The sequence below is a fragment of the Pseudomonas sp. Tun-23181 genome, from assembly GCF_057415455.1.
Genome location: NZ_CM171630.1, coordinates 5,687,364 through 5,743,978, shown reverse-complemented (window position 1 = coordinate 5,743,978; position 56,615 = coordinate 5,687,364). Strand labels below are relative to the sequence as shown.

Here is a 56,615-nt window from a genome sequence, read left to right as displayed (position 1 = left end):
GGTCTGGGCCGGGATCGTCGGGCGCATCGCCGGAGAGCGTCTGCCGGGCGTGGCGCTGCTGGGCGGCCTGCTGATCGTCGTCGCCGTGGTGGTCAGCGAACTGAAGATCCGCCGCGCCAGCGAAGCGTCGCCGGTGCAGGAAGAGGCCGAGCCTCGTGAGCGTGAAGCGGGCCTGTGAAGCGTCGAACAGCGACTATGCTCTGAAAAAAACTGTTATAAAAAAACAGCTTGTCACGCCACATTTGTAGGATTCTGCGACAGCTTGCGTGTTGGTGATCAACAGCTCGGCACGTATGATCCTTGGCAAATTTCTCCAGATTAGAACGCTATGTCATTGATAGTGCTATTGCTTCTGCCCTTCGTGGGCAGTTGCCTGGCAGCCGCCCTGCCGCACAACGCACGTAATGCCGAGTCCATTCTCGCCGGGCTCGTCGCCCTGGTCGGTACCGTCCAGGTCGCCCTGTTGTACCCGCAGGTCGCCCATGGGGGCGTCATCCGTGAGGAATTCCTCTGGTTGCCCAGCCTGGGGTTGAACCTGGTGCTGCGCATGGACGGCTTCGCCTGGCTGTTCTCCCTGCTGGTGCTGGGCATCGGCACCCTGGTCTCGCTCTATGCGCGCTACTACATGTCGCCGCAGGACCCGGTGCCGCGCTTCTTCGCCTTCTTTCTGGCGTTCATGGGCGCCATGCTCGGCCTGGTGATCTCCGGCAACCTGATCCAGCTGGTGTTCTTCTGGGAGCTGACCAGCCTGTTCTCCTTCCTCTTGATCGGCTACTGGCACCACCGCGCCGACGCCCGCCGCGGCGCCTACATGGCGCTGATGGTCACCGGTGCCGGCGGCCTGTGCCTGCTGGTGGGCGCGCTGCTGCTCGGCCACGTGGTCGGCAGCTACGACCTGGACAAGGTCCTGGCAGCCGGCGAGACGATCCGCCAGCATGCGCTGTACCCGGTGCTGCTGCCGCTGATCCTGATCGGCGCCCTGAGCAAGAGCGCCCAGTTCCCCTTCCAGTTCTGGCTGCCCCATGCCATGGCGGCGCCTACCCCCGTCTCCGCCTACCTGCACTCGGCGACCATGGTCAAGGCCGGGGTATTCCTGCTGGCGCGCCTGTGGCCGGTGCTGTCGGGCAGCGAGGAGTGGTTCTGGATCGTCGGCGGTGCCGGCGCCCTGACCCTGCTGCTGGGCGCCTTCGCCGCCATGTTCCAGAACGATCTCAAAGGCCTGCTGGCCTACTCGACCATCAGCCACCTGGGCCTGATCACCCTGCTGCTCGGCCTGAACAGCCCGCTGGCGGCGGTGGCCGCGGTGTTCCACATCCTCAACCACGCCACCTTCAAGGCCTCGCTGTTCATGGCCGCCGGCATCATCGACCACGAGAGCGGCACCCGCGACATCCGCCGCCTGAGCGGGCTGTTCCGGCTGGTGCCGTTCACCGCCACCCTGGCCATGGTGGCCAGTGCCTCGATGGCCGGGGTGCCACTGATGAACGGATTCCTGTCCAAGGAGATGTTCTTCGCCGAAACGGTGTTCATCTCCTCCACGGCCTGGGTCGAGGCCACCCTCCCGGTCATCGCCACCCTGGCCGGCACCTTCAGCGTGGCCTACGCGTTGCGCTTCACCGTCGACGTGTTCTTCGGCCCCACCGCCCAGGACCTGCCGCACATCCCCCACGAGCCACCGCGCTGGATGCGCGCGCCAGTAGAACTGCTGGTACTGACCTGCCTGGTGGTGGGCATCTTCCCGGCCCAGTCGGTCGGCCCGCTGCTGGCCGCCGCTGCCCTGCCGGTGGTCGGCGGCACCCTGCCGGAATACAGCCTGGCCATCTGGCACGGCTGGAACGCCCCGCTGATCATGAGCCTGATCGCCATGAGCGGCGGCATCGTGCTCTACCTGCTGCTGCGCAAGCAACTGCGCCGCGGCCGCTTCCCCCATCCGCCGCTGATCGAGCGCTTCAACGGCAAGCGCCTGTTCGAACAGGGCCTGGTGCGCCTGATGCTGCTGGCCCGGCGCATCGAGGGGCTGCTGACCAGCCGACGCCTGCAGAGCCAGCTGTTCATGCTGGTGGTCGCCGCGTTCCTGGCCGGCCTGCTGCCCATGCTGTACAGCGGCATCACCTGGGGCGATCGCCCGAAGATCCCGGGCTCCGGGGTGTTCGTCGCGCTCTGGCTGATCGCCATCGCCTGCGCCATCGGGGCTGCCTGGCAAGCCAAGTACCACCGCCTGGCGGCGCTGATCATGGTCAGTGTCTGTGGCCTGATGACCTGCATCACCTTCGTCTGGTTCTCCGCTCCGGACCTGGCCCTCACCCAGTTGGTGGTGGAGGTGGTGACCACAGTGCTGATCCTGCTCGGCCTGCGCTGGCTGCCACGGCGTATCGAAGGCGTATCGCCCCTGCCCGGCAGCCAGGACCGCGCCCGTCTGCGGCGCCTGCGCGACCTGTTGCTGGCGGTGTTGGTCGGCGGCGGCATGGCGCTGCTCTCCTATGCCATGCTGACCCGGCCGACGCCCAACGACATCTCGTCCTTCTACTTGAGCCGGGCCCTGCCCCAGGGCGGCGGGACCAACGTGGTGAACGTCATGCTGGTGGACTTCCGCGGCTTCGACACCCTGGGCGAGATCACCGTGCTGGTGGCCGTGTCCCTGACCGTGTTCGCCCTGCTGCGACGCTTCCGCCCTCCGAAGGAAAGCATGCAGTTGCCTGCCCAGCAGCGCCAGTTGGCGCCAGACCTGGTCACCGACCTGATCAACCCGCGCCACGCCACCGACACCGCGCTGGGCTTCATGATGGTGCCGGCCGCGCTGGTGCGCCTGCTGCTGCCGATCGCCTTCGTGGTGTCGATGTACCTGTTCATGCGTGGCCACAACCAGCCGGGTGGCGGCTTCGTCGCCGGCCTGGTGATGTCGGTGGCGTTCATCCTCCAGTTCATGGTCGCCGGCACCCAGTGGGTCGAGGCGCAGATGAGCCTGCGCCCGCTGCGCTGGATGGGCACGGGCCTGCTCTGCGCGACCCTGACCGGCGGCGGCGCGATGGCCCTGGGCTATCCGTTCCTGACTACCCACACCGCCCACCTGCACCTGCCGCTGCTGGGTGACGTGCACGTGGCCAGCGCACTGTTCTTCGACGTCGGCGTCTACACCGTGGTGGTCGGTGCCACCCTGCTGATCCTCACCGCCCTGGCGCACCAGTCGGTGCGCGCCCACCGCCCGGGCACCGCGCCCAAGTCCAGCCAAGCAGGAGCCGCCTGATGGAAGAAGTCATCGCAATCGCCATCGGTGTCCTGGCCGCCTCCGGGGTCTGGCTGGTCCTGCGCCCGCGCACCTACCAGGTGATCATGGGCCTGTGCCTGCTCTCCTACGGCGTCAACCTGTTCATCTTCAGCATGGGCAGCCTGTTCATCGGCAAAGAGCCGATCATCAAGGACGGCGTGCCCCAGGACCTGCTGCACTACACCGACCCGCTGCCCCAGGCCCTGGTGTTGACCGCCATCGTCATCAGCTTCGCCATGACCGCGCTGTTCCTGGTGGTATTGCTCGCCTCGCGCGGCCTCACCGGTACCGACCATGTCGACGGCCGGGAGCGTGAGGAATGAGCGGGATGAACCAACTGATCATCGCCCCCATCCTGCTGCCGCTGGTGACCGCGGCCCTGATGCTGCTGCTCGGCGAAAAGCACCGCCCGCTCAAGGCGCGCCTGAACCTGCTGTCCACCCTGGCCGGTCTGTGCATCGCCATCACCTTGCTGCTGTGGATACGCAGCCAGGGTCAGGCCGAGTCGATCGGCGTCTACCTGCCGGGCAACTGGCCGGCGCCCTTCGGCATCGTGCTGGTGCTGGACCACCTGTCCGCGCTGCTGCTGAGCCTGACCGGGATCATCGGCGTCAGCGCACTGTTGTTCGCCCGAGCCCGCTGGGATGGCGCCGGCGCCAGCTTCCATGCGCTGTTCCAGATCCAGCTGATGGGCCTGTACGGCGCCTTCCTGACCGCCGACCTGTTCAACCTGTTCGTGTTCTTCGAAGTCCTGCTGGCGGCCTCCTACGGCCTGCTGCTGCACGGCTCGGGGCGGGCACGGGTCAAGGCCGGCCTGCACTACATTGCCGTCAACCTGTTCGCCTCGTCGCTGTTTTTGGTGGGGGCCGCCATGCTCTACGGCGTGACCGGCACCCTGAACATGGCCGATCTGGCCCTGAAGATCCCCCTGGTACCGGAGGCCGATCGCGGCCTGCTGCACGCCGGCGCGGCGATCCTGGCCATGGCCTTTTTGGTCAAGGCCGGCATCTGGCCGCTGAACTTCTGGCTGGTGCCGGCCTATGCCTCGGCCAGCGCGCCGGTCGCGGCGCTGTTCGCCATCATGACCAAGGTCGGCCTGTACGCGGTGCTGCGCCTATGGACCTTGCTGTTCTCCGGGCAGGCCGGCGCCTCGGCGCACTTCGGTGGGCAGTGGCTGGTCTATGGCGGCCTGGCCACCCTGGCCGTCGCGGCGATCGCCATTCTCGCCGCCCAGCGCCTGGAGCGCCTGGCCGCCCTGAGCATCCTGGTTTCCGCCGGCACCCTGCTGGGGGCCATCGGTTTCGGCCAACCGATCCTGACCGGCGGTGCGTTGTTCTACCTGGTGAGCTCGAGCCTGGCCCTGTGCGCCCTGTTCCTGCTCGCCGAGCTGATCGAACGTTCGCGCTCGGCCAACGAGGCGCCGCTGGACGATGAGGAAGACGCGATCCCGCCACCGCTGGAATCGCTGCACCCGCCCAAGGGCATCAACCTGGACGACGAGCAAAAGGCAGTGATCGGCCAGATCATTCCCTGGACCATGGCGTTCCTCGGCCTAAGCTTCATCGCCTGCGCCCTGTTGATCATCGGCATGCCGCCGCTGTCGGGCTTCATCGGCAAACTGAGCCTGATCAGCGCCCTGTTCAACCCACAAGGCCTGGGCATGCCGGCCGGACAAGCGCTGTCGCTCTCCGGCTGGGGCCTGGTGGCGCTGTTGATCCTCTCGGGCATGGCCTCGATGATCGCCTTCGGGCGAGTGGGCATCCAGCGCTTCTGGAAACCCGAGGAGCGCCCCTCGCCCCTGCTGCGGCGCTACGAGTGCCTGCCGATCGTGATCCTCCTGGGCCTGTGCATGGTCCTGAGCGTGCGGGCCGAACCGCTGCTGCGCTACACCCAGGACACGGCAGCCAGCCTGCAGGCACCCGACGCCTATATCCGGGCGGTGATGGCCACCCGCCCGGTACCCGGCCCTACCACGCTCGACGAACAGGTGCAGCCATGAGACGACTGTTCCCCGCCCCGCTGCTGTCCCTGTCGCTGTTCGCGCTGTGGTTGCTGCTCAATCTCTCGGTCAGCCCCGGCAACCTGCTGCTCGGCGCTGCACTGGGCTTTCTCGCCCCGCTGCTGATGGCGCCGCTGCGGCCAAAGCATGCCCATGTGCGGCGGCCCTTGGTCGTCGCCCGCTTGATCTGCCTGGTCGGCCTCGACGTGATCCTTTCCAACCTGCAGGTCGCCCGTGGCGTGCTGTGCGCCAAGCGGCGCCCGCCGCGCTCTGCCTTCGTCCACATTCCCCTGGCCCTGCGCGATGCCCACGGCCTGGCGGCGCTGTCGATGATCACCACGGTGGTGCCCGGCACGGTCTGGTCGGAGCTGGCCCTGGACCGCAGCGTCCTGCTGATCCATGTGTTCGACCTGGAGGACGAAGCGGCCTTCATCGAGCATTTCAAGAACACCTATGAACGCCCGCTGATGGAGATCTTCGAATGACAGGCCTGCTTGCCAATGCCGTCCTCGCCAGCCTGTTCATCTTCGCCAGCGCCATGGCCCTGGCGCTGGTCCGGCTGTTCCGCGGTCCCTCCGCCCAGGACCGAGTCCTGGCGCTGGACTACCTGTACATCCTGGCCATGCTGATGATGCTGGTGCTGGGCATCCGCTATGCCAGCGACACCTATTTCGAAGGCGCCCTGCTGATCGCCCTGTTCGGCTTCGTCGGCTCCTTCGCCCTGGCCAAGTTCCTCCTGCGTGGCGAGGTGATCGAATGAGCGAAACCATCGAACTACCCTTCTGGCTGGAGCTGGCCACGGCCGCGCTGCTGCTCACCGGCAGCCTGTTCGCCCTGATCGGCGCCATTGGCCTGGTTCGCCTGAAAGACTACTTCCAGCGCATGCATCCACCGGCACTGGCCTCGACCATCGGCGCCTGGAGCGTCTGCCTGGCGTCGATCCTGTATTTCTCATGGCTCAAGCAAGGGCCGGTGCTGCATGCCTGGCTGATCCCCGTGCTGCTGTCGATCACGGTGCCGGTCACCACCTTGCTGCTGGCCCGGGCGGCGCTGTTTCGCAAGCGCACCGCGGGCGAAGATGTGCCTGCGGAGGTCAGCAGCGGGCGCAATGGTGGGAGCTGAACGATGTGGGTGCGGGCTTAGGACCGCCAATAGGCCAGCCCTGGCACCGCAACGATGCGCTGGCAACCCTATCCCTGGCTCAGGCGCTGCAATTCACGCCGCACCATGGCCGCATATTCGGGCGGGCTGAGCCGATACAGCTGGCCGGCTACCCAGGCCAGCCAGGTGCTGCCCAGCGCCTCACGCTGCGCCAACAGTCGCTCGGCCAAGGCGGTCGCCTGGGCCTGGTGCCGGCGATGGAAGGCCGCCCGCCCCACAGGCAACTCGTCGCTCATTCGCTGGCCTTGAAGGTGGTCAACTCGCCCTTGCGCCACTTGGCGACCTTGCCCGTCACCGCCTTGAGCAGTTTGCCCAGGCCTTCCTGCACCTGCTGCCGGGCCGCGAACACCAGCATCACGCCGTGGCCTTCACGGAACACGATGCCCTCACCCTCCGGCACCGAGACGAAGGCATAGTCGCCAACACCGTAGACATTCAGCTTTATTTCACGAAAACGCAGCTCCAGCTTGCCACCTTCACGGCTGGGCAACACCGCGGCGCGGAAGTGATCGCCCACCTTGAGCTCCAGGCGCTGCTTGTCATCGACCACCAAGGCACTGCCCGTATCGATCTCAGCCATGTACAGGCCATCGGGTCCCTGCTCGGTGACATACACGAAACGCCCTTGGAACAGCTTGACCAACTTGGCCCGCAAATCGCCCAGGGCAAACAATGCGTGGGTATCCAGAGTACTGACTGCCAATGAAGAGTTCCTCAAATCGGTTACACGCGTCCACCCGAACGCCGGGGAGACACACTCATTTCAAGTCGTTGTCTGAAAAGACTAATGAAGCGATGCGCGAAACGTCTGTGCAGGCAGGCGACGCGACAGGCAGGAATCGTTACTCCAGCGTGCCAGCCAAGGCCTCAAGACGGTTTTTCGGCTGTTTCCCAACCGGGACACGTAATAACTGACAACCGAACTGCCAGAAAAGATGCAATAGAAAGTTCCAGGCCCCTCGGCAGAATGGGTCCGGTATTCATCAGCGCATTACAGGGGAAGGAATATGCACGAAAACACCGAAATCCGTCGAGAGGCCCAACACATTTCTTGCCTCTGGCACGCAACCTAGGGCCTCGACTCAGGCCGCCTGCCCTTTTTCCAGCTGTGCCAACCAGGCCGCCTGGCACTCCAGTGCCTCCCCGCGCGTGGCGAACGCCGTACCACGGCGCTCGCCATCGACCAGCACGACCCAGCAGACGCGCTTGCCCAGGGCCTGCAGGGTGGCAGGCACGCCAGAGCCAATCATCACGGCGACATCGATTCGGCTACTCATCATCCCCTCCGGAATTTAATTAGCTGCCTAACTATGTCGTCATCATACGCCTGCCCAGATCGCGGAAAAATCCTACTTGGGTATAGCTGTATTGCATCCACGGCAATAAAGGCCGAAGCCTGATGCAGGCATCGGAAACGCAAAGGCCCCACGGATCGCTCCGTGGGGCCTGGCACCGGGGTGTCGGTCAGATCTGGCGCTGGTGGCGGTCGAGCTGCTCGTGACGCTCCTGGGCTTCGATGCAGTACTTGGTGATCGGGCTGATCAGCAGGCGCTGCAGGCCGATCGGCTCGCCGCTGTCGTCGCACCAGCCGAAGCTTTCATCGGCGATGCGGCCCAGGGCCATCTCCAGCTGCGGCAACAGGCGCTGGTCGCGCTCGATGGCATTGACCAGCCAGTGGCGTTCTTCTTCCACCGAAGCCACGTCGGCCGGATCCGAAGGGGTATCCAGGCTCTCGATGGTATTGCGGCTCAGCTCGATGCGCTCCTGGGTCTCGACTTTCATCGCCTGCAGCAGCTCAGCGAAGAACGCCAGTTGATCGGCGTTCATGTAGTCATCGGCCGACATGGCCAGCAACTGTTCCTTGGTCATCGATTTCTCTATGAAAATATGTGCATTTGGGCGATTCGGGTGCCGCCGGCGATGGCTCGCCGGCAGCGGAATTCTTCAAGCGCCAACCGGCACTTTTCTACAGGGGGCGGCAGTCTAAGACGCTGCGTCGCATGGGGCAACAGGCACGACGGGGGAATTTGACCGAAATGGCCTGGATTCCGCCCATCGGCAGTCTACGGGGCGGCGAATGGGCGTGGGGTAAGCGTGCCTTGGGCTTTCTCGCCCCGCAGGGGAGCGCAGCCCTTTCGCGACACAAGGCCGCCCCCACATCTACGGCGCTGTTCTACAATCGAGCGCCATAGATGTGGGGGCGGCCTTGTGTCGCGACAGGGCCGTGTAGCGGCCCCAGCGTTCATTTACCCGCGCCGTGACCTCAACGGTCCTTGAACTGCGCCTCACGCTTGGCGATGAAGGCGGCCATGCCTTCCTTCTGGTCCTCGGTGGCGAAAGCGGCGTGGAACACCCGGCGCTCGAAGCGCACACCCTCGCTCAGGGTGACCTCGAAGGCGCGGTTGACGCTTTCCTTGACCATCATGCTCACCGGGATCGACTTGCTGGCGATGGTCGCTGCGACCTTCAACGCCTCCTCCAGCAGTTCGGCCTGGGGCACCACGCGGGCCACCAGGCCGGCGCGCTCGGCTTCCTCGGCGCCCATCAGGCGACCGGTCAGGCACAGCTCCATGGCCTTGGCCTTGCCCACCGCGCGGGTCAAGCGCTGGGTACCACCCATGCCCGGCAGCACGCCGAGGTTGATCTCCGGCTGGCCGAACTTGGCGTTGTCGGCGGCGAGGATGAAGTCGCACATCATCGCCAGCTCGCAGCCACCGCCCAGGGCGAAGCCGGATACCGCGGCGATGATCGGCTTGCGCCGGTTGGCGATGCGGTCGGCGTCGCTGAACAGGTCATCGACATAGATCTGCGGATACTTGAGCTCGGCCATCTCCTTGATATCGGCACCTGCGGCGAACGCCTTGGCAGAACCGGTGATGACCACGCAGCCGATGTTCGGATCACGTTCGAGCTGGTCCAGGGCCTGGTTGATCTCGCCGACGATCTGCGCGTTCAGGGCATTGAGCGCCTGGGGCCGGTTGAGGGTGATCAGGCCGACCTTGCCGTGGATGTCCAACAGGATGGTTTCGAATGCCATGCAGACTGCTCCTTCAAAGATTGCGCGCAATGACCATGCGCTGAATGTCGCTGGTGCCCTCGTAGATCTGGCAGACCCGGACGTCGCGGTAGATCCGCTCCAGCGGGAAGTCGCTCAGATAGCCATATCCGCCGAGGGTCTGCAAGGCGTCCGAACAGACCTTTTCGGCCATTTCCGAGGCGAACAGCTTGGCCATGGAGGCTTCCACCAGCGCCGCACGCCCAGCGTCGCGCAGCGCCGCGGCATGCAGCACCATTTGCCGGGCCACGGCGATGCGCGTGGCCATGTCGGCCAGGCGGAAGGCCACGGCCTGGTGTTCGATCAGCGGCTTGCCGAAACTCTGCCGCTCGTTGGCATAGTCGCGCGCCACCTCGAAGGCAGCGCGGGCCATGCCCACCGACTGGGCAGCGATGCCGATGCGCCCACCTTCGAGGTTGGCCAGGGCGATCCTGTAGCCCTCGCCCTCCTCGCCCAGGCGGTTGGCCACCGGCACGCGCACCTCGTCGAAGACGATCTGGCAGGTGTCGGAGGCATGCTGGCCAAGTTTGTCCTCGACCCGCGCCACCTGGTAGCCGGGCGAGTCGGTCGGCACGATGAAGGCGCTGATGCCACGCTTGCCGGCATCCGGGTCGGTGACGGCGAAGACGATCACCACGCCAGCGTTCTGCCCGGAGGTGATGAACTGCTTGCTGCCGTTGAGCACGTAGTGGTCACCGTCCAGACGCGCCCGGGTCTTCAGGCTGCTGGCATCGGAGCCGGCCTGGGGCTCGGTCAGGGCGAAGGCACCGAGCATCGCGCCGCTGGCCAACGGGGCGAGGAAGGTCGCCTTCTGTTGGTCGCTGCCAAAGCGCAGGATCGGCACGCACCCCACCGAGTTGTGCACGCTCATGATGGTCGAGCAGGCGCCGTCGCCCGCGGCGATCTCTTCAAGGGCCATGGCATAGGCCACGTAGCCGGTGTCGCTGCCGCCCCACTGCTCCGGCACCAGCATGCCGAACAGGCCCATATCGGCCATTTCCCGGATGGCCTCGCGAGGGAAGCTGTGCGCCTTGTCCCATTGCTCGGCGAACGGTTTCAGGCGCGCCTGGGCGAAGGCGCGAACGGCGTCGGCGATCTGTTGTTGTTCGTCAGATACCAGCATGGTCTCACCTCAATACAGGCATTCGACGGCCATGGCCGTGGCCTCGCCACCGCCGATGCAGATGGCCGCCACGCCACGGCGCAGGTTGTTCTGGCGCAGGGCCGAAAGCAGGGTCACCAGGATCCGTGCACCCGAGGCACCGATCGGGTGGCCCAGGGCGCAGGCGCCGCCGTGGATGTTGACCTTCTCGTGGGGCAGGTCGAGGTGCTTCATCGCGGCCAGGGTGACCACGGCGAAGGCCTCGTTGATCTCGAACAGGTCCACCTGCGACAGGTTCCAGCCGACGCGCTTGACCAGCTTGTCGATGGCTCCGATGGGGGCGGTGGGGAACAGCGCCGGTGCGTCGGCGAAAGCCGCATGGCCGTGGATCACCGCCAGGGGCGTGAGGCCACGCTGCTCGGCGTGCGAGCGGCGCATCAGCACCAGCGCCGCGGCGCCGTCGGAAATGGAGCTGGAGTTGGCCGCCGTGACCGTGCCACCTTCGCGAAAGGCCGGGCGCAGTTGCGGGATCTTGTCCAGGCGCGCCTTCGGTGGCTGCTCGTCATCCTTGACGATGCGCTTGTCCTTGCCTTCGGTGACTTCCACCGGGACGATCTCGGCGGCGAAACGGCCGCTGCTGATCGCCTCCTGGGCGCGGGTCAGCGAGGCGATGGCGAACTGGTCCTGGGCCTGGCGGCTGAAGCCGTTGGCCTGGGCGCAATCCTCGGCGAAGGTGCCCATCAGGCGACCCTTGTCGTAGGCGTCCTCCAGGCCGTCCATGAACATGTGGTCGATGATCTTGCCATGGCCCATGCGGTATCCGCCACGGGCCTTGTCCAGCAGGTAAGGCGCGTTGGTCATGCTTTCCATGCCGCCGGCCACCACCACCTCGGCACTGCCGGCCAGCAGCAGGTCATGGGCCATGATCGCCGCCTGCATGCCCGAGCCGCACATCTTGTTCAGGGTGGTGCAGGTGGTGTGCTTGTCCAAGCCCGCGCCCAGGGCGGCCTGGCGCGCCGGTGCCTGGCCGAGGCCGGCCGGCAGCACGCAGCCGAACAGCACCTGCTCGACGCTGCCGGCGTCGATGCCGGCACGCTCGACCGCGGCACGGATGGCGGCGGCGCCCAGTTGCGGGGCGCTCAGGCTTTTCAGGTCGCCCTGCAGGCCACCCATGGGCGTGCGCACGGCGCTGACGATGACGATCGGGTCGTTGGCGAGAGTCATGTTCGCTTACTCCTTACTTGGCAGCCATGCGCAGGGCACCGTCGAGGCGGATCACCTCGCCGTTGAGCATGCTGTTCTCGATGATATGACGGGCCAGCGCGGCGTACTCCTGCGCACGGCCCAAACGCGGCGGGAACGGTACGCCGGCGGCCAGGGAGTCACGCACCTCCTGGGGCATGCCAGCCATCATCGGCGTCTCGAAGATGCCTGGGGCGATGGTCATCACGCGGATGCCGAAACGCGCCAGCTCCCGCGCCACCGGCAGGGTCAGGCTGGCGATGGCGCCCTTGGAGGCGGCATAGGCAGCCTGGCCGATCTGCCCGTCGTAGGCGGCGATGGACGCGGTGTTGATGATCACGCCGCGCTCGCCCTCCTCGTCGGCCGCGCCTTCGGCCATGGCCGCCGCCGCCAGGCTCAGCAGGTTGAAGCTGCCCAGCAGGTTGACATTGATGACCTTGGCGAAACTCGCCAAGCCATGGGGTCCTTGTTTGCCCAGAACCTTCTCGGCGCCGACGATGCCGGCGCAGTTGACCAGCCCGTGCAGGCTACCGAACGCGCTGACGGCGGCATCCACCGCCGCCTGGGCGGCCTGTTCGTCGCTGATGTCGGCCACGGCGAAACGCGCCTGTTCACCCAGCTCGCGGGCCTTGGCCTCGACTGCCGCAGCATTGAGGTCGACCAGCATCACCTTGGCGCCGGCCTCGACCAGCATCTGCGCGGTGGCAGCGCCAAGCCCGGAGGCCGCGCCGCTGACGATGAAATGTTTGTTGGCTATCTGCATGATGTTTTTCCTTCAGGCGCTGGCGCGCGGGGCCGGCGCGTCCTGTTGTTTGGCGATTTCCTGGTTGCGCAGGATGAAGCGTTGCAGCTTGCCGCTCGGGGTCTTGGGCAAGTCGCTGACGAATTCGATTTCCCTGGGATAGGCGTGGGCATAGAGGCGCTGGCGGACATGCTGGCGCAGGGTCTCTTCCAGCTCGGCGCTGCCGACATGGCCCGGGGCGAGCACCACGAAGGCCTTGATCAGCTCGGTGCGCTCCGGATCGGGCTTGCCGATCACCGCCGCCTCGATCACCGCCGGGTGCTCGATCAACGCACTTTCCACATCGAACGGCCCGACCCGGTAGCCAGAGGTGGTGATCACGTCGTCGCTGCGGCCGACGAAGCTGATGCTGCCGTCATCGTTGAGCTCGACGGTATCGCCGCTGAGGTAGTACTTGCCGACGAAGGCCTTGGTCGGCAGCCCGTGGTAACCCGCGAACCAGCACAGCGGCGATTGCTCGCGGTCCACCGCGAGGATGCCCGGCTGCCCGGCGGACAGTTCGTTGGCCTGCTCGTCCAGCACGACGATGCGGTGGCCGGGAATGGCGAAGCCGGCCGAACCCAGGTGCACCGGGTGCTTCAGGCCATGATGGTTGCACAAGACCATGCCCAGTTCGGTCTGGCCGTAATGGTCATGGATGGTCACCCCCAGCTCGTCGGCGAACCAGCGGATCACTTCCGGGTTGAGCGGCTCGCCGGCGCTGCTGACCACCCGCAGGCGGCCCTTGATCGGTGTCGAGAACTCGCTGCCGGCGGCGATCAGCAGACGGTAGGCGGTAGGCGATCCGGCCAGGTTGCTGATGTTCAGCTTGTCGATGATCCGCGCGCAGCTCTCGACGTTGAACGGCCCGTCGTAGAAGGTGGTGGCGTGGCCCAGGGACAACGGGCCGGTGACGGCGTAATAAAGCCCGTAGGCCCATCCCGGGTCGGCCAGGTTCCAGAAGTTGTCCTCGGGACGCAGGTCGATGGCATCGCGCATGTAGCCCTGGAAGGCGACGATGGCCTTGAGCGGTACCTCGAGTGGCTTGGCAGGCCCGGTGGTACCCGAGGTGAACATCAGCAGGAAGGGATCGTCGCCCTTGCGCGGCACGGGCTCGCATGTGCTGTCAGCACTCTCCAGCGCCTGGTGGAAGTCCAGCTCGCCAGCGCTGGCCCCGACGGTGATGAGGGTCGGGCACCCCGTGACCTGGTCGAGCTTGTGGCGGTTGCCGCGGTCGGTGACCACCACGCGCGCATGGGACTGTTCGAGCCGGTGCTCGATGGCCTTGGGGCCGAAGGCGGTGAACAGCGGCTGGTACACCGCACCCAGGCGCCAGGTGGCAAGGATGGTCACCAGCAGCTCTGGAGTGCGTGGCATGAGGCCAGCAACTCGGTCGCCGGGGCCTACGCCTTGCTGGCCAAGCACATTGGCCAAGCGTGCCGCCAGCCCTTGCAGTTGCTCGAAGGTGTAGCGTGCGCTGTTACCCTCGCGGTCTTCCCAGATCAGCGCGACCCGGCCACTGCCGGCATGGCGGTCGCAGCATTCGACACAGGCATTGAGCGCGTCCAGCGTGCCATGCAGTGCCGCCTCGACGGCACTGCGATGGTTGAACGAACGGACGGCCTCGGCGTAATCGCGCATCGTCAGACTCCTGGTTTCTTATTGTTGGAGTGGCACCCTCGGTCTGACGATGTTCGCGCCGGTCGGCGCTGGGGGCAATGGCCAAAGCTGTCAAACGGCTTGAGCGAATTGGCCTGCCTCGGGCACGCCCTCCTCCAGGGCCTCACGGGTCAGTTGCAGGACCAGGCGATGCTCGGCCGATTGCCGCTCCATCATCAGTACCTGCCATCGATCCGTGTAGTCCTGGCTCGTCAGGGCCGTGCTCAGGCTGTCGAGCTCGGAACCCCGCGCGGCGAAGTCCTCGCCGATCGCAGCGAAGGCTGCCGCGTGCCGTCGCTCCAGGTAGGTACGCCAGAAGTCCCGTTCGGCGATGCTTTCGGCCAGGGCATCGGTCGCCTCCGCGCCCCGGACCGAGGCGAGCGCTGCCTGCTCGAGTTCGGGAGTGATTTCGGCAAGGCGCTCGAACCTCATCGTACGCGGCTGGGAAGGCAGGTCGAGGGCATGGGCCAGACGCACCCGGTAGCCGAGGATGACCTCCAGGACATCGGTATCCGGGTCGCCCGCCAGGCGCTGTGCGGCATCCTGGTGAGCGAAGCGTTCCAAGGCCTCGAGGCGAAACAGACGCCGTCCCAGGTCCAGCAATCCTTGCCCCGATCGTCCGGCAGCGCCCTGCAGGTTGGCGTTGTGCACCAGGATTTGCAGTTGCACGCGGCTGAAGCGCTCCGCGGTGCTGTCATGGCAACCCAGTTGCTCGCGAGCGTGGGCGAACACCGCCTGGCGAAGGTCGGCATCCTGTTCCACGGCGTCAAGCACACCCCAGACCTGCTCGGTGAGGTAGGCCCTGGCATGGGTGAAGTCGCTGGTTTGGGTGAGATTGGCCAGCAACTGCAGCAGGTCCGTGCTGTCGGGGTCTTGCACCAAGCGGTTCCACAGCGCCGAACGTGCCACGAACTGGCCGGGATCGCCGACGGCAAGCCACAGGCTCCGGGCGCTGGCCACGTCCACTTCGCTGGCCCGGACAGCGTCATACGGGTCGTTCGTATATAACCGCGTGTACTCCTGGTGCGCCAAGGGATTGCGCAGCAGGTTGAAACGGCTCCTGAAAGACCAAGGCGCTTGCAGCAGCTCAGGTGGCAATGTATCGATCTCGTTGTCGCTGAGGTCGACGACCGTCAACAGCCTGCACCGCTCCAGCCCCCTGGGCACGCTGATCAACCGGCAGTGTTTCAAACGCAGTACCGACAGGTTGGGCAACGACTGGAAGCGCAGTGCCGCTGAACGCAAAGGGTTGCGACTCAGGTCGAGCACGCGCAGGTTCGGTAACGCAGACAAGACATCGGCGCCAGAGGGGCTCATGCGGATTCGATTGGACATCAGGCGCAACGTACGCAATTGGGTCAGTTGGCCAATGGCCGAGGGGATGGAGGTCAAACGGTTGTTGCCCAGGCTCAAAGTGCGCAAGGAGGTGAAGCACTGCAGGAAACCCGCGGGAACCTCTTCCAGCGCCGCCCCCGCCATCACCAATTCGGTGATATGGGAAAAGTCGCTGCCCGCCGGTAATTCCGGCAACTGGCCAATGTGCCAACCGCTCAGCTCCAGGGTCATGTCGCTGGCCAGCCCACCGGCCCCCTCGTAGCGCCACGCCGCCAGCAGGCGAGCCGCGAACTGCCGCCGCGAGGCATACCGCTCCGCTGTGCGCCCATCCGCCATCCACTGCGACAAGGCACTTTCGAGCTGCGCGTAGTTGCGCTCCTGGGCAAGCAAGCTCTCGAAAGGCGAGCCACTTTGCAACAGCAGCCTTTCCAGGTAGCGATCGACCTCCCGGTCATTGAGCCGTGGGTAAAGGGCACGGATGCGGCCCCTGAGCACACTGGTAGAGGTTTCCCGTCTCGATACATTGCCGCCGAGCGGATAACCCACGCGCCCATCGGGCAGGCGCTTGCCGGGGTTGAACCAAGGCGTGCCGTCGCGCCAGCCAAGCAGGTTCAGAATATCCTTGCGTTCGGCGGGCAAGCCTTCGATCAGCTTCAACCGCAAGCCTTCTGCCGGATCGTCGCCAGAAAGGCCCAACCGCTGCAGGTCGGTCGGGCGCAGCAGTGCCACCAATGCCTGGAAGATGCCCGCAGGCTCGCCTACCTGCGCTTCATGCTCCAGCCCATGGCTGTCGTAAAGGTGGAAGCGGCCTTGCCGGTGAACCAGGACCACGCGCCCCTCGGGTGCGCCTTGAGGGTTCAGTACGGCCAAAAGACGGCCACTCTCCGACCCTTCACGCAACTCGAGGTTGATCGCGCGCGGCCATCTGGACAGTCGCCGCAGCAAGGCGATGACCAGTTCCCCGGTGCCATTGGTGTAGGTGCTGCGCAGGAACAGGCCCTCCAAGGCGCGGTTCACCCTGGTCAGCCGCAGCAGGGTCCGTGCCTTCCTGGCGACCGCCAGTGGCACACGCGCCTCGACCTGGGCCACTTCGCGCAGGGCGGGATCCACGTCACGTACCGCCTCCCGGGCATAGCGCTCGGGGAGCCCGGGGAAATCGCGCCGAACCAGCGTCACCAAGGCGTCTTGTGCCGACAGAGGCGCCGCCAGGTGCTCCAGCAATTCACCTCGCAGGTGCGAGGCGTCCCCCCGTAGCCAGGCGCCCAGCGCCTGCTCGTCCAGCCCTTGCGCTTGCGGATGCGCCACGCACCACTGGCGAATGGCCGGATCCTGGATAGCTCCGCCGGATTGATCGAGGGCATCGAGCTCGCGGCTGATCCGGGCATCCGCAGCGAATCGCAGCAAGGTGTCACGCAGGTTGAACGGCGCAGGCCGCATCTCCACCAGCACATCCCGCAATTCCTCCTTGTCGACGCCCGCCACACGCAACACCTGCTCGGCCCGGGCTGGAGCCAAGGGCGGGTCCTGCGGCCACAGGCGATCGAGCATGTCGGCACGGTCATCCCACTGCCTGGGCTGCTCGAGGCGAAGACGCCAGGCACGCTCGCCATTGAACGCGAGCTGCGGCCCGAAGGCGTCGTCGCCTCGGGGATGGCGCAAACGCCAGGCCTGGTGCTCGTCGGGGCGATGGGCCTCGTAGTAGCATTGGCCCACACGCAGCCAGCGGCGCGTATCGCTGGCATAGAGCCCATCATCCCCAAGGGTGGCGTCTTCCGGGGTCGACGCGTAGACCTGCAAGTCACGATGCCACAGGCGCGATGACTCCTCCCCGGTGCCCACCGGCTCCAGTGCGTCGACGAAAGCACTGCGGGCGAACCCGCGCGCCACCAGGCTCACACCAGCAACCGTTGCCGCCGTGACGACGACGGCCTCCGCGACCCCGAGCATATGCTCCAGCGCCTCGTGCTGGTGCCCTTCATGCCAATCGACGGCCCCTTCGTAGACGTGGCCGAGGGTCTGCACGACCAACTCGCCGAACAGCACCATGCCCACCGCAGGAATGGCCAAACCCGCCAGCCCCAGCGCGACCAGGCCGATCTCCTTCCATTGGTTGAGCCGTGCTTCGGCGACGAGATGATCGGCATCCGCGCTCGAAACGAGCTGCAGGCGGGCATCGTCCTCGATGCGTTTGACCTGGCTTGCCGCCAGTGTGGCGAAGATATCGCCATGAACCACCGTACCTTCCAACTGCAGGTCGGGCTCATCGTCGAGCAGGCGCTTGTCGAGCGTCCCCAGGAACCCTGGGCGGTCCTTCAAGGCGATCAGTCGTGCGAAACGTTGGCGGCCATCCGCCTTGAGCAACTCGGCCGCCAGGAAATCGTTCATCCCTGACACCGAGTCGAAATGGCGAAGGGGCTGTTCAGTGTCACTCGGCAGGTAGAGCACGACCCCGAGACTATCCCCATCGGCACTGCGCAACTGGATCTTCAAGCTCTGCGCAACGGAGGCCCCCAACATGTGCAGCTCACCGGCATACGCCTGTGCGAGCCCTTCCTCCTGGCCAGCCCCATCGTCCAGCAACCGCCGCAAGGCGGCCAGGTGCACCGTCTCGAGCTGTGCCTTGAGCGAGGCGAACTCGCATGCCAGGGCGAAGGCCGTACGCTGGTGGCGGGCCAGGGCCCGCTGGGCCACCGGGGTGAACAGACGCTCGAGCAGGTCGTGGTACTGCTTGCCCACGTCCTCGGCATGGCAACGTTGCGTGAAATCCTCCAGCGAGCTGAAAAGCACGGTCTCTTCGCCCTTCTTGACAAGGCCGCTGCCCTCGTAGAAAGGGTTGCCCGAGGGAAAGCCCTGCATCAGTCGCAACAACGCCGGGAAGCGGACATAACGCGGCTCATCCTCGGGCAGGCCACCGCCCGGGCTCACCGTGAAGCGACGCCTTACATCCAGCCATTCAAGATCATCGAGGGAGAACCCCGGCGGGATATCGGCCGCCAACAGGGCCGTGAACCGCTGGGCAGCGAACTGCCGTGGCGATACCAGGCCGGCGGTTGCCGCCGCCACCTGCGCCTGGCTATGGCGGTGGGCCTCGAAGCAATCGCGCAATGCATTGATCTGTGCGGCGGATGCGCGTTTCAACCAGTCCGGCAGTTTCGCGGCGATGAAATCATCGGTGGCGGAAGCCAGCTTGCTGGCAAGCGCTGGCGGAAGTGAAGGTGGAGTGGGTTGCGTCATGTCTGCATCCTCGCAGGTCGAAGGAGGCTCGACACTGATGCAATCGCCCACTGCGCAGCAGAGGGAAAGGGAACATCCTCGGCCAGGCCTAGGGCGCAGTCCCCTGCAGGATCACATGACGGTAGTGGCCAGGATTGCAACCGAACCACTTGCGAAAGGCCTTGTAGAACGAGCTGCTGTCGGCGAAGCCGAGACGCTCGGCGATCTCGGTAAGCCCCAGGTCGACATCGGCCAGCCAGGCGATGGCCAACTCGCGCCGCACGCTGTCCTTGAGCCCTTGGTAGGTCTGGCCTTCCTCGCCCAGGCGACGGCGCAGGGTCGAGACCGAGATGCACAAGGCGCTGGCCTGGCCTTCGGCATCGGGCCAGGCGCCTGGGTCGGCGCGCCGCAGTTGCTCACGGATGCGCCAGGCCAGGCTGGCCGGGTCGCGGTACTTGACCAGGATGTTGCCAGGCGCCTCGGCGAGGAAACGCTGCAGCTCCTCCTGGGTGCGCCGCAGCGGCAGGCCCAGGCAGTCGGCACTGATGATCATGCGTGTGCGTGGGCGGTCGAACTGCAGGTTCTCGGAAAACATCACCCGGTAGTCGTCGCAGAACGGCGGCTCGGCGCAACGCAGGTCGATGGCGAGGATCGGGATACGGCGCCCGGCCAGCCAGCAGGTCACGCCATGGATGATCATCCACAGGGTGAAGTAAGTGAAAGCGCGGCGCGGCGTATCGCGAGGCTCGCCGATGACGATCTCGGCCAGGCTCTGTTGGCGCACCAGGCTTGGCTGCAGGTCCTCGAGCATCAGCGAGAGAAACGCCAGGGCCGTTTCCAGGCCCTCGCCGAGGGTCGCTTGGGCCATGCTCGCACGGCACAGGAAGGCCAGGCTGCCACTGCGCAGGCCACGCGGGTCCATGGCGAAGAATTCGTCATTGCAGCGCCGCGCCAGCAAGCGCCAGAGCCGGGCATAGGCCTCGGCGCTCACCCGCGCCTCGGGCAGGTCGAGCAGGGATGCATCGATGCCCGCCCTGGCCAGCAGCGGCGCATCGGCTTGCCCCGCCGGGCAGGTCTGCAACAGGGCTTCACGCACCAGTTGCATGGAAATGGTGTCTTTCTCGCTCATCGGCCATCCAGCGCCAGTAGTTTCAGCCGGCCATCTTAGGCCCGCCATGGAAAAACGCCAGCCGGTGAGTGTTTTGGAGCCGTGCCATTTGGGGCCGCTTCGCGCCCCAGTGTCACTCATTGAGACAAGTCCACTCACACACGCTCTTGCAGGCACCTCACAGGCTGGCAGCCAACCCCAGGAACGTCTGGATCAAGCGCAGTTCACGACGCCGCTCCAGGCAACCGATCATGTGCCGGTTGACCAGCCCATCGCCCGCCAGCGGCCGCGCCACCACCCGCGGATCATGGGCCACCTCCACCGACGAGACGATGCCGATGCCGAGCTGCGCCGCCACCGCCTCGGTGACCGCTTCGCGGCTGTCCAGCTCCAGCAGCACCCGCGGCTGCACCTTGGCCAGTGCGCAGGCCTGGTCGAAGGTCCGCCGGGTGATGGAGCTGGGCTCGCGCAACACCATGATCTGCCGGTCCAGCTCAGCCATGGGCAGGTCGCCCGTCTCGCTCGCCCAGGGATGCCCGACCGGCAGTTGGGCACACAGGCGCGACTCGCCCAGGCTCTGCAGGTACAGCCCCTTGCGCGGCTCGGCCTCGGTCAGCACGGCCACGTCGGCATGCTCCGAAAGCAATGCGGCCAGGGTCTCCTGGGCATTGCCCAGGCGCAGGTTGACGGTGATGCCCGGGTAACGCGCCCGCAGCAGGCCGAGCATCGACATGATCCAGTGCGGGCCATCAGCGGCGACTTCCAGGCGTCCGGTGAGCAATTGGCGATTGGCCTCGAGCATGGCCTGGGCCTCCTCGGCCAGGCTGAACATGGCGCGGGTGATGGCCGCCAGCCGCGTACCCTCTTCGGTAAGCTCGACCCGGCGCGCGGTGCGCCGCAGCAAGGTGATCTGGTAGTGCTCTTCCAGGGCCTTGACGTGCCCGGTCACCGCCGGCTGGCTGATGAACAAGCGCGCCGCAGCGCGGGTGAAGCTGCCCTCGCGGGCCACGGCATCGAAGGCACGCAACTGGAACAAGTTCATATCTATCGGCCTGACTTATGGCTGGCATAACGACAAACAATTTGAATGATGGGGCGGCAAATTGCAACTTACACACCGTAGATTCAGCCCACCCGCTTGCGAGGAAAAACGGAATGAGCAATGCCCCGATCCTGCTGACCCCCGGCCCACTGACCACCTCGTCCCGCACCCGCCAAGCCATGCTGGTGGACTGGGGTTCCTGGGACCGCGACTTCAACCAACTGACCGCCAGCGTCTGCGAGCAGTTGCTGGCCATCATCAACGGCAGTGCCAGCCACCACTGCGTCCCCCTGCAAGGCAGCGGCACCTTCGCCGTGGAAGCGGCGATCGGTACCCTGGTACCGCGTGACGGCAAGGTCCTGGTGCTGATCAACGGTGCCTACGGCCAGCGCCTGGCGAAGATCTGCAAAGTCCTGGGCCGCGCCTACAGCACCTTCGAGACCGCCGAGGATCAACCCACCACCGCTGCCGACGTCGACCACCTGCTGGCCACCGACCCTGCCGTGACCCACGTGGCGCTGATCCACTGCGAGACCAGCACCGGCATCCTCAACCCGCTGCCCGAGATCGCCCAGGTAGTCCAGCGCCACGGCAAGCGCCTTGTCATCGACGCCATGAGCTCCTTCGGCGCCCTGCCGATCGATGCCCGCGAGGTGCCGTTCGAGGCGCTGATCGCTGCCTCCGGCAAATGCCTGGAAGGCGTACCGGGCATGGGCTTCGTCTTCGCCGAGAAGAACGCGCTGGCCGCCGCCGAAGGCAACGCCCACTCCCTGGCGATGGACCTGCAGGACCAGCAGGCGTACATGGCCAAGACCGGCCAGTGGCGCTTCACCCCGCCGACCCACGTGGTTGCCGCCCTGCATGAGGCCCTGCTGCAGTACAGCGAGGAAGGCGGCCTGCCGGCCCGCCACCAGCGCTACGCCGACAACTGCAAGACCCTGCTCGACGGCATGGCCCAGCTTGGTCTGCGCAGCTTCCTGCCGGCCGAGATCCAGGCTCCGATCATCGTCACCTTCCATGCCCCACGCGATGCCCGCTACCAGTTCAAGGACTTCTACGAGCGGGTCAAGGCCAAGGGCTTCATTCTCTATCCGGGCAAGCTGACCCAGGTGGAAACCTTCCGCGTCGGTTGCATCGGCGTGGTCGGGCCCGATGGCATGCAGGCCGCCGTCGATGCCGTGGCCGAAGTGCTGCGGGAAATGGAAGTACTGGACATCTGAGTTTCGCCCTCGACCCGAACCCCAAGGAAATCGCGCACATGAACTACAGCAACCCCACCCAGCTGCAAGCCGCCATCCTCGACTGGGCCGGCACCGTGGTCGACTTCGGCTCCTTCGCCCCGACCCAGATCTTCGTCGAGGCCTTCGCCGAGTTCGATGTCGAAGTCTCCATCGACGAAGCTCGCGGCCCGATGGGCATGGGCAAGTGGGACCACATCCGTACCCTGTGCAACCAGCCGGAAATCGCCGAACGCTACCGCAAGGTGTTCGGCCGCACCCCGACCGACGATGACGTCACCGCCATCTACGAACGCTTCATGCCCTTGCAGATCGAGAAGATCGCTGTGCACTCGGCGCTGATCCCTGGCGCCCTGGAGACCCTCACCGGCCTGCGCAAGGACGGCCTGAAGATCGGCTCCTGCTCGGGCTACCCGAAGGTGGTGATGGACAAGGTGGTGGAACTGGCCAAGCAGAACGGCTATGTCGCCGACCACGTGGTGGCCACCGACGAAACCCCGAACGGCCGCCCTTGGCCGGCCCAGGCCCTGGCCAACGTGATCGCCCTGGGCATCGACGACGTGGCCGCCTGCGTCAAGGTCGACGACACCGTGCCGGGCATCCTCGAAGGCCGTCGCGCGGGCATGTGGACTGTGGCCCTGGTGTGCTCGGGCAATGCCCTGGGCCTGACCTGGGAAGGCTACCGGGCCCTGAGCGCGGAAAAACTGGAGAGCGAGCGCAAGCGCATCCACGCGCTGTTCGAAGGCTCGCACCCGCACTACCTGATCGACACCATCAATGAGCTGCCCGAGGTGATCGCCGACATCAACCGGCGCCTGGCCAAGGGCGAGATGCCGCAGGCGTCGTAAGCGTCGCAAGGCATGCCGGGGCCGCAAAGCGGCCCCAGCAGCCTGAGCCAGTCAGACCGCGCGATTGAGCTTCACCCAGGCTGCGAACTTGTCGATGAACGCCTGCAGGAACGGCCGGGTCTTGTCGTTGAGCTTGCCGGAATCCTCGAACAGGCTGGCCGCCCCACCAATGTACGCCTCGGGCATCTGCATGCACGGCATGTCCAGGAACACCAGCGACTGGCGCACGGCATGGTTGGCACCGAAACCGCCAATGGCGCCCGGCGAGACACTCACCACCGCCGCCGGCTTGCCGCTCCAGGCACTCTGCCCATAGGGTCGCGACCCCACGTCGATGGCGTTCTTCAGGCCCCCGGGTACGGAACGGTTGTATTCGGGCGTGACGAACAGCACCGCGTCGCTGCGGCGGATCTCCTCGCGAAAACGCTTCCAGGCATCGGGCGCATTGGCCTCGACATCCTCGTTGTACAGCGGCAGGTCGCCGATCTCGACGATTTTCAGGGCAAGGCTGGAGGGTGCAAGCTCTGCAAGGGCACGGGCGACCTTGCGGTTGTAGGAGTCCTTGCGCAAGCTACCGACGACGACCGCTACCGAATAGACCTGACTCATGGCGATTTGCAACCTCTGCTGGAAATAAGACGTTGTAGTTATAGATGACTGCGTCCTGCCCCCAGAGTTTTTTTCCTGATTGCGGAAAACTTCCCCCCTGCTCCGCTGGTCTATGCCTACAGATATTTCCCCAAATTTCAGAGGTTTTCGCTCAAATGGCAGCAATACTGGTCGGCCAATTCCACGCACGTGACGCCGAAGGTCGGATCTATCCCGTGCATGAATACCAGGAGTCCACCCTCCAGGCCGACGGTAGCTGCCTCGGCGAGCCGATCGTGACCTACCGCCTGCCTGTCGGTGACCGGGTCAAGCACCTGGGCGATGACCGCTTCGAGCTGGCGCACAGCGGCGTGGAGCTCATCCGCATTCCTTGATGCAATCGACGGTGTAGACCCGCCCCTGGCCATGATCCTCGCTCTGCAGACCATGGACATCGGCGACGAAGCCCGGGAAGCCGCTGTCGAAGGCCCGGGCGAAGGCCAGGTAGTCGATGATCGAACGGGTGGCCTCGGTAAAGCGCTCGCCCGGCATGATCAAGGGAATGCCCGGCGGATAAGGCACCAGCATCACCGCCGCGACCCGGCCCAGCAGGGCCTCGATCGGCACCGCCTCCACCTCGCCACGCACCAGGCGGTCATAGGCCTGGGCTGGGCTCATGGCCACCTCCGGCAAACGCGTGAACAGGCGCTTGAGCTGCTTGGCCGTGGCATTGGCCCGGTAGCAGTCGTGCAACTGCTGGCACAGCTCGCGCAGCCCCAACCCCTGGTAACGCAGCGGGTCCACCGCCATCACACTGGGCAGGCACTGGGCCAAGGCGGTATTGCCATCGTAGTGGCGCTTGAACTCCAGCAATTCGGTGAGCAAGGTGCTCCACTTGCCCTTGGTGATGCCCATGGAAAACAGCACCAGGAAGCTGTAGAGCCCGGTCTTCTCCACCACCAGCCCACGCTCCCAGAGGAACTTGCTCACCACGGCCGCCGGGATGCCGTGCTCGCCCAACGCCCCATCCGCCGTCAGCCCAGGCATCACCAGGGTGACCTTGAGCGGGTCTAGCAGCACGTAGTCCTGCTCCACGTCACCAAAGCCATGCCATTCGGCGCCCGGCTGCAACAGCCAGTCCTGCGCCGCCAGGCGATGGGCCCCTTCCGTCGCAGGCGGTTGCCAGATACTGAACCACCAGTCGTGCGCGGCAATGTGTTCGCGCAGGTTGGCCAGGGCACGGCGAAAGCTCAGGGCCTCGTCGAACATCTCCTGCAGCAGCGAGCGCCCGGCCGGCCCTTCCATCATGGTCGAGGCCACATCCAGCGAGGCCAGGATGCTGTACTGCGGCGAGGTGGAGATATGCATCATGAACGCTTCGTTGAAACGATCGCGGTCCAGTTGCCGCTGACTGCCGTCCTGCACGTGGATCATCGACGCCTGGCTGAACGCCGCCAGCAGCTTGTGGGTGGAATGGGTGCTGAACAACAGTGGGCTGTCGTCACTGCGCGCGGTGCCCATGGCGTAGCGATCGGCAAAGAAGTCATGGAACGCCGCATAGGCGAACCAGGCCTCGTCGAAATGCAGCACCTCGACGCTGCTGCCGAGCATCTGCTTGATCAACCCGGCGTGATAGCACAAGCCGTCGTAGGTGGAGTTGGTCACCACCGCCATGCGGATCCGCGGCTTACGCCCACGGGTCAGCGGATTGGCGTCGATCTTCGCCTGGATCGATACCGGGCTGAACTCGCTGAGCGGGATCGGCCCGATGATGCCCAGCTCGTTGCGTTCCGGGCACAGGTAAAGAGGGATGGCGCCGGTCATGACGATCGCGTGGACCACCGACTTGTGGCAGTTGCGGTCCACCAGCACCAGGTCGTCGCGGCCGACCATGGCATGCCAGACGATCTTGTTGGCCGTGGAGGTGCCGTTGATCACGAAGAAGGTGTGGTCGGCGCCGAAGTTGCGCGCCGCCCGGGCTTCGGCCTCGGCCAGGGGGCCTGTGTGGTCGAGCAGCGAGCCGAGTTCGGGCACCGACACGGACAGGTCCGAGCGCAGGGTGTTCTCGCCGAAGAACTGGTGGAAGGCCTGGCCCACCGGGCTCTTGCGGTAGGCCACGCCACCGCCGTGGCCCGGCGTGTGCCAGGAATAATTGGATTGCGCGGTGTGCTGCACCAGGGCCTTGAAGAACGGCGGCAGCAGGCCGTCCAGGTAGTTGTGCGCGGCCCGGGCCACCTGGCGGGCGAGAAAGGGCACGGTGTCCTCGAACAGGTAGAGGATGCCGCGGAGTTGGTTCAGCTCGCTCATGGCCTCGGCGGGCGCGTTTTCCAGGGTCACCTGCTCGCCCAGGGCGAAGATCGGCAGGTTCGGTGCGCGCAGGCGGGCCAGGCGGATCAACTCCGCCATGTTCTGCAGCAGGTGGGTGTTCTCGCCGGCGCCTTCGGCAGCGATCAGCATGCAGGCCAGCCCATGGTGGGTGGCAGCCACCAGGCGCGCCTCGGCATGGTCCGCTGCGGCGAGGATGGCGAAGCCGTCCTGGGCCAGCTCCTCGGCGATGCCACGCACCCGCTCACCGGCGACGCTGTCGGCCTTGATCGCACGATGCACGATGAGGATGGGAAACTTCAGGTCCTTGTACATGGCTCGGCACTACCTCCGAAGGACGGGTCCGTCCTTTCAGGGTAGAAGCTGCAGGGCGCGGGTGCGTTTTTTTGCCGTGGTCGCTCCACAGGTTCGGCGCCGACCTCAAGAGCAGTGCGATCTGTGGAAGCCGGCTTGCCGGCGATGGGCCGCGAAGCGGCCCCAATGCGGCCATCGAAGCAGGTCAGCCCTCGCTCAACGCCTGCCACATCGCCGGCGCCCCCGCCGACTTGGCGATCGCCGCCAAGCGCTCGGCATGGGCCTCCAGCTCTTCGGCCGAAGCCAGGATGACCCGGCCCGGCTGGCGCCCGACGATGCGGCGGATCTCGCTGCCGGTCCCGCCTTGCCCGTCTTCCTCGTCGGCACCGTGCCCAGCCAGCGACAGGCTGGTCTGGCCGCCAGTCATCGCCAGGTAGACGTCTGCCAGCAGCTCCGAGTCGAGCAAGGCGCCGTGCAGGTCACGGCCGGAGTTATCGATGCCGTAGCGTTTGCACAACGCGTCGAGGCTGTTGCGCTGCCCCGGGTGGCGAGCCCGGGCGAGCATCAGGGTATCGAGGATGGTGCAGTGTTGCGAGATGTCGGCGCGGTCGTGCTGGCCCAGCAGGGCGAACTCGTTGTTGATGAAGCCGACGTCGAACGCCGCGTTGTGGATGACCAGCTGGGCACCGCGGATGTACTCGAAGAACTCCTCGGCGACATCGGCGAAGCGCGGCTTGTCGACCAGGAAGGCATCGGTGATGCCGTGGACGCCGATGGCGCCCTCGTCGCTCTCGCGGTCCGGCTGCAGGTAGACGTGGAAATTACGCCCGGTCAGGCGCCGGCCGATGACCTCGACGCAACCGATCTCGATGATCCGGTGGCCTTCGCTGACTGGCATACCGGTGGTTTCGGTATCCAGAACGACCAGTCTGTTGTTCTGCTGCTCCACGCGGGGGCTCCAACTTTGCATCTATCTAAGGGAAAGCGGGGATTGTAACTCAAGCGACAAGCTTCAAGCGGCAAGAAAAAGCACCGACGCACTGGCGCACGCCCTGCTCTTACTTGCAGCTTGTAGCCGCCCTCCCCGTCACCGCTTGGCGCGGACCTCGTCGACGCCTCGGTTGGCCAGTTGGTCGGCACGCTCGTTGCCGGGGTGGCCAATATGCCCGCGCACCCATTTCCAGGTCACCTTGTGACGGTTGACCTGCTCGTCGAGCTGCTGCCAGAGGTCGGCATTCTTCACCGGCTCCTTGGCGGCGGTCTTCCAACCACGCTTCTTCCAGTTGGCCATCCACTCGTTGATGCCCTTCATCACGTACTGCGAGTCGGTGACCAGCAGCACCTCGCATTCGCGCTTGAGGGCCATCAGCCCCTGGATCGCCGCCATCAGTTCCATGCGGTTGTTGGTGGTCTCGCGCTCGCCGCCCCACAGCTCCTTCTCGACGCCCTTGTAGACCATCAGCACCCCCCACCCACCCGGGCCGGGATTGCCCTTGCAGGCACCATCGGTGTAGATCTCGACGCTATCGCTCATGTACCGCCTTTTCGCTCTGTATTATCGACCGTGGATGACGGCTCACGGCTCGCTGCGCCGACGGTTGACCTTGGCCAGCGGCAACGGCAGCAGCTTGCCCATCGGCTCGCGGCGTTCCAGGCGCAGCGGCCGCAGGCCGACCACCATCTTGCGCGCCACCAGCAGGTAGACACCGCCGCCAGCACCTTGCCAGCCCGCGGCCATCCGCTCCCAGCCAGCCAGGCGCTGTTGCCAGGCCGGCGAGGCAAGCGGCGGACGATAGCACCCGAAGCGGCGTTTCTCCAGCGCGAAGCCCAGCAGGTTGAGCCAGTCGCCAACCCGCGACGGCGAGATGCAGCGCGCCTTGCGCAGGGCCCCGTGGCTGAAGAAATGCCGCATGCCCCAACTGCTCCAAGGGTTGATCCCGACGATCAGCAGGTGCCCGCCGGGGCGCACCGCGCTGGCGGCCTCGCGCAACAGGCCGTGGGGCGACAGGCTGAAGTCCAGGCCATGCTGCAGCACCACCACGTCGGCGGCATGCTCGGAAAGCGGCCAGGCCTGCTCCTCGCAGACGATCTCCACCCCCGGCAACGGCGCACCCAGGCGCACGTTGCGCTGCACCTGGGGAGCGCTGGGAGGCACCTGCGCGCAGGGGCCATAATGCACCAGGAAGCCGCCGAAGAAGCGGCCCAGCTCGTCCTCGAGCAGCGCTTGCTCCTCACGCAACATCAATTGCCCGAGCGGTCCGTCGAACCACTCGCGGGCCAGGCTGATCAGTTCGACCCAGTCGGGATCGGCCTGGGCAAAGGCTTTGTCGGTCATTGCGATCTCCCTCGAAGGTTCTCCGCCCGCGCCATCGCGGCTAAGATGCCTTCATGTCCACGCCAGGCGATTCGGTTCCGCACCATGATACAGATCGATGCTCTTCCCGCTTTCTCCGACAATTACATCTGGCTGTTACAGGATACTGCCAAACGCCGTTGCGCGGTGGTCGATCCGGGTGACGCCCGCCCCGTGCTGGATTGGCTCGCAGCCAATCCCGGCTGGGTGCTCGAAGACATCCTCGTGACCCACCACCACCACGACCACGTAGGCGGGGTGGAAACGCTCAGGCACGCCACCGGCGCGCGGGTCTGCGGCCCGGCCAACGAGCGCATCCCCGCCCGCGACCTGGCGCTGGACGATGGCGCGCAGGTCCGGGTACTGGGCCTGGATTTCGAGGTCATCGCCGTGCCCGGCCATACCCTCGGCCACATCGCCTACTACTGCGGCCAGGCCCAGCCCCCGCTGCTGTTCTGCGGCGACACCCTGTTCGCCGCAGGCTGCGGGCGCCTGTTCGAAGGCACGCCGGAGCAGATGCACCACTCGCTGCAGCGGCTGGCCGCGCTGCCGGCCGCGACCCAGGTGTTCTGCGCCCATGAATACACCCTGGGCAACCTGCGTTTTGCCAAGGCCGTCGAGCCGGACAACCCGCACGTTGCCCAACGGTTCGCCGACGTTACCCGATTGCGCGCGCAAGATCGCATCACATTGCCATCAACGATCGGCCTCGAATGCCTCACCAACCCCTTTCTGCGCACGGCTGAAACATCCGTTAAACAAAAAGCAGACGAATGGAAGGGGTATTCCAATACCGGCCAAGCCGCTGTTTTTGCTGCCTTGAGGTCTTGGAAGGATAGTTTCTGATAACCCCAAGATATATCGCAAAGGGTGATCAAAGGTTGACCGAGGGGGGACCGGTTTCTAGAATCGCGAAAATTTTTTGCCTGGAAACCTGTCCCAGCCGATGTCTTCCCGTAGCCGCAGAACCTCTCATTCCGTTGCCCTGACGCGCCTGGCCCAGGTCGGTGCGCTGGCCCTGGCCACCACCCTGGTGGGCTGCCAGAGCACCCGTCAGCTCGACGCGTCCGACAGCGTTCGCGCACACAACTACCAGGCGCGGATCAAGCCCAAGCCCGCCCCGCTGGTGGTCAAGCCGGTCGAGCAGGCGCCCGAGGATGTCTGGGACCGCATGCGCCAGGGCTTCGCCCTGCAGGACAGCATCGACGTCAACCCGCGCATCGAGCAGCAGCGCCTGTGGTTCGCCAGCAACCCGTCGTTCCTGGAGAACGCCGGCGAACGCGGCAGCCTCTACCTGCACTACATCGTCGAGCGCCTCGAAGAACGCGACATGCCGCTGGAGCTGGCCCTGCTGCCGGCCATCGAGAGCGCCTACAACCCGATGGCCTACTCCCGCGCCCACGCGGTCGGCCTGTGGCAGTTCATCCCGTCCACCGGGCGTCACTTCAAGCTGCGCCAGACCAATTTCTACGACGGCCGCCGCGACATCACCGCCTCGACCAACGCCGCGCTGGACTACCTGAGCCGCCTGCACGACATGTTCAATGGTGACTGGCTACTGGCCCTGGCGGCCTACAATGCCGGCGAAGGCACCGTCAGCCGGGCCATCGAGCGCAACGAGCGCCTCGGCCTGCCCACCGACTACTGGAACCTGCCCCTGCCCCAGGAAACCCGCGACTACGTGCCCAAGCTGCTGGCCCTGTCGCAGGTGGTGATGACCCCGCAGGCCTATGGCGTGAACCTCAACCCGATCGCCAACGAGCCCTACTTCGAGGCCGTCGCCATCAATGACCGCCTGGACCTTTCGCGGGTCGCAGCCTTCGCCAATATCGACGAGGACGAGCTGATCCAGCTCAACCCGGCGTTCAAGAAGCGCATGACCGTGGACGGCCCCAAGCAGTTGCTGGTGCCGACCGCCAAGGCGCAGTTGCTGTCCGACAGCCTGTCCAACCTCAAGCCCGAGCAACTGCTCAGCCTGCAGCCGAACAAGGCCGTGTTCCAGGCCGCCCTGGCCGAGGCCAAGGCACCGGCGGCACGCAGCTACCGGGTCAAGCGTGGCGACAACCTGAGCAGCATCGCCAGGGCGCACCGGGTCTCGGTGCGTGACATCCAGCGCTGGAACCGCCTGTCCGGTACTCGCCTGAAGGCCGGCCAGGTCCTCGCCCTGCGCGGCGGCAGCGCATCGGCCAACCGGGTGGCGGCGTCCAAGCAGCGCTCGACCCAGTACAAAGTGCGCAAGGGCGACTCGTTGTACCTGGTGGCCAAGCGCTTCAACGTCGAGATGAAGCACCTCAAGCGCTGGAACCCGCGCAGCGGCCATGCCCTCAAGCCGGGCCAGACATTGACCGTCTACCTGCCACATTGATCCGACGCATCATTGGGGCTGCTGTGCAGCCCCCAAGACGCCGCTCAAAGACCGACCTGAAGCCCGCCTGCCCCCGCCACGAAATATGGCCTCTGCACGCCTGCGCAAGCGCATACTTGCCCCGTAACCAGGCCGTCTGCTTCCCACTCTTTTTCCATCCCTGACAAGCTGTTACTGTAGCCCGACCAAAGCCCAACGCCCCTGGATCGGATGCCGACTTGATACGTCCCCTCCTGCTGTCCCTCAGCCTGGCCTTGAGCTTTCCCGCAGGCGCGATGGTGAGCGAAAGCCACGGTTACGCGCAGTTCGGCACGCTCAAGTATCCAGCTACATTCACCCACTTCGACTGGGTCAACCCGCAAGCGCCCAAGGGCGGCACCTTGCGGGCCATGGCATTCGGCACCTTCGACACGCTCAACCCCTATACATTCAAGGGCACCAGCCCGGTGACCACGCCGAACTTCCTCCAGTACGGGGTCAACGAGCTGAACGAGCCGCTGATGGTCGGCACCGGCCAGTACGACCCGTCCGGCGACGAGCCGACCGCCAGCTACGGCCTGATCGCCCGCTCGGTGGAGTACAGCGAGGACCGCAGTTGGGTCGTGTTCAACCTGCGCCCCGAGGCACGCTTCCACGATGGCCGGCCGATCACTTCGGCGGACGTGGCCTTCTCCTACCGCACCCTGCTCAAGGACGGCCACCCCATCTACCGCACCAACCTGCAGGAAGTGCAGCGGGTCGACATCCTCGGCCCGCTGCGCATCCGCTTCGTCTTCAAGCGCGCCGGCAACCCGCTGCTGATCCTGCGCCTGGGCGAGATGCCGGTGCTGCCCAAACACTACTGGCAAGGCCGCGACTTCAAGGCCACCACCTTCGAACCGCCCCTGGGCAGCGGCCCCTACCGCATCGCCGAGGTGCAGCCGGGCAGGCGCCTGGTGTTCGAGCGGGTGAAGAACTATTGGGGCAAGGACCTGGCAGTCAACCGCGGCAAGTACAACTTCAACCGGGTCGAGTACGAGTTCTACCGCGACGCCACGGTGGCCTTCGAAGCGTTCAAGGCCGGCGAATTCGACATCTACATCGAGCACCAGGCCAAGAACTGGGCCAACGGCTACAACTTCCCGGCGGTACGCCGTGGCCAGGTGATCAAGGTGCAGATCCCGCACCGCATCCCGACCCAGACCCAAGGCCTGTTCATGAACAGCCGCCGCACCAGCTTCAGCGACCCACGGGTGCGCCAGGCCCTGGGCCTGATGTTCGACTTCGAATGGACCAACCGCGCCCTGTTCAGCAGCGCCTATCGCCGCTCGACCAGCTACTACCCCAATAGCGAGTTCGCCGCCACCGGCCTGCCCACGGGCAAGGAATGGTTGCTGCTGGCGCCCTTTCGCGATGAGCTGCCGGCCAAGCTGTTCACCGAACCCTACCAGGTCAGCCACACCGAGGGCCGTGGCATCAGCCGCCAGACCTTGCGCCAGGCCCTGGCCCTGCTCGCCCAGGCTGGCTGGAAGCTCGACGGCCAGCGCCTGGTGGATGCCAAGGGCCGGCAGTTCCGCCTGGAACTGCTGCTGGTCAACCCCAACCTCGAGCGCATCCTCCAGCCGTACGTGGAAAACCTAGTCAGCATCGGTATCGACGCGCGCCTGCGCACCGTGGACCGCGCACAGTACAAGCAGCGCCTGGACCAGTTCGACTTCGACATGATCCTCATGACCCTGGGCCAGACCCTCAGCCCGGGCCTGGAGCAGTGGCTGTACTTCCACTCCAGCCAGGCCTCGACCAAGGGCAGCAAGAACTATGCAGGGGTCAAGGACCCGGTGGTCGACCACCTGCTCGACACCCTGCTGGCCGCCCGCACCCGCGACGACCAGGTGGCCGCCGCCCGCGCCCTGGACCGGGTGCTGCTCTGGCAGCACTACATGATCCCCAACTGGTATCTCGACAATCACCGCCTGGCGTATCGCAACCGATTCGCCTTCGTCACCACCCCGCCCTACACCCTGGGCCTGAACACCTGGTGGCTCAAGTCTTCGGAGAAAGCCAAATGATGCCAACGCACCGCCTGCGCCTGGCCTGCGGCCTGCTGCTCGCCTGCCTGAGCCTGCCCGCCCTCGCCGCGCCGCAACATGCCCTGACCCTGTACGACGAGCCGCCGAAATACCCGGCCGACTTCAAGCACTTCGCCTACGTCAACCCGGACGCCCCCAAGGGTGGCACCTTCCGCCAGTCCAGCTTCGGCGGCTTCGACAGCCTCAACCCGTTCATCAACAAGGGCGTGTCGGCCGAGAACGTCAGCATCATCTACGACACCCTGATGCGCCAGAGCCTGGACGAGCCCTTCACCGAGTACGGCCTGGTGGCCGGCAAGATCGAGAAGGCACCGGACAACAGCTGGGTGCGCTTCTACCTGCGCCCGCAAGCACGCTTCCATGATGGCCACCCGATTCGCGCCGAGGACGTGGTGTTCACCTTCGAGACCTTGATCAAGCAAGGGGCGCCGCTGTACCGCCAGTACTACGCGGACGTTGCCGAGGTGGTCGCCGAAGACCCACTGCGCGTACTGTTCAGGTTCAAGCACAAGAACAACCGCGAGCTGCCGCTGATCCTCGGCCAGTTGCCGGTGCTGCCCAAGCACTGGTGGGAGAGCCGCGATTTCACCCGTGGCAACCTGGAGATCCCGCTGGGCAGCGGCCCGTACAAGATCGCCCGGGTCAAGGCCGGCCGCTCGATCCGCTACGAGCGGGTCGAGGACTACTGGGCCAAGGACCTGCCCATCAACCGGGGCTTCTACAACTTCGACGTCATGACCTTCGACGCCTACCGCGACAACACCGTCGCCCTGGAGGCGCTCAAGGCCGGGCAATTCGACTACTGGCTGGAGACCAGCGCGAAGAACTGGGCCACCGCCTACAACGTGCCTGCCGTGCGCGACGGCCGGCTGATCCGCGAGGAACTGCCCAACGGCAACCCCACCGGCATGCAGGGCTTCATCTTCAACCTGCGCCGGCCGGTGTTCCAGGACGTGCGTGTGCGCGAGGCACTGAGCCTGCTGCTGGACTACGAGTGGACCAACAAGCAACTGTTCAACGGCGCCTACACCCGTACCGGCAGCTACTTCGAGAACTCCGAGATGGCTGCCCGCGGCCTGCCCAGCGCCGAGGAGCTGAAGATCCTCGAGCCTTTGCGCGGCAAGATCCCCGAACAGGTCTTCAACGAAGAATTCCGCAACCCGGTCAGCGACGGCAGCGGCATGATCCGCGACCAGCAGCGCAAGGCCTACCGGCTGCTGCAGGAGGCCGGCTGGAAGATCGTCGACGACAAGATGACCGACACCCAAGGCAAGCCGGTGTCCATCGAGTTCCTCCTGGCCCAGACCGAGTTCGAGCGCATCCTGTTGCCGTTCAAGCGCAACCTCGCCGACCTGGGCATCGACCTGAACATCCGCCGGGTCGACGTTTCCCAGTACATCAACCGCCTGCGCTCGCGTGACTTCGACATGATCGTCAGCGGCTTCCCGCAGTCCAACTCGCCGGGCAACGAGCAGCGCGAGTTCTGGTCCAGCGCCGCCGCCGACAATCCCGGCAGCCGCAACTTCATCGGCCTGCGCGACCCGGCCATCGACCAGTTGGTCGAGGCACTGATCAACGCCGACTCGCGCCAGAGCCTGATCGCCCACACCCGCGCCCTGGACCGCGTGCTGCTATGGGGTTACTACGTGATCCCCAACTGGCACATCAAGACCTGGCGCGTGGCGTACTGGAACCACATCGGCCACCCCGAGGTATCGCCCAAGTACGACATCGGCATCGACACCTGGTGGATCAAGCCCGAGGTCAAGCCCGCCACGCCGGTAGCGAGCCAAGACCCGGCACAGGACGAGGCCAACTGACATGCTGGCCTACATCCTGCGGCGCCTGCTGCTGATCGTGCCGACCCTGTTCGGCATCCTGGTCATCAACTTCATCATCGTCCAGGCCGCGCCCGGCGGCCCAGTGGAGCAGATGATCGCCAAGCTCGAGGGTTTCGAGGGCGCCACCAGCCGCATCGCCGGCGGCGGCGCCGAAGTCTCGGTGGCCGGTTCCAACTACCGGGGCGCCCAGGGCCTGGACCCGGCGCTGATCGCCGAGATCGAACGCATGTACGGCTTCGACAAGTCGGCGCCGGAACGCCTGTGGATCATGATCAAGAACTACGCCCACCTGGACTTCGGCGAGAGCTTCTTCCGCGATGCCAAGGTCATCGACCTGATCGCCGAGAAAATGCCGGTGTCCATCTCCCTCGGGCTATGGAGCACGCTGATCATGTACCTGGTGTCGATCCCCCTGGGGATCGCCAAGGCCGTGCGCCATGGCAGCCACTTCGACGTCTGGACCAGTTCGGCGATCATCGTCGGCTATGCCATCCCTGCGTTCCTGTTCGCCATCCTGCTGATCGTGCTGTTCGCCGGCGGCAGCTACTTCGACTGGTTCCCGCTGCGCGGGCTGACCTCGAACAACTTCGACGAGCTGTCCACCACCGGCAAGATTCTCGATTACTTCTGGCACCTGGTATTGCCGATCACCGCGCTGGTGATCGGCAACTTCGCCACCATGACCCTGCTGACCAAGAACAGCTTTCTCGACGAGATCAACAAGCAATACGTGATCACCGCCAAGGCCAAGGGCCTGAGCCGGCAACGGGTGCTGTACGGGCACGTGTTCCGCAACGCCATGCTGCTGGTCATCGCCGGCTTCCCCTCGGCGTTCATCGGCATCTTCTTCACCGGCTCGCTGCTCATCGAGGTGATCTTCTCCCTCGACGGCCTGGGCCTGATGAGCTTCGAGGCGGCGATCAACCGCGACTATCCGGTGGTCTTCGGCACCCTGTTCATCTTCACCCTGCTGGGGCTGGTGGTGAAACTGATCGGCGACCTGACCTACACCCTGGTCGACCCGCGCATCGACTTCGCCAGCCGGGAGCACTGACATGGCCCTGTCCCCTCTCAATCGCCGGCGCTTCGAGCGCTTCAAGGCCAACCGCCGCGGCTGGTGGTCGCTGTGGATCTTCATCGTGCTGTTCGGCCTGAGCCTGGGCGCCGAACTGATCGCCAACGACAAGCCGATCGCCGTGCGCTACGACGGCCAATGGTACTTCCCGGCGTTCAAGCGCTACCCAGAAACCACCTTCGGCGGCGAGTTCCCGTTGGAGGCCAACTACAAGAGCCCGTACATCCGCGAGCTGCTGGCGCAGAAAGACAGCTGGGTGCTATGGGCACCGATCCCGTTCAGCTACCAGAGCATCAACTACGACCTCAAGGTCCCGGCCCCGGCGCCGCCCTCGGCGGACAACTGGCTGGGCACCGACGACCAGGGCCGCGACGTGCTCGCACGGGTGATCTACGGGTTTCGCGTGTCGGTGCTGTTCGCCCTGACGCTGACCGTGCTCAGCTCCATCGTCGGCGTCATCGCCGGTGCCCTGCAGGGGTTCTACGGCGGCTGGGTGGACCTGGCCGGCCAGCGCTTCCTGGAAATCTGGTCGGGCCTGCCGGTGCTGTACCTGCTGATCATCCTGGCCAGTTTCGTGCAGCCGAACTTCTGGTGGCTGCTGGGGATCATGCTGCTGTTCTCCTGGATGAGCCTGGTGGACGTGGTGCGCGCCGAGTTCCTGCGGGGCCGCAACCTGGAGTACGTGCGTGCCGCCCGGGCCCTGGGCATGCGCAACGGAGCGATCATGTACCGGCACATCCTGCCCAACGCCATGATCTCGACCATGACCTTCATGCCCTTCATCCTCACCGGTGCCATCGGCACCCTCACCGCCCTGGACTTCCTCGGCTTCGGCCTGCCCCCGGGCGCACCGTCGCTGGGCGAGCTGGTGGCCCAGGGCAAGTCCAACCTGCAGGCCCCCTGGCTGGGCATCAGCGCCTTCGCCGTGCTGGCGATCATGCTGAGCCTGCTGGTGTTCATCGGCGAATCCGCCCGCGATGCCTTCGACCCGAGGAAATGACATGAGCGAACAGAACCTGATCGAAGTCCGTGATCTGGCGGTGGAGTTCGTCACCGGCGAGCAGGTCAATCGCGTGGTCGACGGCATCAGCTTCGACATCCGCCAGGGCGAGACCCTGGCCCTGGTCGGCGAGAGCGGCTCGGGCAAGTCGGTCACCGCCCACTCGATCCTGCGCCTGCTGCCCTACCCCCTGGCGCGCCACCCCAGCGGCAGCATCCGCTACGCCGGCAAGGACCTGCTGCAACTGGGCGAGAAGCCCATGCAGCATATCCGCGGCAACCGTATCGCGATGATCTTCCAGGAGCCGATGACCTCGCTGAACCCGCTGCACAGCATCGAGAAGCAGATCAACGAGATCCTCCTGCTGCACAAGGGCCTGACGGGCAAGGAAGCCACCGCACGCACCCTGGAACTGCTCGAGATGGTCGGCATCCCCGAGCCGCGCAAGCGCCTCAAGGCCCTGCCCCACGAACTGTCCGGCGGCCAGCGCCAGCGGGTGATGATCGCCATGGCGCTGGCCAACGAGCCAGAACTGCTGATCGCCGACGAGCCCACCACGGCGCTGGACGTCACCGTGCAGCTGAAGATCCTCGACCTGCTCAAGGAACTGCAGGCACGCCTGGGCATGGCCCTGCTGCTGATCAGCCACGACCTCAACCTGGTACGGCGCATCGCCCACCGGGTGTGCGTGATGCAGAGCGGCAAGATCGTCGAGCAGGCCGATTGCGCCACCCTGTTCGGCGCGCCCCAGCACCCCTACACGCAGATGCTGATCAACGCCGAACCCAGCGGCGGCCCCGCGGACAACCCGGTCGGCGCACCGCTGCTGGAAGTCTCTGACCTGCGGGTGTGGTTCCCGATCAAGAAAGGCCTGCTGCGGCGCACCGTCGACCATGTGAAGGCCGTGGACGGCATCGACTTCAGCCTGCCCCAGGGCCAGACCCTGGGCATCGTCGGCGAAAGTGGTTCGGGCAAGTCCACCCTCGGCCTGGCCATCCTGCGGCTGATTTCCAGCCAGGGCGGCATCCGCTTCCACGGCCAGGCGCTGGAAGGGCTGAACCAGAAGCAAGTGCGGCCGCTACGCCGTGAAATGCAGGTGGTGTTCCAGGACCCGTTCGGCAGCCTCAGCCCGCGCATGTGCGTGGCCGACATCGTCGGCGAGGGCCTGCGCATCCACCGCATCGGCACACCGGCGGAGCAGGAGGCAGCGATCATCGCGGCGCTCGAGGAAGTGGGGCTCGACCCACGCACCCGCCATCGTTACCCCCATGAATTTTCCGGCGGCCAGCGCCAGCGTATCGCCATTGCCCGCGCCCTGGTGCTCAAGCCGGCGCTGATCCTCCTCGACGAACCCACCTCGGCGCTGGATCGCACGGTACAGCGGCAGGTGGTGGAGCTGCTGCGCAACCTGCAACGCAAGTACAACCTCACGTACCTGTTCATCAGCCATGACCTGGCGGTGGTCAAGGCGCTGAGTCACCAGTTGATGGTGATCAAGCATGGGCATGTGGTGGAACAGGGGGATGCGCAGGCGATCTTTCATGCGCCCCAGCATCCGTATACCCGGCAGTTGCTGGAAGCGGCGTTCTTGGAGCCGGAGTCGATTGCTTAAGGGTGGGGATTTGGAAACCAGTGAGGGTGTGTTTGGGATTGACGTTTTATAGGGTAACGGCCGAGCGCTGCTTGATAGTTAGGGCTTGCCGAAGGACCGGTGTGAAACAGTAAAAAATCAGATTTAACACCTTCCCTGTAGTCCATTTCCCAAACATACTCCTGCCGCCTTTTTTCCGTTGCGGTCGCCCTGGCAGCGCTCTAGTCTCGGCGAGTCGTTGCACATCAACGATACAGCTTTGACAGGCTGTGACGGAAATCGTATACGGCTCGCCCTTTATGGCGGCTGTACGTGCGGGCACGCTTGCGTGCGCCGGAATTTTACGATTTTCGCCGGTCTGTCAACCCACGTACAGCTGCCACCCTTCTGTTTGACAGCAGGCAGGTGGCCGCGTCATAGAGGAAAAATCGTGATGTTGAAGATCGTCCCCGACCCACCCCGCCCCCACTCTCTCGAAAACATGATCATCCCAGCGACGGAGGATGAGCACCGGCCATTTCAGGGAGATTGAGCAATGACCACAGATGACACCAGGGCCAAAACGACTGTCGGCAAGACAAAGTTCTATCAGGGCAAAGGCCTGACAGACCCGCTGTTTTGCATCGAACCCGGTATCCCTTGCCGATACGCCCGCGAACAGGCTTCGGAGTTGATGGGGTACGTGCGCGATATGACCATCACGGGGGTAATGGAAGACAAGCCCCAGCTGATTTGGGCGTCGTATTACCTGGCAGCGCTGGCCAAGGCGCTGATGGACGATGCGGAGCTGGGAATGATGCGCTGAATTCGCGGGTGCCTGGGCCGGCGCATTAGGTCGCGCTGGCTTACCCGCACAGCAGACACCATCACCGCAATTAGCAAGTGTGCACGTTCATGCGTGCACACCGCCCCGCCTTTGAAAAATCCAGACATTAAAAACAGAGAAGTTTCCTACGCACTCTTGGGAAGTTAATGGCACGTCCATTGGGACTTCGCCGCCTAGTATTCGAGCCTTCAGCCATGCCAACCCTGAGATTGGCTTGGACATTTCGACCGGCACGCCTCCGCAATAGGGAACCTCTGCGGAGCACGCTCGGTACCTCGAAACGGCGGACAAGGACTTCGCATGCCCGGCCAACCCGACCTGCATTACAGCTGCCAGCCACTCATTTTCGAACTGCTGCCCTTCCCCCTCGACGAGGGCCTGAGCGCCCCGTTCCAACTCAGCCTTGAGCGGATTAGCGAAGAAGACGGCTTCGTCTTCGGCCAACTGCTCGAACAGCCCGTTCTGTTCATGCTCTGGCGCCCCAACCCAATGCTGCGGCACATCCTGCTGGCGATCACTTTCGGGCGCCACTTCTACCTCAAGCCGTTGTTCGCCACTTGGATCACGTCGCAGGGCCAGCAACTGGCCGCTCACCAACGCGCACTCAAGGACACACCTTCGCATGTCTGAACCCCTTTTACCCCCCGGTCTGGAAAGGCTGCGCCAGGGCGTGCGCAACGGTGCACTGCCCGTGCCCCCTACCCTCTGCGTGCCCTGCTCCCTGCCCGGCGCGCTGTTCTCCCTCGACGGCAACGACGGCTGCGACCACCTGCTGGGCATCCCCTCCCGCGACGGCGTCGGCCCCGAGTGGTTCCGCCGTAACCCTTGGATCCGCGACAAGACGCGCAATCAGCGCGACACCTTCCTGCAACGGGTCCTGGAACACGCCGGCAGCACGCTAGGCGATGCCTGGCTCGCCGAGTTCCATGCCTTCGCCGCCACCGAAAAGCTTGAACTGGTGTGCGTCGATGACCAGTTGCAACTGGACGACCTGGCGCCGCCAGTGCTCGACCACATGGGCATGCGCACCCACCAGGGGCTGGGCTTCGAGCTGCAGCGCAACTTCTTCTTCAGCGATCACAAGATCTACTTCGCCACCTTCACCCACGCCCGCTGGGCCGAGGCACCGCGCGAGGAATACACCGACGAGAACGGCGAGCATCGGATCAGCCCGCCCTATACCTGGCATACCCCCACCGGGCTGTACCCCGTCGAACTGGCCAGCGAGCAACTGGCCCGCCACTTCGCCGAGGCCAAGGCCAGGTCACGCGCCTGGGAGGGCGTCAAAGGCGCCGGCGAGTTCGCCCTCGGCGTGCTGGCCTTCGTGCCGGTGGTGCGCGGCATCACCGGCGCCGCCTCGGTCGGGCGCTACGTCTTCGTGGCCCTGGAAGCGGCCCTGGCCGCCGATGCCATGATCGATGGCAGCCACCGCATGATCACCGGCGAAGGCCTGAGCATCGGCGAACACTTCTTCACCGAACTGGCGCGGCTGGCCAACCCCGCCACCGCCGAGGACCGCGGCAAGCAGGTGTTCATGGCCATCAACCTGGCCTTGTTGCTGCCCGCGGCCCTGGGCGGTGCGCGCTGGCTGATGCACAAGCTCCTGCCTGGCGGCGTGACCACGGTCAGGCTCGACAATGCCGCTCTTACCCAGGAGGAAGTCCGTCGCCTGGGCAAGCGCAGCGCCGGCGAAGTCACCGTGCTCGAAACCCGCATCGAGCGCCCCGCCCGCGACGGCGGGCTGCCGGTACGGGCCAGCGAACTGCACGCGGTGGACCGCAACGCCAGCCTGGTTTCCCTGGACGTCACCGGCGGCAAGGCCGACTACGCCTACATGGCCACCACCCTGCGCGACCGGCTGGTGGCGCTGATCCAGCACAGCGTGGGGCCGGTGCGCATGGGCGGCAGCTTGACACGGGTGGTGGCCGATGCGGGTGAAGAGGCTTTGGCCGCGGCGCTGGTCAAGCACTGGAACGTCAAGCCGCAGAACATCCTCGGCTACAGCACCGACCCTGCCATTCCCAGCCGTTTCGGGCTGAAGAACAAGAGCGACCAGGGGATCGACATGTTGGTGTATGTGCCGCCGCCACCGTCGATGAAGGTGAGGAATCCGACTACCCAGGCTATGCGTCATCACATCGATGGTTTGAAGGGAACGGCGCCGGTGGAAGAGATGCGGTTTGAAGAAGGAACGTTGTTGGTGATCGAGGTGAAGACGACGCTGGGGAAAAGCAAGACGCCTGGGTTTCTGAAGACCCAAGCGGTCGGAGGTGCTGAAAATTTGCAACGAATTCAGGAGCTGATCAAAAAAGATAAAGGCGCATGGCAGTTAGACAAACTGCAAGACTACGACCCCGATTTTTTGGAAAAAGTACAGGCTATTGCAGCGTCCACAAGATCGGGAAAATCCCAATACGTCCACGCACAGGTTTTTTTCGACACAAAGGGGAACCCCAGCAGGCTAACCACCCCACCCAACGGCATACAGATAAATCTCTGGAACTAACCATGATGAGAAACCGCTTGCAACGCAGTCTACGATCTTTAGATGACTGGGCTACTGACAAACACCTTTACCAGCCTATTAGACTTGACAACTATATTGCAGACACCTCCGACTTGGGATTGGCTTGCGATGACTTATTCAGACTGGGACTTATTGAAATTAAGAAAGGTCTTTTACAGGCTCCTAAAGGCATGACATCACTGGCCCAGAAAAACATAACAACCGGAACAATCCGAATGGTTGTTAGCGATGCCACTCTAATTGAGCTACTTAAAAACACCAAGCAACCAGACACTGACTCCCTTGATGGTATAACCCATCTCATGCTATGTGCCGTTGCAACCGGACAGCATCAATTTATAGAGCCTTTTCATAGCACTGTTTTCAAAGGGCTGAATAACGGCTACGGGGTTCGCGACGGTCACAACTTACCCCTCGGCACCACCCTGCGCTACGCCGCCTTCGGCCTGGCCATCATCGGCGACTGGCTCGGCAAACCGCTCGACCTCGACAAACATGCCCTACCCCGCGACCCCGCCTGGGGCCAACTGGTCGCCCACTGGCGCGAGCCCGATCCCGAGAAACTGCTTCCCGTTCTACTCGCCGCCTGCGATACCCATGTCGAGCGCATCGCCCTGACCTCCCGTGAACTCGACTCCGGCAACTTCGAATTCGGCTCCCCCTTCGAAGCGGTCTACCCCGCCGAAATCCTGGCCATCCTCAACCTGCGCCGCTCTTTGGGTCTGGCCAACCCTTTCATCGATCACCCGTTGATGAAAACGCCCTACGCCGCACTGACCTGCCCGCCAGGAACGCGCTTCGAAAAAGATGAGCTGCTCGAACGTTTCCTGTTGGCCGCTCGAAAATACGATCCCGAGGCTGTTCCGGAGGGTCTCTATGAAGCCGTGCTGCAAACGAACACGGCAAGCTGAGTGAGGAATCCGACGACCAATGAAATGCGCCATCACATCGATGGATTGAAGGGGGTGGCGCCGGTGGAAGAGATGCGGTTTGAAGAAGGGACGTTATTGGTAATCGAGGCGAAGACGACGCTGGATAAGAGCAAGACACCTGGTTTCTGAAAAGCCAGGCGGTCGGAGGCGCTGAGAGGTTGCAACGTATCAAAGACTTAATAAGTAAGCAGCACCAAGGATGGAAAGCAGAGACATTAATGCAAGCCGACCTCGCCTTTGCTTCCAAGTTAAAAACAACACATGAAAATTAACCGACAACAGAACCTCATAAATAACACACGCCAATAGACACCCCTGACAGGAAATGTAACCGAAATACAACTCAACAAATGGACTTCACATGATTAAAAAACCACAAGCACGCCTTATAAAAAGCCTGAACACAATCCACTCCTGGGCACTTAGCGAGCTTCCCCAAGACATCAACAACATCACAAACTACGTAGAGCGCGGCGGTTCCGTCGGAATTGCGGCCGACGAATTTTTCATGCTTGGCATGAACCAGATCGGAAAAGCTTTTCAAACACTTTCCAACTCATCCACAACATCAAAAAAGCAGATAGCCGCGGGCACCAGAATATTAGTAGTAGCCAACTCGATACTAATCAAGAGACTCCAAGGCACTCGAAATATAAGCTTTGACGATTTAGATGGCATTACTCACATAATGCTGTGTGCATTAGCCACAGGCCAATTCAGTCTGATCGAGCCCTTCCACCGGGCTGTTTTCGCTGGCCTTGAGAACGGCTACGGCGTTCGTGACGGTCACAACTTACCCCTCGGCACCACCCTACGCTACGCCGCCTTCGGCCTGACCATCATCGGCGACTGGCTCGGCAAACCGCTCGACCTCGACAAACATGCCCTGCCCCGCGACCCCGCCTGGGGCCAACTGGTCGCCCACTGGCGCGAGCCCGATCCCGAGAAGCTGCTTCCCGTTCTACTCGCCGCCTGCGATACCCATGTCGAACGCATCGCCCTGACCTCCCGCGAACTCGACTCCGGCAACTTCGAATTCGGCTCCCCCTTCGAAGCGGTCTACCCCGCCGAAATCCTGGCCATCCTCAACCTGCGTCGCTCTTTGGGGCTAGCCAACCCGTTCATCGATCACCCCTTGATGAAAACGCCCTACGCCGCACTGACCTGCCCGCCAGGAACGCGCTTCGAAAAAGATGAGCTGCTCGAACGTTTCCTGTTGGCCGCTCGAAGGTTCGACCCCAAGGCTGTTCCGCAAGGCCTGCTCGAAGTCATCCTGCAAACAGAACCCTGAGCCATGTCTAGGCCAAAAATCACTTCGGCACCGTGCGGGCTCCACGAAATAAGCATCGGGGTGTATGGCACCGACTTTGTCGGTGATCGCGGGCAAGCCCGCTCCCACAGGGCCCTTCGTCAGCCGTATGTTCTCTGCGCGTCAGTATATCGATGAAGCCAGGCAACTTCAGCCTGGACCTCACGGCTGCCCAGGCGCCACCAACCGATAGCCCACCCCTGCCTCGGTGATGATGAAGCGTGGCGCGGTCGGGTCATCGCCGAGCTTCTGCCGCACATGCGCCACGACGATCCGCAGGTAGTGGGTATCGTCCACATGAGTCGGCCCCCAGATGTCCTTGAGCAGTTGCTGCTGGGTGATCACCCGCCCGGGATGCGCCGCCAGTTGTGCCAGCAAGGCGTACTCCTTGCGGGTCAGGGGCACCTCGACGCCGTCGAGCATCACTTTGCGGTAGGCGAAATCCACGGTCAGCGGGCCGAAGCTCGCTACCGACTCCACGGCACCGGTTTGCGGGGCGTGGCGAAGCAAGGCGCGGATGCGCGCAAGGAACTCCTGGATGCCGAACGGCTTGGTCACATAGTCATTGGCCCCACCGTCCAGGGCATCGACCTTCTGCACCTCGCTGGCCCGCACCGACAGCACCATCACCGGCACCGCACTCCACTCGCGTAGCTCGCGCAAGACCTGCTGGCCGTCCATGTCCGGCAACCCCAGGTCCAGCACCACCAGGTCGGGCCGCGCGAGGGCAGCCTGGGCCAAACCCTCGCCACCGGTGGCGGCTTCGATCACCTTGTAGCCCTGGGACACCAGGCTGATACGCAGGAACTTGCGGATCTGCGGCTCGTCGTCGATGACCAGGAGGGTGGCGGGCTGGCTCATGGGGTTTCGCGTTCAGGCTCAGGTTGAGTGGGCAACGGCAAGCATAGAGTGATGCAGGTGCCCTGGCCATCGATGCCTTCGCCGACCAGGATCCGCCCGCCATGGGCACCGATCATGCCTTGGCAGATGGCCAAGCCCAAGCCGGTGCCTTGCCCTCCCCGGTCACCACGCGCCGCGGTGTAGAACATGTCGAAGATCTTTTCCCGCTCGGCCACCGGAATGCCCGGCCCCTGGTCGCTGACAGCGAAACACAACTGCTCGTCCTGCGTCGTGACCCGCAGCTCCAGGCGCCCCTTGGCCGGCGAGAAGCGCGCGGCATTCTCCAGCACGTTGACCAGCGCCTGCTCGATCAACGCCGCGTGCACGAACAGCAACGGCAGCTCGGCGGGCACCTCGGTGTGCACGCGCAACGGCGCCAGCACCACACGCAGGCGATTCAGTGCGCTGCCGACGATGTCCGCCGGTGCGACCCAGTCACGGGCGAGCTTCAGGCCGCCATGGCCCAGGCGGGTCATGTCCAGCAGGTTCTGGATGTAGCGGTCCAGGCGCTCGGCCTCGTTGCGAGTGCCTTCCAGCAAGTCCCGGCGGTCATCGGGGGGGATCGCGTCACCCAGGGCGAGCAGGCTGTCGATACTGCCGCGCATGGCCGTCAGGGGCGTGCGCAGGTCGTGGGAGACGGAGGCCAGCAAGGCGCTGCGCAGTTGCTCGGTTTCGCCCTGCAGCCGCGCCGCCTCCAGCTGCTCGGCCAGCCTGGCCCGCGCCAGCGCCTGGGCCAGCGGCTCGCCAAGGGCCATGAGCAGTCGCCGGCGCTGGGCGCTCAACGGTTCGCCGGAACGCGGCAGCACGCCGAGCAGGGCCAACGGCTGCGCCTCCACCGACAACGGCCACCACCACCAGCGGCCATGGGGCAAGGTGTCGCTGCCATGGCCGGCGGCCTGGCCATGCTGCCAGGCCCACTCGGCAGCGGCGCGTTCGTTGTCGGTGAATGACGACGCCTGGCCGCCGGCTACCCGCAGCAATCCTTCGCCGTCGCGCTCCAACAGGCACACCTGCACGTCCTGCCAGCCGCCCAAGTGCTGGCCGGCGGCGTTGAAGACCGCCTGGCGGTCGGTGGCCACGGTCAATCGCCGCGACAGCTCGAGCAATTGGCTGGTCTCGGCCTGGGTTTCGCGCAGGGCCTGCAACTGGCGGCGCTGGCGCGTGGCCAGGTTGCCGGTCAGCGCGGCCATGAACAGGAAGAACATCAAGGTCAGCACGTCCTCTTCGCGCTGGATGCTCAAGGAGAAGTTCGGTGGAATGAACAAGAAGGCGTAGGCCAGGAACGACAGCGCCGCGCACACCAGGGCCGGGCCCAGGCTGCTGCGCACCGCCACCATCAGCACCGCGGCGAGGAACACCAGGGAAATGTTGGGCAAGGCCAGCACGCTCGACACCGCCCACGCCAGGCCAGAGGCCAGCGCGGTGGCCAGTAGCGCCAGCACGTAGTGACGCCAGGCCCAGACCCGTTTGACCGCCACCCGCACCGGCTGCGGTTGTTCATCGCGGTCGAGCACGTTGATCTCCAGGCCATGGCTTTCGCGCAACAAGCGCGCTGCCACACCGGCCCCGAAGAAGCGTCGTCGCAGGCGATTGCGGGATTGCCCCACCAACACCAGGCTGGCCCGACGCTCGGTGGCATGCTGGATGAGGGTTCGCGCCACTTCGCCCCCACGCAGCACCACCACCTCGCCCCCCAGGCGTTCGGCCAGTTGCTGGGCCGCCTGCAAGCACTGGCGCGCGGTTTCGTCGCGCAGGCGGCCGCTGTCCACATGGACCATGCTCCAGGGCAGGTGGCGGCGTTGCGCCACCCGGCTGGCATGGCGCACCAGGCGCTCGGCCTGGTCGTCGCTGTCGACACCGACCAGCAGACGCCCGCGCAGGGCCGGTGCCTCCTGGCCACGCTGGCGGTAGCCGTGGGCCAGGTCGGCATCGACCTGGGCCGCGGCGGTTTGCATGGCCAGTTCGCGCAGGGCGGTGAGGTTGGTCTGGGAGAAGAAGGCATCGATCGCCGCCCGTGCCTGCTCCGGCACATAGACCTTGCCCTCGCGCAAGCGCTCGAGCAGCTCGCGCGGCGGCAGGTCGATCAGCACCAGCTCGAAGGCCTCCTGCAGGACCCAGTCCGGTACGGTCTCGCGCACCTGCACGCCGGTGATGTCGCGCACCTTGTCGTTGAGGCTCTCCAGGTGCTGGACGTTGACCGTGGTGTATACGTCGATGCCGCTGCCCAGCAACTCCTGGACATCCTGCCAGCGCTTGGCATGACGGCTGCCCGGGGCATTGGTGTGCGCCAGTTCATCGACCAACACGAGGGAGGGAGCGGCCTCGAGCAAGCCGTCCAGGTCCATTTCCTCGAGGATCACCCCACGGTATTCGCTGCGTAGCAAGGGTTGCTGCGCCAGGCCGCCGAGCAGCGCCTCGGTCTCGGCGCGGCCGTGGGTCTCGACGACCCCGGCCAGCACCCGTACCCCCTGGCGCTGCTGGGCATGTGCAGCCTGCAGCATGGCGTAGGTCTTGCCCACGCCGGGCGCGGCCCCGAGAAACACCTTGAGCTTGCCGCGCCCCTCGCGCGGCAGGCTCGCCAGCAGCGCATCGGCGCGGGCGGAATCACTCATGTTGCATCCTTTACGTGTACGGCGATCAGGAGTCCTGGGCCTGCTTCGCGGCCCCAACATCAACGTCCGGCATTGTCGCCAACTGGCGCCAGGCGTTCCAAGGCCTGGTTCAGAGCCAGCACGTTGACCACTGGCGGGCCGACCAATGGCTGCAGGGTGGCCTCATCCACCAGCACTTGCAAGCGCTCCACCGCAACCTGGCGCGCCGCCGCCACACGAGGGAGTTGGTAGGCGATCGCCTCGGGCGGCAGGTGCGGGTCCAGGCCGCTGCCGGAGGTGGTCAGCAGCGCCAGGGGCACCGGCCCCTGCTGCGCCTGGTACAGCGCACCGGCATCGGCCCGGCCCCGCTCGGCCAGTGCTGGGTTGCTGGGCGACAGGTTGCTGGCACCGCTGGGGAGCGTGGCATAGCCGGCCGCCGAAGGGCGTGCCTGGAACCAGGCATCCCCCGTGAAACCCTGGGCGATCAGCAGCGAACCGCGCACCCGGCCCTGCTCGTCGCGGACCAGGCTGCCGTTGGCTTGCCCGGGGAAGGCGGCCTGGGCGATGCCGGTCACCAGCAAGGGGTAGAGCACGCCGGTGACCAGGCTCATCAGCAGGATCAGGCTCACGGCTGGGCGTACACAAGGGTTCATGTTCATCTCCTTCAAACTAGGTGCAAGGCATTGAGCAAGAGGTCGATCAGCTTGATGCCGGCGAACGGCACGATGATCCCACCCATGCCGTAGATCAGCAGGTTGCGCCGCAACAGGTGCGCCGCGCTCGCCGCCTGTACCCGCACACCGCGCAGGGCCAGCGGGATCAGCACGATGATGATCAGCGCGTTGAACACGATCGCCGAGAGGATCGCGCTCCGTGGGCTGGCCAGGTGCATCAGGTTGAGCACGCCCAGTTGTGGGTGGATCGAGGCGAACAGCGCCGGCAGGATGGCGAAGTACTTGGCCACGTCGTTGGCGATGGAGAAGGTGGTCAGCGCGCCGCGGGTAACCAGCAGCTCCTTGCCCACCTGGACCACATCCAGCAGCTTGGTCGGGTCGCTGTCCAGGTCGACCATGTTGGCCGCCTCGCGGGCTGCCTGGGTGCCATCGTTCATGGCCATGCCGACATCGGCCTGGGCCAGTGCCGGGGCGTCGTTGGCGCCGTCGCCGCACATGGCTACCAGACGGCCTTCGTTCTGCTCCTGGCGGATGCGCGCCAGCTTCTTCTCCGGCGTGGCCTCGGCCAGCACATCGTCCACGCCCGCCTCGGCTGCGATGGCGGCGGCAGTCAGCGGGTTGTCGCCCGTCACCATCACGGTACGGATGCCAAGTTTGCGCAACTCGGCGAAGCGCTCGCGGATACCGGGCTTGACCACATCCTTGAGGTGGATCACCCCCAACAGGCGCGTGTCGAGGCAGACCAGCAACGGCGTACCGCCACCCTGGGCGATGCGCTCGATTTCACGGGCCAGGGGCACCGGCATTTCCTCGCGTGGCAAACCCACGAAGGCCAGTACCGCGTCGACGGCGCCCTTGCGATAGCGGCGCTGCTGGAAATCGACGCCCGACAGGCGGGTTTCGGCGCTGAAGGCGATCGGTTCGAACGGCTGCTCGCCAGGCGGCTCGATCACGTCCTGCCGCTGGCGCAGGTACTCGACGATCGACTTGCCCTCGGCGGTGTCGTCGGCCAGCGAGGCGAGCAAGGCACCCTCCCCCAGCTCGCGGGCGCTGACGCCCGGCGCGGGGTGCACGGCGCTGCAACGGCGGTTGCCGAAGGTGATGGTGCCGGTCTTGTCGAGCATCAGCGTGTGCACGTCGCCGGCGGCCTCCACGGCGCGGCCGGAACGGGCGATGACGTTCAACCGGACCAGGCGGTCCATGCCGGCGATGCCGATGGCCGAGAGCAGGCCGCCGATCGTGGTCGGTATCAAAGTCACCAACAAGGCGGCGAGGAAGATCAGCGGCAGGCTGCCGCCGGCGAAATGCGCGAATGGCTGCAGGGTCACCACCACGATCAGAAAGATCAGGGTGAGGCCGATCAGCAGAATGTCCAGGGCGATCTCGTTGGGCGTCTTCTGCCGCTTGGCACCTTCGACCAGGGCGATCATGCGGTCCAGGGTCGACTCGCCGGGGTTGCTGGTGATGCGCACCAGCAGCCAGTCGGAAACCAGGCGGGTGTTACCGGTCACCGCCGAGCGGTCGCCCCCGGACTCGCGGATCACCGGGGCGGACTCGCCGGTGATGGCGGCCTCGTTGACCGCGGCGATGCCCTCGAGCACTTCGCCATCGCCGGGGATCAGCTCACCGGCCAGCACCTTGACCACATCGTCCTTGCGCAATTCGCTGGCCGATACCTGTTCGAAATCGCCGCTGGCGGTGCGGCGCCGGGCACTCATGCCCTGGCTGCCCGCCTTGAGGCTGTCGGCACGGGCCCTGCCACGGCCTTCGGCCAGCGCCTCGGCGAAGTTGGCGAACAATACCGTGAACCACAGCCACAAGGTGATCTGCAGCGCCACGCCAGTACCGACACCGCTGCCAGGCACGGCGCACAGTACGCTGGTGAGGGTGGCCGTCAGGGCCACCACCAACATCACCGGCGAGCGCTTGAGCTGGCGGGGGTCGAGTTTGAGGAACGCCTGCACCAGGGCCGGGCGCCAGAGCGCGGAAAAACGGGTGTGATCCGCCCCGCCACGCTGCGCTTTCACTTCAGAAATGGGCATGTTCATGGTGCGTTCCTCAGAAACCAAGGCTCAGGTGTTCGGCGATCGGCCCAAGGGCCAGGGTTGGCAGGAAGGTCAGGCCGCCCACCAGTAGGATGGTCAGCAACAGCAGGGTGGCGAACAGCGGGCCATGGGTGGGGAAGCTGTTCAGCCCCTGGGGCGCGCTCGTCTTCGCCGCCAGGCTACCGGCCAGGGCCAGTACCGGCAGGATGTAGCCGAAGCGGCCGATGAGCATGGCCAGGCCGATCATCAGGTTGTGGAAGACCGTGTTGGCGCCGAAGCCAGCGAAGGCCGAGCCGTTGTTGGCGGTGCCGGAGGTGTAGGCATACAGCAGTTGGCTGAAGCCATGGGCGCCCGGGTTGCTGACCGCACCGGCAGCGCTCGGCAGGCTCGCCGCGATCGCCCCCAGCACCAGCACGCCGACCGGCATCACCAGCAGGCTCGCCACCAGCAACTGCACCTCGCGGGCCTGCAGCTTCTTGCCCAGGTACTCCGGCGTGCGGCCGATCATCAGCCCGGCCAGGAACACCGTGATCAACACGAACAGCAACATGCCGTACAGCCCTGCGCCGACACCGCCGAAGATCACCTCGCCGACCATCATGTCGAGCATGGCCACCAGGCCGGTGAGCGGGTTGAGGCTGTCGTGCATGGCGTTGACCGAGCCGTTGGAAGCCGCGGTGGTGGTCACTGTCCAGAGTACCGAGCCGGTGATGCCGACGCGGCTTTCCTTGCCTTCCAGCGGTGCCTGCTGCTGCACCTGGACGCTGTCCAGGGCCGGGTTGGGCTGGTGCTCGGACCACAGCGCGACGCTGCCCCCCATCAGGAACAGGGCAAGCATGCAGGCGAGGATCGCCCGGCTTTGGCGCAGGTCCTTGACGTAGTGGCCGAACATGAAGACCAGGGCCACGGGGATGAGAATGATCGAGGCCACCTCGAACAGGTTGCTCCAGGCCGTGGGGTTCTCGAAGGGATGTGCCGAATTGCTGCCGAAGAAGCCACCACCGTTGGTACCCAACTGCTTGATGGCGATCTGGTTGGCGGCTGGCCCCAGGGGGATGGTCTGCTCATGACCTTGCAAGGTCATGGCCTGAACAGCGTCGGCGAAGGTCTGCGGTACGCCCTGCCAGACCAGCGCCAGTGCCAGCAGCAGGCATAACGGCAGCAGGCCATAGAGGGTGGCGCGGGTCATGTCGACCCAGAAGTTGCCCAGGGTCGAAGCCGAACGCCGGGTGATCCCCCGGCACAAGGCGACCAGCACGGCAAGGCCGGTAGCCGCGCTGACGAAGTTCTGCACGGTCAGGCCGAGCATCTGGCTCAGGTAGCTGAGCGACGTCTCGCCACTGTAGGCCTGCCAGTTGGTGTTGGTGACGAAGCTCACCGCGGTGTTGAACGCCAGCGACCACTCCTGGCCGGGCAGGTGCTGCGGGTTGAGCGGCAGGTGGCCCTGTAGCGACAACAAGGCGAACAACAGCACGAAGCCGACCAGGTTGAAGGTCAGCAGGGCCAGGGCGTACTGCTTCCAGTTCTGCTCCTGGTCGGCACGCACCCCGGCCAGGCGGTAACAGGCCCGCTCCAACGGGCCGAGGATCGGCGACAGCCAGGTGCGCTGGCCTTCCATCACCTTGTAGTAGAAACGCCCAAGCCAGGGCGCTGGCAGCAGCACGATGGCGAAGAAGGCCAGCAGCAATGCGAAGTCATGACCGTGCATGGCCGCCCCCTAGCCGCGATCGGCGCGCAGCAGCGCCACCAGCAGGTACACCGCCAACGCCACTGCCAGGAGCAGCGACACCTCATCGAGCCTGTTCATGCGAATCTCCCCTTCTTGCGGCGTCGGCCGCTTCAGGGAAATTGTCGAAGAACGGGGCGTAAAGGAACGAGGCCGGAGCGGGTCTCAGGGCATAAAGAATGCGTAAAGGTTTCGGCGCAGTTCAGAGCCTCAAGCTGCAAGCAAAAGCGGATCGTGTTGCTCACTCGGTCTCGCTTTTTCTTGCAGCTTGCAGCTTGCAGCTTACCGTTGCGGTGTTTGCTGCCCAACGTTGCGACTCCAGTCGAGCAGCAGGCTGTAGCCCACCGCCAACAAGGTCGGGCCGATGAACAGGCCGATGAAACCGAAGGCGATCAAGCCGCCGAAGACGCCGAGCAGGACGATCACCAGCGGCAGGTTGCCGCCACGGCTGATCAGGTACGGCTTGAGCACGTTGTCCACGCCGCTGATGATGAAGGTGCCCCAGATCCCGAGGAACACCGCCATGCCGTACTCGCCCTTCCACGCCAGCCAGGCGGTGGCGGGGATCCAGGCCAGCGGCGGGCCCATGGGGATCAGGCTGAGCATGAAGGTGACCAGGCCAAGGACGATGGCCCCCGGCACGCCGGCGATCAGGAAACCGATCATCGCCAGCAGGCCCTGGGCCGCGGCGGTGCCGATCACGCCGTTGACCACCCGTTGCACGGTGGCGGCCACCAGGTCGAGGTAGTACTCGGCGCGCTCGCCCATCAGCCGCTGCAGCAGGCGCAGGACGAAGGCCGCCAGGCGCGGGCCGTCACGGTAGAAGAAGAACACGAAGACCAGGCTCAAGGTCAGCTCGAGGACACCACTGCCGATCTGCGCACTGCGCGCCAGCAACCAGTTACCCACCTGGCCCAGGTAGGGCTTGGCCGAGGCCAGCAGGGCCGCGCCTTGCTGGTCGAGGGACTCCCACCAACCGACCAGGCGCTCGCCGACGAAGGGGATACTGCCCAGCCAGGCCGGTGCATCAGGCAGGCCGTCGACCTGCACGTCCCGCACGAAGGCGGTGGCATCGCGGATATGGTCGGCCAGGTTGAAACCCAGCCACACCAGGGGCAAGGCCACCACGAGAATCCACGCCGCCGTCAACAGGCTGGCGGCAAGGGTTTCGCGCCCACCCAGCGCCCGGGTGAGCAGACGCATCAGCGGCCAGCTGGCGAACGCCAGGATGGCGCCCCAGAGCAGCGCCGAGATGAACGGTGCCATCACCCACAGGCCGGCGCCCAGCAAGGCCAGCAGGAGGATCTGGATCAACAGGCGGTCATTGTTGGCCATGCCGGCGCTCACTCAACGGATCAGTTCCAGGTGCAGCCCGGTCGTCGTCGCCTCCCCCACCTCCAGGCGGGCGCTGCGCACGCCGGCCTTGACCAGCTCCTCGCGCCAGGCCTCGGCCTCGCTGCCGCTGAGGCTGGCGCGCAGGGTGCTGTCCAGGTTCAGGCTGCGCCCGAGCAAAGCCACCCAGGCCGGTTGCGGGGAGGCAAGATCAGGGTAGTCCAGCTTGCCGGTGTCGCGCAGTTCGCGCAGCACCGTGGCCGGGGTCGGCAGCAGTTCGCCCAGCGGGCTGCTGGCGACGAACTCCTCGACATGCAGGTAGGCCCGGCGGTTGCCACGGGTCACGCTGTAGAGCGCGACCAGGGTATCGGCCTCTTCGGCGGAGCGACGCAGGAGGATGAACGCCTGCTGCTCGTCGCCGCCGTTGAGGCGAGCATTGCCGAACACCTGGTTGGCCCACAGGCTGGCCTCGCCGCAGTCACGCCCCTGGCACCAGAACAGCGGATAGCCGCCCTCGCGCTGCAGGGCTTCGCGGGCACTGGTGAACGCCTCGCGGGCGGTGCGCTCGACAGGCAGCTCGTAGGTGACGGAACTGACCAGGCCACGGCTCTCGACCTTCTCCTCGACCCGCAGCCGCCCACTGATCCTGCGCAGTCCTCCCATGGGGTAGACCCGCTCCTGCTCCACCGCCGGGCGCTGGTCGACCACCTTGGCATCCACCGGTACCGGCAGGCTAGCGGCCCACAGCAGTGGGCTGGCGAAGCCCAGGCAGCCGACGATGAAGGTACGAATGGGTGCACGCGCGCTCATCGGCCACCCTTGCCGCAGGCGGCGCCGGTGAAAAGCTCATGGATGTCTGGCATGTATGGTTGTCTCCCTGTTCAACCCGCCAAGCCTCGACACTTGTCCGGTGCAAGTCAAGAAAAGCCGAAGAAGCGATTGAAACAGTCTGCAACAAGGGCTGCCCCCTGTTCGTCGTTCAGGTGCAGGTGATGGCCCCCGGGTAGCATGGCCTGCTCAAAGGGTAGCTGCTCCAGCAACGCCGTGTGGCGAGCGAGCATGCCGTCAGCGGCCACCACCAGGCAGACCGGGCAACTGACCCGCTGCACGAAGGCCATGGCCTGGGCGTGGTTCAAACGCACCGCCGACGGCAAGGTCAAGCGGCTGTCGCTGCGCCAGCTGTAGCCGCCCGGCACCGGCATCAGGCCGCGCTGGGCGAGCAGTTCGGCGGCTTCACGGCTGACCGCGACCATGCCCTTCATCCGCGCCTGCACACCCTCTTCCAGGGTCGCGTAGACCGACTTGCGCTTGCCCTCCAGGCGCAGTTGCGCCTGCAGCGCCATCCCCAGGCGTTCGGCGGCGCCCTGCTCGTCCGCCGTGGGCGGGAGGACGCCATCGATCAACGCCAGGTGGCTGACCCGCTCCGGCAAGGCGCCGGCCAGCTGCACCGAGATGATCGCCCCCAGCGAATGCCCGAGCAGGCCGAAACGCGGCCAGCCCAGTTGCTCGGCAACCCGCAGCACGTCATGGGCATAGTCGGCCAGGGCGTAGCCGGCGCCGGGCGGACGATGCTCGGAGTAGCCGTGCCCGGCCAGGTCCAGGGCGACGATGCGCAGGCCCTTCAACCGTGGCGCCAGGCGGACGAAGCTGTTGGCGTTGTCCAGCCAGCCATGCAGGGCGATCACCGGCACGCCATCGGCCGGGCCGAACAGGTGCGCCGCCAGTTCGATATGGCCCAGGCTCAGGCGGATCTCCTCGACCTGGGCGCTCATGCCTGGCTCCAGCGGTCGAACAGCCCCTTGATCAGGCTGGCGGTATCGTCTGGCCGCTCCAGCGGGAACATGTGCCCACCCGGCACACAATGGTACTCGCCCCGTGGCATGCCCCGCACCGCCAGGGCGTGATGGCGGCGGATCACTCGGCTGCGATCGCCACGGACCATCGCCAACGGCACCTGCAACTGACGCGCCGGTGCCGGGCTGACATGGGGGATGCTGCGGTAGATACGGATCTCCGTGGCGGGGTCGAAGCGCAGGTGCAGCCCCTCCTGGCCAGCCTGCAGGCCATGCTCCAGGTAGGCCTCCAAGCACTCGGGATCGAAGTGCCGGAACAATGTCTTGCTGGCGAAGTAGGCCCGTGCGCTCTCACGGTCGGCGAAGGCCTCGCGTCGGCCCAGGGTACGGCCGGCCGGGGTGATCCGGTCGATGAAACCGAAGCGCTTGGCTGCGCGGATCAGCCACTGGTCAGCGCGGGTCAGCACTGGCGAGTCGAGCATCACCACGCCGCGGTAGTACTGTGGGCAACGCAGGGCGGCATGCAGGTGCAGCACCCCGCCGAGGGAATGCCCGACACCCCATACCGGCTGGTCCTGGCGGGCCAGGTGGTGCAGCAGTTCGTCGACCAGGTTCTGCCAGTTGTCGTTCACCGGGAAGCGCGGGTCGTGGGCATGCTGCGCCAGGTGCCGGACCTGGTAGTCCGGCGCCAGGGCAGCGAACAGCTTGCCGTAAGTGGCCGAAGGGAAGCCGTTGGCGTGGGCGAAGAAGATCTGCTGCGACATGACCGCCGGGACCGCGTGGGGGATGATGGCCCATTGTCGGCAAGGTGCGCCGGGGCGGCAACGTTCGGAAAGGTCATCGCCCATGACGATCAGGTCATTTGCGGCCTGGACCGCCAGCGCGCTTTAGGGTCTACCCCTTCTACAGCGCTGGGTTTGGCAAATGCTGGGGCCGCTATAGCCAAGCCTCAACCAGGATGATACAGGCCACGCAACGTCATCACCCCCGCCAGCGGCCAGTCCCCCTCCAGCTCGGCCAGGCTGGCAGTGCTCATCGGCGCCGGCTGCTGGCCATGGCCATGCTCCAACAGGCCAACCAAAGTCCCCACCAGCGGCTGGTGGCTGACCAGCAGCACCTGCTCCAGCCCCAGGCGCTCCAGCTCGCCGATCACCTGCCCGGCATCGTGGTCGGACGTGAGCCAGGGCACGGTGCGCACCGGCTCGGCGAAACCGAGGGCCTCGTGCACCAGCGCCGCGGTCTGCTGCGCCCGCACGTAGGGGCTGGCAAGGATCGCCTGCAGTGGCTGGCCCAGTAGGCGTGCAGCGCTGCGCAGGACCTGCTCGCGGCCGTGGGCGGTCAGGCGCCGCTCGGCATCGCTGTTGGCACGCGGCTCGGCCTCGCCATGGCGCAGCACCCAGACCTTCACAGC

At 65.4% G+C, this 56,615-nt stretch carries 52 protein-coding genes (2 of these 52 cut by a window edge); 23 read left to right on the top strand and 29 right to left on the bottom strand.

Annotated elements, in window-relative coordinates:
• From ACDI39_RS26975 to ACDI39_RS26945, 7 genes are all read left to right on the top strand, one after another.
• Positions 1 to 178, top strand: the 3' portion of a protein-coding gene (locus tag ACDI39_RS26975; protein WP_225790435.1) for a DMT family transporter. 773 nt of this gene lie to the left of the window's left edge; 178 of the gene's 951 nt are visible here — the last part of the coding sequence; its start codon lies beyond the left edge, outside the window; the stop codon is at positions 176 to 178.
• A 150-nt stretch (positions 179 to 328) separates the two neighbouring features.
• A complete protein-coding gene (locus ACDI39_RS26970) occupies positions 329 to 3,244 on the top strand; it encodes a monovalent cation/H+ antiporter subunit A (protein WP_225790436.1) in 2,916 nt (971 codons plus the stop codon).
• Positions 3,244 to 3,588, top strand: coding sequence for a Na+/H+ antiporter subunit C (locus ACDI39_RS26965; RefSeq protein ID WP_225790437.1), 345 nt, complete (start codon positions 3,244 to 3,246; stop codon positions 3,586 to 3,588). The genes ACDI39_RS26970 and ACDI39_RS26965 overlap by 1 nt, the downstream gene beginning before the upstream one ends.
• Complete coding sequence (locus ACDI39_RS26960) at positions 3,585 to 5,264, top strand: monovalent cation/H+ antiporter subunit D (RefSeq protein ID WP_486537183.1); 1,680 nt, start codon at positions 3,585 to 3,587, stop codon at positions 5,262 to 5,264. The genes ACDI39_RS26965 and ACDI39_RS26960 overlap by 4 nt, the downstream gene beginning before the upstream one ends.
• Positions 5,261 to 5,749 carry a Na+/H+ antiporter subunit E gene (locus tag ACDI39_RS26955; protein WP_225790439.1) on the top strand — a complete coding sequence of 163 codons (489 nt, stop codon included), beginning with the start codon at positions 5,261 to 5,263 and terminating at the stop codon, positions 5,747 to 5,749. The genes ACDI39_RS26960 and ACDI39_RS26955 overlap by 4 nt, the downstream gene beginning before the upstream one ends.
• Positions 5,746 to 6,024, top strand: a complete 279-nt coding sequence (locus ACDI39_RS26950; protein ID WP_225790440.1) for a K+/H+ antiporter subunit F — start codon at positions 5,746 to 5,748, stop codon at positions 6,022 to 6,024. Before ACDI39_RS26955 ends, ACDI39_RS26950 begins: the two co-directional genes overlap by 4 nt.
• Complete coding sequence (locus ACDI39_RS26945; protein ID WP_225790441.1) at positions 6,021 to 6,386, top strand: Na+/H+ antiporter subunit G; 366 nt, start codon at positions 6,021 to 6,023, stop codon at positions 6,384 to 6,386. The genes ACDI39_RS26950 and ACDI39_RS26945 overlap by 4 nt, the downstream gene beginning before the upstream one ends.
• 68 nt (positions 6,387 to 6,454) lie before the next feature.
• On the opposite strand, the gene ACDI39_RS26940 is transcribed toward ACDI39_RS26945, so the two are convergent.
• The 12 genes from ACDI39_RS26940 to ACDI39_RS26885 form a co-directional block, all read right to left on the bottom strand.
• Positions 6,455 to 6,661, bottom strand: coding sequence for a hypothetical protein (locus ACDI39_RS26940; protein ID WP_225790442.1), 207 nt, complete (start codon positions 6,659 to 6,661; stop codon positions 6,455 to 6,457).
• Positions 6,658 to 7,128 carry a hypothetical protein gene (locus ACDI39_RS26935; protein ID WP_225790443.1) on the bottom strand — a complete coding sequence of 157 codons (471 nt, stop codon included), beginning with the start codon at positions 7,126 to 7,128 and terminating at the stop codon, positions 6,658 to 6,660. Before ACDI39_RS26935 ends, ACDI39_RS26940 begins: the two co-directional genes overlap by 4 nt.
• A gap of 379 nt (positions 7,129 to 7,507) precedes the next feature.
• Positions 7,508 to 7,702, bottom strand: a complete 195-nt coding sequence (locus ACDI39_RS26930; protein WP_225790444.1) for a hypothetical protein — start codon at positions 7,700 to 7,702, stop codon at positions 7,508 to 7,510.
• Between the two features lie 187 nt (positions 7,703 to 7,889).
• Positions 7,890 to 8,294 (bottom strand): TraR/DksA family transcriptional regulator, encoded by a 405-nt coding sequence (locus tag ACDI39_RS26925; protein ID WP_225790445.1) that lies wholly within the window; start codon positions 8,292 to 8,294, stop codon positions 7,890 to 7,892.
• 394 nt (positions 8,295 to 8,688) lie between these two features.
• Entirely contained in the window at positions 8,689 to 9,462 is a 774-nt protein-coding gene (locus ACDI39_RS26920; RefSeq protein ID WP_225790446.1) for an enoyl-CoA hydratase, read from the bottom strand.
• Positions 9,463 to 9,475: 13 nt separating this feature from the next.
• Positions 9,476 to 10,603, bottom strand: coding sequence for an acyl-CoA dehydrogenase (locus ACDI39_RS26915; protein WP_486537182.1), 1,128 nt, complete (start codon positions 10,601 to 10,603; stop codon positions 9,476 to 9,478).
• Between the two features lie 9 nt (positions 10,604 to 10,612).
• The gene (locus ACDI39_RS26910; protein WP_225790448.1) at positions 10,613 to 11,806 is read right to left on the bottom strand and encodes an acetyl-CoA C-acyltransferase; all 1,194 of its coding nucleotides are present in this window, start codon (positions 11,804 to 11,806) and stop codon (positions 10,613 to 10,615) included.
• A gap of 13 nt (positions 11,807 to 11,819) precedes the next feature.
• Positions 11,820 to 12,587 carry an SDR family NAD(P)-dependent oxidoreductase gene (locus ACDI39_RS26905; protein WP_486537181.1) on the bottom strand — a complete coding sequence of 256 codons (768 nt, stop codon included), beginning with the start codon at positions 12,585 to 12,587 and terminating at the stop codon, positions 11,820 to 11,822.
• 12 nt (positions 12,588 to 12,599) lie between these two features.
• Positions 12,600 to 14,246 carry an AMP-binding protein gene (locus ACDI39_RS26900; RefSeq protein WP_225790450.1) on the bottom strand — a complete coding sequence of 549 codons (1,647 nt, stop codon included), beginning with the start codon at positions 14,244 to 14,246 and terminating at the stop codon, positions 12,600 to 12,602.
• A 90-nt stretch (positions 14,247 to 14,336) separates the two neighbouring features.
• Positions 14,337 to 18,833 (bottom strand): NEL-type E3 ubiquitin ligase domain-containing protein, encoded by a 4,497-nt coding sequence (locus ACDI39_RS26895; protein WP_486537180.1) that lies wholly within the window; start codon positions 18,831 to 18,833, stop codon positions 14,337 to 14,339.
• Between the two features lie 88 nt (positions 18,834 to 18,921).
• Complete coding sequence (locus ACDI39_RS26890) at positions 18,922 to 19,941, bottom strand: AraC family transcriptional regulator (protein ID WP_225790452.1); 1,020 nt, start codon at positions 19,939 to 19,941, stop codon at positions 18,922 to 18,924.
• 157 nt (positions 19,942 to 20,098) lie between these two features.
• Positions 20,099 to 20,962, bottom strand: a complete 864-nt coding sequence (locus ACDI39_RS26885) for a LysR substrate-binding domain-containing protein (RefSeq protein WP_225790453.1) — start codon at positions 20,960 to 20,962, stop codon at positions 20,099 to 20,101.
• A gap of 113 nt (positions 20,963 to 21,075) precedes the next feature.
• On the opposite strand from ACDI39_RS26885, the gene ACDI39_RS26880 reads away from it, so the two are divergent.
• Together ACDI39_RS26880 and phnX are read left to right on the top strand one after the other, a co-directional pair.
• Positions 21,076 to 22,182, top strand: coding sequence for a 2-aminoethylphosphonate--pyruvate transaminase (locus ACDI39_RS26880; protein WP_225790454.1), 1,107 nt, complete (start codon positions 21,076 to 21,078; stop codon positions 22,180 to 22,182).
• Positions 22,183 to 22,220: 38 nt separating this feature from the next.
• The gene (gene phnX / locus ACDI39_RS26875; protein WP_225790455.1) at positions 22,221 to 23,048 is read left to right on the top strand and encodes a phosphonoacetaldehyde hydrolase; all 828 of its coding nucleotides are present in this window, start codon (positions 22,221 to 22,223) and stop codon (positions 23,046 to 23,048) included.
• 51 nt (positions 23,049 to 23,099) lie between these two features.
• On the opposite strand, the gene ACDI39_RS26870 is transcribed toward phnX, so the two are convergent.
• Positions 23,100 to 23,657 carry an NADPH-dependent FMN reductase gene (locus ACDI39_RS26870; RefSeq protein WP_253091467.1) on the bottom strand — a complete coding sequence of 186 codons (558 nt, stop codon included), beginning with the start codon at positions 23,655 to 23,657 and terminating at the stop codon, positions 23,100 to 23,102.
• 155 nt (positions 23,658 to 23,812) lie between these two features.
• On the opposite strand from ACDI39_RS26870, the gene ACDI39_RS26865 reads away from it, so the two are divergent.
• Positions 23,813 to 24,031, top strand: a complete 219-nt coding sequence (locus tag ACDI39_RS26865) for a hypothetical protein (protein WP_225790457.1) — start codon at positions 23,813 to 23,815, stop codon at positions 24,029 to 24,031.
• On the opposite strand, the gene ACDI39_RS26860 is transcribed toward ACDI39_RS26865, so the two are convergent.
• The 4 genes from ACDI39_RS26860 to ACDI39_RS26845 form a co-directional block, all read right to left on the bottom strand.
• A complete protein-coding gene (locus ACDI39_RS26860) occupies positions 24,015 to 26,276 on the bottom strand; it encodes an Orn/Lys/Arg family decarboxylase (protein WP_225790458.1) in 2,262 nt (753 codons plus the stop codon). The two genes, ACDI39_RS26865 and ACDI39_RS26860, sit on opposite strands and share 17 nt — an antisense overlap.
• Positions 26,277 to 26,460: 184 nt before the next feature.
• Positions 26,461 to 27,153, bottom strand: a complete 693-nt coding sequence (dnaQ, locus tag ACDI39_RS26855; RefSeq protein ID WP_253091471.1) for a DNA polymerase III subunit epsilon — start codon at positions 27,151 to 27,153, stop codon at positions 26,461 to 26,463.
• Positions 27,154 to 27,342: 189 nt separating this feature from the next.
• Positions 27,343 to 27,789 carry a ribonuclease HI gene (gene rnhA / locus ACDI39_RS26850; RefSeq protein WP_225790460.1) on the bottom strand — a complete coding sequence of 149 codons (447 nt, stop codon included), beginning with the start codon at positions 27,787 to 27,789 and terminating at the stop codon, positions 27,343 to 27,345.
• Between the two features lie 42 nt (positions 27,790 to 27,831).
• Complete coding sequence (locus ACDI39_RS26845; protein WP_253081582.1) at positions 27,832 to 28,590, bottom strand: class I SAM-dependent methyltransferase; 759 nt, start codon at positions 28,588 to 28,590, stop codon at positions 27,832 to 27,834.
• Positions 28,591 to 28,674: 84 nt separating this feature from the next.
• Between ACDI39_RS26845 and gloB the strand changes: the two genes are divergently transcribed.
• From gloB to ACDI39_RS26780, 13 genes are all read left to right on the top strand, one after another.
• Positions 28,675 to 29,454: a hydroxyacylglutathione hydrolase gene (gloB, locus tag ACDI39_RS26840; protein ID WP_486537179.1), complete on the top strand. Its 780-nt coding sequence runs from the start codon at positions 28,675 to 28,677 to the stop codon at positions 29,452 to 29,454.
• A gap of 100 nt (positions 29,455 to 29,554) precedes the next feature.
• Positions 29,555 to 30,973, top strand: coding sequence for a lytic transglycosylase domain-containing protein (locus ACDI39_RS26835; RefSeq protein ID WP_225790463.1), 1,419 nt, complete (start codon positions 29,555 to 29,557; stop codon positions 30,971 to 30,973).
• A gap of 218 nt (positions 30,974 to 31,191) precedes the next feature.
• Positions 31,192 to 33,021, top strand: coding sequence for an extracellular solute-binding protein (locus ACDI39_RS26830; protein ID WP_225790464.1), 1,830 nt, complete (start codon positions 31,192 to 31,194; stop codon positions 33,019 to 33,021).
• Entirely contained in the window at positions 33,018 to 34,862 is a 1,845-nt protein-coding gene (locus ACDI39_RS26825; RefSeq protein ID WP_253091470.1) for an extracellular solute-binding protein, read from the top strand. Before ACDI39_RS26830 ends, ACDI39_RS26825 begins: the two co-directional genes overlap by 4 nt.
• A 1-nt stretch (position 34,863) precedes the next feature.
• Positions 34,864 to 35,937 (top strand): microcin C ABC transporter permease YejB, encoded by a 1,074-nt coding sequence (locus ACDI39_RS26820; protein ID WP_486537178.1) that lies wholly within the window; start codon positions 34,864 to 34,866, stop codon positions 35,935 to 35,937.
• A gap of 1 nt (position 35,938) precedes the next feature.
• On the top strand, positions 35,939 to 36,958 hold the full coding sequence (locus ACDI39_RS26815; protein ID WP_225790467.1) for an ABC transporter permease: 1,020 nt from the start codon (positions 35,939 to 35,941) through the stop codon (positions 36,956 to 36,958).
• 1 nt (position 36,959) lies between these two features.
• Positions 36,960 to 38,570 carry an ABC transporter ATP-binding protein gene (locus tag ACDI39_RS26810; RefSeq protein ID WP_225790468.1) on the top strand — a complete coding sequence of 537 codons (1,611 nt, stop codon included), beginning with the start codon at positions 36,960 to 36,962 and terminating at the stop codon, positions 38,568 to 38,570.
• Between the two features lie 514 nt (positions 38,571 to 39,084).
• The gene (locus tag ACDI39_RS26805) at positions 39,085 to 39,354 is read left to right on the top strand and encodes a DUF3077 domain-containing protein (RefSeq protein ID WP_225790469.1); all 270 of its coding nucleotides are present in this window, start codon (positions 39,085 to 39,087) and stop codon (positions 39,352 to 39,354) included.
• A gap of 321 nt (positions 39,355 to 39,675) precedes the next feature.
• Entirely contained in the window at positions 39,676 to 40,005 is a 330-nt protein-coding gene (locus tag ACDI39_RS26800; RefSeq protein ID WP_486537177.1) for a hypothetical protein, read from the top strand.
• The gene (locus ACDI39_RS26795; RefSeq protein WP_486537176.1) at positions 39,998 to 41,881 is read left to right on the top strand and encodes a hypothetical protein; all 1,884 of its coding nucleotides are present in this window, start codon (positions 39,998 to 40,000) and stop codon (positions 41,879 to 41,881) included. The genes ACDI39_RS26800 and ACDI39_RS26795 overlap by 8 nt, the downstream gene beginning before the upstream one ends.
• A gap of 2 nt (positions 41,882 to 41,883) precedes the next feature.
• Entirely contained in the window at positions 41,884 to 42,813 is a 930-nt protein-coding gene (locus ACDI39_RS26790; RefSeq protein WP_410045675.1) for a hypothetical protein, read from the top strand.
• A gap of 24 nt (positions 42,814 to 42,837) precedes the next feature.
• Complete coding sequence (locus tag ACDI39_RS26785) at positions 42,838 to 42,963, top strand: hypothetical protein (protein WP_410045676.1); 126 nt, start codon at positions 42,838 to 42,840, stop codon at positions 42,961 to 42,963.
• A gap of 232 nt (positions 42,964 to 43,195) precedes the next feature.
• Positions 43,196 to 44,125 (top strand): hypothetical protein, encoded by a 930-nt coding sequence (locus tag ACDI39_RS26780; protein ID WP_410045677.1) that lies wholly within the window; start codon positions 43,196 to 43,198, stop codon positions 44,123 to 44,125.
• Between the two features lie 180 nt (positions 44,126 to 44,305).
• On the opposite strand, the gene ACDI39_RS26775 is transcribed toward ACDI39_RS26780, so the two are convergent.
• The 12 genes from ACDI39_RS26775 to ACDI39_RS26720 form a co-directional block, all read right to left on the bottom strand.
• The gene (locus ACDI39_RS26775) at positions 44,306 to 45,004 is read right to left on the bottom strand and encodes a response regulator (protein WP_368816157.1); all 699 of its coding nucleotides are present in this window, start codon (positions 45,002 to 45,004) and stop codon (positions 44,306 to 44,308) included.
• Complete coding sequence (locus tag ACDI39_RS26770; protein WP_486537175.1) at positions 45,001 to 47,655, bottom strand: DUF4118 domain-containing protein; 2,655 nt, start codon at positions 47,653 to 47,655, stop codon at positions 45,001 to 45,003. The genes ACDI39_RS26775 and ACDI39_RS26770 overlap by 4 nt, the downstream gene beginning before the upstream one ends.
• Before the next feature lie 59 nt (positions 47,656 to 47,714).
• Positions 47,715 to 48,287, bottom strand: a complete 573-nt coding sequence (kdpC, locus tag ACDI39_RS26765) for a potassium-transporting ATPase subunit KdpC (RefSeq protein ID WP_253081570.1) — start codon at positions 48,285 to 48,287, stop codon at positions 47,715 to 47,717.
• 11 nt (positions 48,288 to 48,298) lie between these two features.
• A complete protein-coding gene (gene kdpB / locus ACDI39_RS26760; RefSeq protein WP_253090998.1) occupies positions 48,299 to 50,356 on the bottom strand; it encodes a potassium-transporting ATPase subunit KdpB in 2,058 nt (685 codons plus the stop codon).
• A gap of 10 nt (positions 50,357 to 50,366) precedes the next feature.
• Positions 50,367 to 52,061, bottom strand: a complete 1,695-nt coding sequence (gene kdpA, locus ACDI39_RS26755; RefSeq protein WP_486537174.1) for a potassium-transporting ATPase subunit KdpA — start codon at positions 52,059 to 52,061, stop codon at positions 50,367 to 50,369.
• 9 nt (positions 52,062 to 52,070) lie between these two features.
• Positions 52,071 to 52,160, bottom strand: a complete 90-nt coding sequence (gene kdpF / locus ACDI39_RS26750) for a K(+)-transporting ATPase subunit F (RefSeq protein WP_225790407.1) — start codon at positions 52,158 to 52,160, stop codon at positions 52,071 to 52,073.
• A 201-nt stretch (positions 52,161 to 52,361) separates the two neighbouring features.
• Positions 52,362 to 53,414, bottom strand: a complete 1,053-nt coding sequence (locus ACDI39_RS26745) for an AI-2E family transporter (protein ID WP_225790406.1) — start codon at positions 53,412 to 53,414, stop codon at positions 52,362 to 52,364.
• A gap of 12 nt (positions 53,415 to 53,426) precedes the next feature.
• Positions 53,427 to 54,221: a DUF4892 domain-containing protein gene (locus ACDI39_RS26740; protein ID WP_225790405.1), complete on the bottom strand. Its 795-nt coding sequence runs from the start codon at positions 54,219 to 54,221 to the stop codon at positions 53,427 to 53,429.
• Positions 54,222 to 54,328: 107 nt separating this feature from the next.
• A complete protein-coding gene (locus tag ACDI39_RS26735; RefSeq protein WP_225790404.1) occupies positions 54,329 to 55,183 on the bottom strand; it encodes an alpha/beta hydrolase in 855 nt (284 codons plus the stop codon).
• A complete protein-coding gene (locus tag ACDI39_RS26730; RefSeq protein ID WP_225790420.1) occupies positions 55,180 to 55,968 on the bottom strand; it encodes an alpha/beta fold hydrolase in 789 nt (262 codons plus the stop codon). Before ACDI39_RS26730 ends, ACDI39_RS26735 begins: the two co-directional genes overlap by 4 nt.
• Before the next feature lie 185 nt (positions 55,969 to 56,153).
• Positions 56,154 to 56,612 (bottom strand): phosphohistidine phosphatase SixA, encoded by a 459-nt coding sequence (gene sixA / locus ACDI39_RS26725; protein ID WP_253081567.1) that lies wholly within the window; start codon positions 56,610 to 56,612, stop codon positions 56,154 to 56,156.
• On the bottom strand, positions 56,609 to 56,615 hold the 3' portion of the coding sequence (locus ACDI39_RS26720; RefSeq protein ID WP_225790402.1) for a DUF4389 domain-containing protein. The gene runs 341 nt beyond the window's last position; the window shows 7 of its 348 coding nt (coding positions 342-348); its start codon lies off the right edge, out of view; the stop codon is at positions 56,609 to 56,611. Before ACDI39_RS26720 ends, sixA begins: the two co-directional genes overlap by 4 nt.

Excerpts from the sequence above, each read along its gene's own strand:
- ACDI39_RS26800 (WP_486537177.1), top strand. The coding sequence starts at position 39,676 with ATGCCCGGCCAACCCGACCTGCATTACAGCTGCCAGCCACTCATTTTC.
- ACDI39_RS26860 (WP_225790458.1), bottom strand. The coding sequence starts at position 26,276 with ATGTACAAGGACCTGAAGTTTCCCATCCTCATCGTGCATCGTGCGATC.
- phnX (WP_225790455.1), top strand. The coding sequence starts at position 22,221 with ATGAACTACAGCAACCCCACCCAGCTGCAAGCCGCCATCCTCGACTGG.
- rnhA (WP_225790460.1), bottom strand. The coding sequence starts at position 27,789 with ATGAGCGATAGCGTCGAGATCTACACCGATGGTGCCTGCAAGGGCAAT.
- ACDI39_RS26825 (WP_253091470.1), top strand. The coding sequence starts at position 33,018 with ATGATGCCAACGCACCGCCTGCGCCTGGCCTGCGGCCTGCTGCTCGCC.
- ACDI39_RS26910 (WP_225790448.1), bottom strand. The coding sequence starts at position 11,806 with ATGACTCTCGCCAACGACCCGATCGTCATCGTCAGCGCCGTGCGCACG.
- ACDI39_RS26940 (WP_225790442.1), bottom strand. The coding sequence starts at position 6,661 with ATGAGCGACGAGTTGCCTGTGGGGCGGGCGGCCTTCCATCGCCGGCAC.
- ACDI39_RS26835 (WP_225790463.1), top strand. The coding sequence starts at position 29,555 with ATGTCTTCCCGTAGCCGCAGAACCTCTCATTCCGTTGCCCTGACGCGC.
- ACDI39_RS26925 (WP_225790445.1), bottom strand. The coding sequence starts at position 8,294 with ATGACCAAGGAACAGTTGCTGGCCATGTCGGCCGATGACTACATGAAC.
- ACDI39_RS26880 (WP_225790454.1), top strand. The coding sequence starts at position 21,076 with ATGAGCAATGCCCCGATCCTGCTGACCCCCGGCCCACTGACCACCTCG.
- ACDI39_RS26900 (WP_225790450.1), bottom strand. The coding sequence starts at position 14,246 with ATGCGCGATTACGCCGAGGCCGTCCGTTCGTTCAACCATCGCAGTGCC.
- ACDI39_RS26970 (WP_225790436.1), top strand. The coding sequence starts at position 329 with ATGTCATTGATAGTGCTATTGCTTCTGCCCTTCGTGGGCAGTTGCCTG.
- ACDI39_RS26955 (WP_225790439.1), top strand. The coding sequence starts at position 5,261 with ATGAGACGACTGTTCCCCGCCCCGCTGCTGTCCCTGTCGCTGTTCGCG.
- dnaQ (WP_253091471.1), bottom strand. The coding sequence starts at position 27,153 with ATGCCAGTCAGCGAAGGCCACCGGATCATCGAGATCGGTTGCGTCGAG.
- kdpB (WP_253090998.1), bottom strand. The coding sequence starts at position 50,356 with ATGAACATGCCCATTTCTGAAGTGAAAGCGCAGCGTGGCGGGGCGGAT.
- ACDI39_RS26780 (WP_410045677.1), top strand. The coding sequence starts at position 43,196 with ATGATTAAAAAACCACAAGCACGCCTTATAAAAAGCCTGAACACAATC.
- ACDI39_RS26770 (WP_486537175.1), bottom strand. The coding sequence starts at position 47,655 with ATGAGTGATTCCGCCCGCGCCGATGCGCTGCTGGCGAGCCTGCCGCGC.
- gloB (WP_486537179.1), top strand. The coding sequence starts at position 28,675 with ATGATACAGATCGATGCTCTTCCCGCTTTCTCCGACAATTACATCTGG.
- ACDI39_RS26895 (WP_486537180.1), bottom strand. The coding sequence starts at position 18,833 with ATGACGCAACCCACTCCACCTTCACTTCCGCCAGCGCTTGCCAGCAAG.
- kdpA (WP_486537174.1), bottom strand. The coding sequence starts at position 52,061 with ATGCACGGTCATGACTTCGCATTGCTGCTGGCCTTCTTCGCCATCGTG.
- ACDI39_RS26730 (WP_225790420.1), bottom strand. The coding sequence starts at position 55,968 with ATGTCGCAGCAGATCTTCTTCGCCCACGCCAACGGCTTCCCTTCGGCC.
- ACDI39_RS26790 (WP_410045675.1), top strand. The coding sequence starts at position 41,884 with ATGATGAGAAACCGCTTGCAACGCAGTCTACGATCTTTAGATGACTGG.
- ACDI39_RS26745 (WP_225790406.1), bottom strand. The coding sequence starts at position 53,414 with ATGGCCAACAATGACCGCCTGTTGATCCAGATCCTCCTGCTGGCCTTG.
- ACDI39_RS26775 (WP_368816157.1), bottom strand. The coding sequence starts at position 45,004 with ATGAGCCAGCCCGCCACCCTCCTGGTCATCGACGACGAGCCGCAGATC.
- ACDI39_RS26890 (WP_225790452.1), bottom strand. The coding sequence starts at position 19,941 with ATGAGCGAGAAAGACACCATTTCCATGCAACTGGTGCGTGAAGCCCTG.
- ACDI39_RS26845 (WP_253081582.1), bottom strand. The coding sequence starts at position 28,590 with ATGACCGACAAAGCCTTTGCCCAGGCCGATCCCGACTGGGTCGAACTG.
- ACDI39_RS26795 (WP_486537176.1), top strand. The coding sequence starts at position 39,998 with ATGTCTGAACCCCTTTTACCCCCCGGTCTGGAAAGGCTGCGCCAGGGC.
- ACDI39_RS26945 (WP_225790441.1), top strand. The coding sequence starts at position 6,021 with ATGAGCGAAACCATCGAACTACCCTTCTGGCTGGAGCTGGCCACGGCC.
- ACDI39_RS26810 (WP_225790468.1), top strand. The coding sequence starts at position 36,960 with ATGAGCGAACAGAACCTGATCGAAGTCCGTGATCTGGCGGTGGAGTTC.
- ACDI39_RS26920 (WP_225790446.1), bottom strand. The coding sequence starts at position 9,462 with ATGGCATTCGAAACCATCCTGTTGGACATCCACGGCAAGGTCGGCCTG.
- ACDI39_RS26930 (WP_225790444.1), bottom strand. The coding sequence starts at position 7,702 with ATGAGTAGCCGAATCGATGTCGCCGTGATGATTGGCTCTGGCGTGCCT.
- ACDI39_RS26905 (WP_486537181.1), bottom strand. The coding sequence starts at position 12,587 with ATGCAGATAGCCAACAAACATTTCATCGTCAGCGGCGCGGCCTCCGGG.
- ACDI39_RS26885 (WP_225790453.1), bottom strand. The coding sequence starts at position 20,962 with ATGAACTTGTTCCAGTTGCGTGCCTTCGATGCCGTGGCCCGCGAGGGC.
- ACDI39_RS26805 (WP_225790469.1), top strand. The coding sequence starts at position 39,085 with ATGACCACAGATGACACCAGGGCCAAAACGACTGTCGGCAAGACAAAG.
- ACDI39_RS26785 (WP_410045676.1), top strand. The coding sequence starts at position 42,838 with ATGCGCCATCACATCGATGGATTGAAGGGGGTGGCGCCGGTGGAAGAG.
- ACDI39_RS26950 (WP_225790440.1), top strand. The coding sequence starts at position 5,746 with ATGACAGGCCTGCTTGCCAATGCCGTCCTCGCCAGCCTGTTCATCTTC.
- ACDI39_RS26965 (WP_225790437.1), top strand. The coding sequence starts at position 3,244 with ATGGAAGAAGTCATCGCAATCGCCATCGGTGTCCTGGCCGCCTCCGGG.
- ACDI39_RS26820 (WP_486537178.1), top strand. The coding sequence starts at position 34,864 with ATGCTGGCCTACATCCTGCGGCGCCTGCTGCTGATCGTGCCGACCCTG.
- ACDI39_RS26735 (WP_225790404.1), bottom strand. The coding sequence starts at position 55,183 with ATGAGCGCCCAGGTCGAGGAGATCCGCCTGAGCCTGGGCCATATCGAA.
- kdpC (WP_253081570.1), bottom strand. The coding sequence starts at position 48,287 with ATGAACCCTTGTGTACGCCCAGCCGTGAGCCTGATCCTGCTGATGAGC.
- ACDI39_RS26915 (WP_486537182.1), bottom strand. The coding sequence starts at position 10,603 with ATGCTGGTATCTGACGAACAACAACAGATCGCCGACGCCGTTCGCGCC.
- kdpF (WP_225790407.1), bottom strand. The coding sequence starts at position 52,160 with ATGAACAGGCTCGATGAGGTGTCGCTGCTCCTGGCAGTGGCGTTGGCG.
- ACDI39_RS26815 (WP_225790467.1), top strand. The coding sequence starts at position 35,939 with ATGGCCCTGTCCCCTCTCAATCGCCGGCGCTTCGAGCGCTTCAAGGCC.
- ACDI39_RS26870 (WP_253091467.1), bottom strand. The coding sequence starts at position 23,657 with ATGAGTCAGGTCTATTCGGTAGCGGTCGTCGTCGGTAGCTTGCGCAAG.
- ACDI39_RS26960 (WP_486537183.1), top strand. The coding sequence starts at position 3,585 with ATGAGCGGGATGAACCAACTGATCATCGCCCCCATCCTGCTGCCGCTG.
- ACDI39_RS26865 (WP_225790457.1), top strand. The coding sequence starts at position 23,813 with ATGGCAGCAATACTGGTCGGCCAATTCCACGCACGTGACGCCGAAGGT.
- ACDI39_RS26740 (WP_225790405.1), bottom strand. The coding sequence starts at position 54,221 with ATGAGCGCGCGTGCACCCATTCGTACCTTCATCGTCGGCTGCCTGGGC.